Source organism: Rheinheimera metallidurans (genome assembly GCF_036983985.1).
Taxonomy (GTDB): domain Bacteria; phylum Pseudomonadota; class Gammaproteobacteria; order Enterobacterales; family Alteromonadaceae; genus Alishewanella; species Alishewanella metallidurans.
Genome location: NZ_JALAHQ010000001.1, coordinates 936,732 through 994,402 on the forward strand (window position 1 = coordinate 936,732; position 57,671 = coordinate 994,402).

Annotated in this window: 42 protein-coding genes (2 of these 42 cut by a window edge); 23 read left to right on the forward strand and 19 right to left on the reverse strand. The window is 43.8% G+C overall.

The window, feature by feature from the left end; genetic code table 11:
- A protein-coding gene (locus MN199_RS04480; protein WP_335738545.1) for a DUF4397 domain-containing protein crosses the window boundary here: on the forward strand, positions 1-696 show its 3' portion. It extends 615 nt beyond the left edge of the window; 696 of the gene's 1,311 nt are visible here — the last part of the coding sequence; the start codon falls outside the window, past its left edge; it ends in the stop codon at positions 694-696.
- 79 nt (positions 697-775) lie between these two features.
- Here MN199_RS04480 and MN199_RS04485 read toward each other — a convergent pair whose 3' ends face one another.
- Positions 776-2,245 (reverse strand): OmpP1/FadL family transporter, encoded by a 1,470-nt coding sequence (locus tag MN199_RS04485; protein ID WP_335738546.1) that lies wholly within the window; start codon positions 2,243-2,245, stop codon positions 776-778.
- A 305-nt stretch (positions 2,246-2,550) separates the two neighbouring features.
- On the opposite strand from MN199_RS04485, the gene MN199_RS04490 reads away from it, so the two are divergent.
- The 4 genes from MN199_RS04490 to MN199_RS04505 all read left to right on the forward strand — a co-directional run bounded on the left by MN199_RS04490 (position 2,551) and on the right by MN199_RS04505 (position 11,781).
- On the forward strand, positions 2,551-3,624 hold the full coding sequence (locus tag MN199_RS04490) for an efflux RND transporter periplasmic adaptor subunit (RefSeq protein ID WP_335738547.1): 1,074 nt from the start codon (positions 2,551-2,553) through the stop codon (positions 3,622-3,624).
- A gap of 15 nt (positions 3,625-3,639) precedes the next feature.
- Positions 3,640-6,909, forward strand: coding sequence for an efflux RND transporter permease subunit (locus MN199_RS04495; RefSeq protein WP_335738548.1), 3,270 nt, complete (start codon positions 3,640-3,642; stop codon positions 6,907-6,909).
- Positions 6,906-9,959: an efflux RND transporter permease subunit gene (locus tag MN199_RS04500; RefSeq protein WP_335738549.1), complete on the forward strand. Its 3,054-nt coding sequence runs from the start codon at positions 6,906-6,908 to the stop codon at positions 9,957-9,959. Before MN199_RS04495 ends, MN199_RS04500 begins: the two co-directional genes overlap by 4 nt.
- Positions 9,960-10,098: 139 nt before the next feature.
- Positions 10,099-11,781, forward strand: a complete 1,683-nt coding sequence (locus MN199_RS04505; protein WP_335738550.1) for a dipeptidyl-peptidase 3 family protein — start codon at positions 10,099-10,101, stop codon at positions 11,779-11,781.
- A gap of 79 nt (positions 11,782-11,860) precedes the next feature.
- Here MN199_RS04505 and MN199_RS04510 read toward each other — a convergent pair whose 3' ends face one another.
- Positions 11,861-12,508 carry an energy-coupling factor ABC transporter permease gene (locus tag MN199_RS04510; protein ID WP_132582798.1) on the reverse strand — a complete coding sequence of 216 codons (648 nt, stop codon included), beginning with the start codon at positions 12,506-12,508 and terminating at the stop codon, positions 11,861-11,863.
- A gap of 172 nt (positions 12,509-12,680) precedes the next feature.
- Here MN199_RS04510 and MN199_RS04515 point away from each other — a divergent pair, with 172 nt between their 5' ends.
- From MN199_RS04515 to MN199_RS04540, 6 genes are all read left to right on the forward strand, one after another.
- The gene (locus tag MN199_RS04515) at positions 12,681-12,998 is read left to right on the forward strand and encodes a hypothetical protein (RefSeq protein WP_335738551.1); all 318 of its coding nucleotides are present in this window, start codon (positions 12,681-12,683) and stop codon (positions 12,996-12,998) included.
- Between the two features lie 81 nt (positions 12,999-13,079).
- Positions 13,080-14,933, forward strand: coding sequence for a protein translocase subunit SecD (secD, locus tag MN199_RS04520; RefSeq protein ID WP_132582800.1), 1,854 nt, complete (start codon positions 13,080-13,082; stop codon positions 14,931-14,933).
- An 11-nt stretch (positions 14,934-14,944) separates the two neighbouring features.
- A complete protein-coding gene (gene secF / locus MN199_RS04525; RefSeq protein WP_132582801.1) occupies positions 14,945-15,889 on the forward strand; it encodes a protein translocase subunit SecF in 945 nt (314 codons plus the stop codon).
- A gap of 101 nt (positions 15,890-15,990) precedes the next feature.
- On the forward strand, positions 15,991-16,467 hold the full coding sequence (locus tag MN199_RS04530) for an NYN domain-containing protein (RefSeq protein ID WP_335738552.1): 477 nt from the start codon (positions 15,991-15,993) through the stop codon (positions 16,465-16,467).
- A 65-nt stretch (positions 16,468-16,532) separates the two neighbouring features.
- Positions 16,533-17,138, forward strand: a complete 606-nt coding sequence (locus MN199_RS04535) for a HutD/Ves family protein (protein WP_335738553.1) — start codon at positions 16,533-16,535, stop codon at positions 17,136-17,138.
- A 62-nt stretch (positions 17,139-17,200) separates the two neighbouring features.
- Positions 17,201-19,441, forward strand: a complete 2,241-nt coding sequence (locus MN199_RS04540) for a YgiQ family radical SAM protein (RefSeq protein ID WP_132586711.1) — start codon at positions 17,201-17,203, stop codon at positions 19,439-19,441.
- A 28-nt stretch (positions 19,442-19,469) separates the two neighbouring features.
- On the opposite strand, the gene MN199_RS04545 is transcribed toward MN199_RS04540, so the two are convergent.
- Positions 19,470-21,224 carry a methyl-accepting chemotaxis protein gene (locus MN199_RS04545; RefSeq protein ID WP_335738554.1) on the reverse strand — a complete coding sequence of 585 codons (1,755 nt, stop codon included), beginning with the start codon at positions 21,222-21,224 and terminating at the stop codon, positions 19,470-19,472.
- Between the two features lie 269 nt (positions 21,225-21,493).
- Here MN199_RS04545 and MN199_RS04550 point away from each other — a divergent pair, with 269 nt between their 5' ends.
- The 7 genes from MN199_RS04550 to MN199_RS04580 all read left to right on the forward strand — a co-directional run bounded on the left by MN199_RS04550 (position 21,494) and on the right by MN199_RS04580 (position 36,702).
- Positions 21,494-27,310, forward strand: a complete 5,817-nt coding sequence (locus MN199_RS04550; protein ID WP_335738555.1) for an MG2 domain-containing protein — start codon at positions 21,494-21,496, stop codon at positions 27,308-27,310.
- Positions 27,311-27,330: 20 nt separating this feature from the next.
- Positions 27,331-29,664: a penicillin-binding protein 1C gene (gene pbpC / locus MN199_RS04555; RefSeq protein WP_335738556.1), complete on the forward strand. Its 2,334-nt coding sequence runs from the start codon at positions 27,331-27,333 to the stop codon at positions 29,662-29,664.
- 68 nt (positions 29,665-29,732) lie between these two features.
- Positions 29,733-30,878 (forward strand): 23S rRNA (uracil(747)-C(5))-methyltransferase RlmC, encoded by a 1,146-nt coding sequence (rlmC, locus tag MN199_RS04560; RefSeq protein ID WP_335738557.1) that lies wholly within the window; start codon positions 29,733-29,735, stop codon positions 30,876-30,878.
- Positions 30,879-30,951: 73 nt separating this feature from the next.
- On the forward strand, positions 30,952-31,620 hold the full coding sequence (gene imuA, locus MN199_RS04565) for a translesion DNA synthesis-associated protein ImuA (protein WP_132582815.1): 669 nt from the start codon (positions 30,952-30,954) through the stop codon (positions 31,618-31,620).
- 4 nt (positions 31,621-31,624) lie between these two features.
- On the forward strand, positions 31,625-33,019 hold the full coding sequence (locus tag MN199_RS04570) for a Y-family DNA polymerase (RefSeq protein ID WP_335738558.1): 1,395 nt from the start codon (positions 31,625-31,627) through the stop codon (positions 33,017-33,019).
- 9 nt (positions 33,020-33,028) lie between these two features.
- Positions 33,029-36,145, forward strand: a complete 3,117-nt coding sequence (locus tag MN199_RS04575; protein ID WP_335738559.1) for an error-prone DNA polymerase — start codon at positions 33,029-33,031, stop codon at positions 36,143-36,145.
- An 11-nt stretch (positions 36,146-36,156) separates the two neighbouring features.
- Positions 36,157-36,702: a hydrolase gene (locus tag MN199_RS04580; protein WP_335738560.1), complete on the forward strand. Its 546-nt coding sequence runs from the start codon at positions 36,157-36,159 to the stop codon at positions 36,700-36,702.
- A gap of 39 nt (positions 36,703-36,741) precedes the next feature.
- On the opposite strand, the gene MN199_RS04585 is transcribed toward MN199_RS04580, so the two are convergent.
- Together MN199_RS04585 and MN199_RS04590 are read right to left on the reverse strand one after the other, a co-directional pair.
- Positions 36,742-37,521 (reverse strand): S1/P1 nuclease, encoded by a 780-nt coding sequence (locus MN199_RS04585; RefSeq protein WP_335738561.1) that lies wholly within the window; start codon positions 37,519-37,521, stop codon positions 36,742-36,744.
- Between the two features lie 15 nt (positions 37,522-37,536).
- Complete coding sequence (locus MN199_RS04590; protein ID WP_335738562.1) at positions 37,537-38,373, reverse strand: 23S rRNA (adenine(2030)-N(6))-methyltransferase RlmJ; 837 nt, start codon at positions 38,371-38,373, stop codon at positions 37,537-37,539.
- Between the two features lie 150 nt (positions 38,374-38,523).
- On the opposite strand from MN199_RS04590, the gene MN199_RS04595 reads away from it, so the two are divergent.
- On the forward strand, positions 38,524-39,138 hold the full coding sequence (locus tag MN199_RS04595; protein ID WP_335738563.1) for a hypothetical protein: 615 nt from the start codon (positions 38,524-38,526) through the stop codon (positions 39,136-39,138).
- A gap of 187 nt (positions 39,139-39,325) precedes the next feature.
- Complete coding sequence (locus MN199_RS04600; protein ID WP_335738564.1) at positions 39,326-40,216, forward strand: tRNA/rRNA methyltransferase; 891 nt, start codon at positions 39,326-39,328, stop codon at positions 40,214-40,216.
- A gap of 851 nt (positions 40,217-41,067) precedes the next feature.
- On the opposite strand, the gene MN199_RS04605 is transcribed toward MN199_RS04600, so the two are convergent.
- From MN199_RS04605 to metK, 14 genes are all read right to left on the reverse strand, one after another.
- A complete protein-coding gene (locus MN199_RS04605; RefSeq protein WP_335738565.1) occupies positions 41,068-41,670 on the reverse strand; it encodes an ATP-binding cassette domain-containing protein in 603 nt (200 codons plus the stop codon).
- On the reverse strand, positions 41,667-42,389 hold the full coding sequence (locus MN199_RS04610) for a hypothetical protein (protein WP_335738566.1): 723 nt from the start codon (positions 42,387-42,389) through the stop codon (positions 41,667-41,669). The genes MN199_RS04605 and MN199_RS04610 overlap by 4 nt, the downstream gene beginning before the upstream one ends.
- Before the next feature lie 8 nt (positions 42,390-42,397).
- A complete protein-coding gene (locus tag MN199_RS04615; protein WP_335738567.1) occupies positions 42,398-43,123 on the reverse strand; it encodes a HEAT repeat domain-containing protein in 726 nt (241 codons plus the stop codon).
- A 487-nt stretch (positions 43,124-43,610) separates the two neighbouring features.
- Positions 43,611-44,849 carry an ABC transporter permease gene (locus MN199_RS04620; RefSeq protein WP_335738568.1) on the reverse strand — a complete coding sequence of 413 codons (1,239 nt, stop codon included), beginning with the start codon at positions 44,847-44,849 and terminating at the stop codon, positions 43,611-43,613.
- Positions 44,842-45,549 (reverse strand): ABC transporter ATP-binding protein, encoded by a 708-nt coding sequence (locus tag MN199_RS04625; RefSeq protein ID WP_335738569.1) that lies wholly within the window; start codon positions 45,547-45,549, stop codon positions 44,842-44,844. The genes MN199_RS04620 and MN199_RS04625 overlap by 8 nt, the downstream gene beginning before the upstream one ends.
- A 1-nt stretch (position 45,550) precedes the next feature.
- Positions 45,551-46,711: an efflux RND transporter periplasmic adaptor subunit gene (locus tag MN199_RS04630; protein WP_335738570.1), complete on the reverse strand. Its 1,161-nt coding sequence runs from the start codon at positions 46,709-46,711 to the stop codon at positions 45,551-45,553.
- Between the two features lie 16 nt (positions 46,712-46,727).
- Positions 46,728-47,423, reverse strand: a complete 696-nt coding sequence (locus tag MN199_RS04635; RefSeq protein WP_335738571.1) for a YIP1 family protein — start codon at positions 47,421-47,423, stop codon at positions 46,728-46,730.
- Between the two features lie 96 nt (positions 47,424-47,519).
- Complete coding sequence (locus tag MN199_RS04640; RefSeq protein WP_335738572.1) at positions 47,520-47,768, reverse strand: DUF1653 domain-containing protein; 249 nt, start codon at positions 47,766-47,768, stop codon at positions 47,520-47,522.
- Positions 47,752-48,168: a Holliday junction resolvase RuvX gene (ruvX, locus tag MN199_RS04645; RefSeq protein ID WP_335738573.1), complete on the reverse strand. Its 417-nt coding sequence runs from the start codon at positions 48,166-48,168 to the stop codon at positions 47,752-47,754. The genes MN199_RS04640 and ruvX overlap by 17 nt, the downstream gene beginning before the upstream one ends.
- A complete protein-coding gene (locus MN199_RS04650; protein ID WP_335738574.1) occupies positions 48,168-48,725 on the reverse strand; it encodes a YqgE/AlgH family protein in 558 nt (185 codons plus the stop codon). Before MN199_RS04650 ends, ruvX begins: the two co-directional genes overlap by 1 nt.
- Positions 48,726-48,749: 24 nt before the next feature.
- Entirely contained in the window at positions 48,750-49,712 is a 963-nt protein-coding gene (gene gshB / locus MN199_RS04655) for a glutathione synthase (protein ID WP_335738575.1), read from the reverse strand.
- Positions 49,713-49,723: 11 nt separating this feature from the next.
- On the reverse strand, positions 49,724-50,452 hold the full coding sequence (gene rsmE / locus MN199_RS04660) for a 16S rRNA (uracil(1498)-N(3))-methyltransferase (RefSeq protein ID WP_335738576.1): 729 nt from the start codon (positions 50,450-50,452) through the stop codon (positions 49,724-49,726).
- Between the two features lie 116 nt (positions 50,453-50,568).
- The gene (locus tag MN199_RS04665; protein WP_335738577.1) at positions 50,569-52,143 is read right to left on the reverse strand and encodes an AbgT family transporter; all 1,575 of its coding nucleotides are present in this window, start codon (positions 52,141-52,143) and stop codon (positions 50,569-50,571) included.
- 141 nt (positions 52,144-52,284) lie between these two features.
- Entirely contained in the window at positions 52,285-53,433 is a 1,149-nt protein-coding gene (gene metK, locus MN199_RS04670; protein WP_335738578.1) for a methionine adenosyltransferase, read from the reverse strand.
- A gap of 329 nt (positions 53,434-53,762) precedes the next feature.
- Between metK and tkt the strand changes: the two genes are divergently transcribed.
- The 3 genes in view from tkt to MN199_RS04685 are tightly spaced (at most 49 nt apart) and all read left to right on the forward strand, a layout consistent with a single transcriptional unit that may run on beyond the window.
- Positions 53,763-55,760 carry a transketolase gene (gene tkt / locus MN199_RS04675; RefSeq protein WP_335738579.1) on the forward strand — a complete coding sequence of 666 codons (1,998 nt, stop codon included), beginning with the start codon at positions 53,763-53,765 and terminating at the stop codon, positions 55,758-55,760.
- 49 nt (positions 55,761-55,809) lie between these two features.
- Positions 55,810-56,826 (forward strand): erythrose-4-phosphate dehydrogenase, encoded by a 1,017-nt coding sequence (gene epd / locus MN199_RS04680; protein WP_335738580.1) that lies wholly within the window; start codon positions 55,810-55,812, stop codon positions 56,824-56,826.
- Between the two features lie 13 nt (positions 56,827-56,839).
- Positions 56,840-57,671, forward strand: the 5' portion of a protein-coding gene (locus MN199_RS04685) for a phosphoglycerate kinase (RefSeq protein WP_132582857.1). It continues 350 nt past the right edge of the window; the window shows 832 of its 1,182 coding nt (coding positions 1-832); its start codon is at positions 56,840-56,842; the stop codon falls past the right edge of the window.

Genomic DNA, 57,671 nt, shown 5'->3' on the forward strand with positions numbered 1-57,671 from the left:
TATGTTGTGTTAATACGTGATAAAAATGGCCCATTAGCGGGGCAGTTATCGTTAGATGTTGTGCTAAATTCTTCTAGTGTGCAGGCTAATAATAATATAAATGCTAAGGCGCAATTTCGTTTATACAACAGCCTTCAGCAAAATGTAGAATTGGCTTTAGATTCGAATGTTGTTGCTAGTGTTGCAGCTGGGCAAATGAGCCCTTATATTGCCAGCGAAAAGGGCGATTACAGCCTGTCAGTTCGTAATGACAGCGCTGACTTACTATTAAACAGTGCCTTACTAAGCATCAATGCTGGTGACAGCAAAATGGTGTTGTTGTACCAAAATGCGAATGCTGTGGTTGAAGCCTTAACCAGCCAAGAAAAAGATACGCCGCAGTTACAAGCACATGATGTGATGGTGGCTAATCTAGTGCCTGACTTACCTAAATTACAATTTTACTTTGTGCGTCAAAATGAAACGATAAATACCGCCAGATATAACATCAAAAATGCAGAGTTTAAAAAGCAACAAAGTATTAATTTACCAAAAGATTACTACGCAATTGCTTTAGTGCATATTGCCGAAAATGGTAGTACCACCTTATTAGATAAAACCGAGAGTATGATGTTAGAACCAGGTAAGCATTACAGCTTGCTAGCAGAGAAAAATAACGCAGCACCATCGGGTTATCAGTTAAAACTAGTGCACTAGCTTGGGCTAAAATAAAAAAGGCGATCTTAAGATCGCCTTTTTTGTTATCAGCACTTATGCGGTTATCCGCGTCGCTTAATTAAAAGCTGTAGTTAGCGCCTAAGGCAAATAATTGGCCTTTATTGCTGTAATCACCTTGATAACCGCTGTTATATAAGCGTTCATCTTGCTTATTATATTCATGCTCATCTACCTGCACATCACCGGTAAACAAGTAACCGTAAGCCAGATCTACGCTTAAATTTTCCGCCAGCTGCCAGTTTGCCCCCACTGATACCCAAACCCGATTATCGGTTGGAATACGTGCGGTTTTACGTTCTGATTTAATCGGGTTTTCATCATAAGCAACACCGGCTTTTAACGTTAGGTCGCTTTGCAATGCATAGCTAGCGCCAAGGGAAAATGACCAGCTATTCGTCCAATATTCAGGAATATAACCAATTTGACCTGGGTTGTTCAGATTGGCTTCTTGCTGGGTATTTAATGAAATACTGGGTTGAGCATCGGTGCTGAGGATATCGATGCTTTGAAACTTGCTCCACTGGGTCCATGCTGCGCTAAATTGCACAGACAACGCTTTGCTAAGTTGCTGGTCTAGGCTAAATGCCACTGTCGCAGGCGTGGTTAATGCAAGTTTGCTTGCTTCAGTAAGTAAGCTTTGTGCTGCAAGTTTACCGGTTTTTAAATCAATTGCCGGTAAGTGAGGTTTAGTCACCATATAGTTTGGGTTGCCAACAACATTGGCGCTAGTAATAGGTGTGTTGGTAATGGTTGAATCGCCAGTTAAGGTAAAGTGAAGTGCCGAATGGTAGGTTAGTGCCAAACGAGTACCAACCACAGGCTCACCATGAATACCTAGAGTGTAACCAAATGTAACATCGTCACCTTCCACTTCGTAGTGGCTATTGCAGTAGGCCTCGTTATATACCGGTGCACCGAACATAGCATTAATGGTTTGTTCACCTAGCTCACACAGGCCGCTATGATCTTTCGCTTTAGATAGGGTACCGGTCGCTCGGTTAATTGAAATACCCATACCCACTGACCATTGCTCATTTAGCTTATAACCAATACTGGGTTGTAAACTAAGCACTTGTATTGACGTTTCATCAGCAAAGTATCGGCCAACAAAGTCGTCGTCATAGTCAGATGACAAGCCATAGGGTACATAAAACCCAATACCCCAACTTAAGGTTTCAGAAAAAGTATCACTATAAAATACATAGGGCACTAATTCGTTAAGGCTATTACTTCCTTCGCTACGGCCAAGTACCGGCTGACCATTAGCACTTTGTGCTTGGGCATTGCTGTAATGTGTTTTTGCCGTAATAAAATTAAGCCCGCCACTAAGTTGACGACCAGAAAGCCGTGTTAGGGCTGCTGGGTTCGAATACACTAAGCTAGCATCGGTAATTTGCGCACCACGGCCAGCATAAGCATTACCCATACTACTGACAGACTGTTCAAATAGCTTGTAGCCTTCAGCCTGCGCCGACAGACTAAATAACACAGAACATACGGCAATTGAGATGGCGGTTTTTCTAATCATATATACATACCCTGTTGAACGTAAAAACCTGCAGTATAAAGAGGTCATACCATGGAGTACATACTCTAATTCGTAAATAATTGTTGCTTGGTCGTTAAATTAACAAAATTACTATAGTTAACTATCGTGCATCTGACTAAAAATTCGTGGTTTAGGCCACTCATTTTTAATCCAATTTAATTTGTTAGTATTTAAGCGTTCTATCTTATTGAAAAACAACTGAAATAAGTTGTTACACAAGCTGGCACACGCTCTGCATTATTGGTGGTAACTTATTCAGTATTATGTTTTCCGAAGGATGGACCATGAAAACGCCAAACCATTTTAAACTTACCGCGCTCGCCGCTATTTTCAGTTGCTTTGTTCTAACTGCGTGTAATGGCGCGAATAGCTCAACGGCCAGTAGCACCGCAGATGTGATACTGACGATTCCCGTTGAAGCGGTATTAACCCGTCATGGCGAAATTAGCAGTAGTTATCGCACTACGGCAACACTTGAAGCCCGCGGTGAGGCTGAGGTTATTAGTAAAGCAACGGGTATAGTGCAACATATTTTGGTTGAAGAGGGCGATGCGGTTAGCGCTGGACAATTATTGGCACAGCTAGACAATGAACGTCAGCAATATAGCTTGAATAAAGAAAAAGCCGAGTTGAACCGTTTGGCTAGCGAGTTAACCCGAACCAAAGAGATGCACGAACGTAAGTTGATTAGTAGCGACGTATTTGAAAAGTTGCAATGGCAGTTTGATGCAATGCAAGCCTCGGTCAACTTAGCTGAACTCGCGTTAAAAGAAACTGAGGTTCGTGCGCCAATTAGCGGCGTAATATCGCGTCGTTACGCCAAACTAGGGCAACTGGTTAATCAATACGCAACCCAATCATTATTCCATATTGTCTCTAATCAGCAATTAGAGGCGGTAGTGCATTTGCCAGAGCAGCAGCTAGCCCAAGCGCGTATTGGCCAAAATGCGTTATTAGAATTTGCCGGTATGTTACCCGTTAACGCCGAGTTAGTGCGTATTTCGCCAGTAGTTGATGCGGCTTCAGGCACTGTGCGCGCGGTTTTAAGAGTGGCTAACGAACAGCAATTATTAAAGCCCGGTATGTTTGCTCAGGTGCAGTTACAGTTTGATGTTAAAGCCGATGCATTATTACTACCCAAACGCGCCTTAATGACGACCGATAATAGCCCAACCGTATTTGTGGTTAACGCTGAAAATAAGGTTAGCCGTAAACCGGTAAGCTTGGGGTATCAGTCTGACAACACAGTAGAAATATTGTCCGGTTTGGCACTGGGTGACAAAGTGGTTATTGCTGGGCAGTCTGCGCTTAAAGACGATGCTTTGGTTAATGTGGTTAGCGTTAAACAATTCGAATAGTTCAAGGATGATGCTATGAAGTTAGTTGATACCGCGGTAAACCGTCCTGTTGCTATTTGGATGTTTACGCTAGGCATTTTGCTGTTTGGTTTAGTTGCCGCTGGGCGTTTAGCGGTAAATTTATTACCCGACTTATCGTATCCGTCATTAACCGTACGCACTGAATTTGTCGGCGCTGCACCGGCTGAAGTAGAGCAGTTGGTGAGTAAACCTATAGAAGAGGCCGTCGGCATAGTTAAAGGCGTGCGTAAAGTACAGTCGGTGTCGCGCTCTGGTCGCTCTGATGTGGTCATGGAGTTTGATTGGGGCACCAATATGGATGTTGCCGCGCTAGATGTGCGCGAAAAGCTAGATGTTTTATTCTTACCGCTAGAAATAGAAAAGCCGTTATTACTGCGTTTTAACCCTAATTTAGATCCTATTATTCGCTTTGCGTTAAGCCGTGATAATGCCGGTAACGCCATAAGCCCCGCACAGTTAGTAAGCTTACGCACCTTTGCCGAAGAGGATTTACGTCGCGCACTGGAGTCGGTGTCGGGCGTTGCAGCGGTGCGGCCTGATGGCGGTTTAAGCCAAGAAATTCAAATTTTGGTCGACCCGCAGAAGTTGAGCCAATTACAGCTTGATATTAGCCAAATCAGTTCGCGCTTACGCGAAGAAAACCTAAACCAAGCCGGCGGCCGTTTAGAAACGCCAAGCTATGATTATTTAGTCCGAACCATTAATCAATTTGCCGACTTAAAACAAATTGAAAATTTGTATATTGCTGAAGTGGCAGGCAGCCAAATACGCTTAAAAGATATTGCCCAAGTTAAAGATAGCTTTGTCGATCGACAAAGTATTACCTATGTTGACGGTAAAGAAGCCATCGAGGTGGCGATTTATAAAGAGGGCGATGCTAACACGGTGCAAGTGGCTAAAACCCTACTTGCTCAACTACCAAAATTAGAGAAAACCTTACCGGCTGGCTATAAGCTAACGTTGGTTTATGATCAGTCTGAATTTATTAAGCAAGCTATAGATGAAGTAAAGTCGTCGGCGGTTGTTGGTGGTTTGCTTGCCATGCTGGTGTTATATCTATTTTTACGTAATGTCTGGGCAACAATCATTATTTCAATATCTATCCCGTTATCGGTTATAGCGACCTTTAATTTGATGTATGGCCAGGGCATAACGCTAAACATGATGAGCTTAGGCGGTATTGCATTAGCGGTGGGCTTACTGGTTGATAATGCCATTGTGGTACTAGAAAACATTGCACGACATAAAGAGCTAGGCAAGGACGCATTTAGTGCGGCTAAAATTGGCACCAGTGAAGTTGCCATGGCGATTACCGCGTCAACATTAACTACTGTTGCGGTATTTTTCCCCTTAGTCTTTATTGAAGGCATTGCCGGCCAGTTGTTTCGTGATCAAGCACTAACGGTTACTTTTGCGCTATTAGCTTCGTTAGTGGTTGCGCTAACGCTTATCCCTACGATGGCAGCCCGTGAACGCAGCGTTAAAGCCGAGCCGAAGTTAGTAGCGGCTGAACCGGATAAGGTATTGGTGCGTCGTTGGTATTATTGGCCAACCTGGCCGTTGCGAATAGTAGGCCGTGCCCTTAGCGGTTTATTTATGCTTATTGCTACCTTATTCACGCTAGGTTTTCGCCTGATTAGCCGTTCATTAGCCTTTATTTTTAAACCTTTGCTATCGCTAGTGCAGTGGTTTTTAGTTTTGCTAGAAAAAAACTATCGGCGCGCACTGCAAGCGGCATTAGGGTTAAAAGGCTTAACTATCGCTCTGACCTTATTGGTTGCTGGCGGATGTTATACCTTGCTACCTCGATTAGGCGCCGACGTTATTCCTGCTATGAGCCAAGGTGAGTTCTTTGTCGAAGTGCAATTGCCGGTCGGTAGCGCCATTGAACAAACCGACAAGGTATTGGTTAACCTTGCCGCTATTGCGGGTGAGCAAGCTGCGGTTAAACGTAGTTATGCGCAAGCGGGTACCGGTTCGCAAATGACGGTTGATCCAAGTGTGGGCGGTAGCCATTGGGGTAGGTTAAATGTTGTACTCAACAGTGGTACTAGCAAAGAACAAGAACAACAGGTTATTGCTCATTTACGTGACTATTTAGCTCGACAACCTGACATTATGGTGAAAATTGATCGGCCACAGCTGTTCAGCTTTAGTACACCGTTAGAAATAGAGCTGTCTGGGTATGAATTAACACAGCTAAAAACCGCGGCAGATAGTTTAGTGATAGCGCTAGAAGCGGATGCGCGTTTTACTGATGTAAAAACCAGCTTACGTCAAGGCCAGCCTGAAATTACGCTGTACTTTAATCATGCCTTGTTATCGCAACTCGGTATGACATCTCATGATGTCGCCAAACGGGTAGCGGCTTATATTGGTGGCGAACTCGCCGGCCAGTATTCGGTCAATGATCGTAAAGTTGATATTCGCGTACGTTTATCCGAAGAGTATCGCCAGTCCGAGCAACAGCTAGCGCAGCTGATTATTAACCCGGGCAGCAGCAAGCCGTTACCGCTTTCTGCGGTGGCGCAAATTAAACGTGAAACTGGACCAAGCGAAATCACCCGTATTGGTCAGCAGCGGGTTGCTGTTGTTAGCGCCAACCTCGCGTTTGGCGATTTAGAGCAAGCTACTCAAGCCGCCACTGCCGTATTAGCGGCTCAGCGTTTGCCCTATGGCGTAACTGCTGCAGTAATGGGCCAAAGCGAAGAGATGGAACGGGCCTATACCTCGCTAACAATGGCGCTACTATTAGCGGTATTCTTGGTGTATTTAGTTATGGCATCGCAGTTTGAAAACCTGCTACAGCCATTACTTATTCTTTTTACGGTGCCATTAGCTGGCGCCGGCGCAATACTGGGGTTGTGGTTAACCAATACCCGTTTATCTGTCATTGTTTTTATTGGTTTAATTATGCTGGCCGGCATAGTGGTAAATAATGCCATTGTATTGATTGACCGCATTAACCAGTTGCGTGCAGAAGGTTTGCGCATACAGCAGGCAATATTAGATGCGGGTACTAGCCGGTTACGGCCAGTATTAATGACTACACTAACCACCATATTAGGCTTGTTACCTATGGCAATTGGTGGTGGCGATGGCAGCGAAATTCGTGCGCCTATGGCAATTACGGTTATTTTTGGTTTGGCTTTAGCCACCATGCTTACCTTATTATTTATTCCTGTGTTGTATGCATTGTTTAGCCGAGATCATGCACAAGTGACTGTGAATAATAGCGCCAGCGCTGTGGAGACAAGGCTATGAACCAGCAACCGCTAGGCTTAACTCGCTTTGCTTTAAACCGCCCAGTAACCATTTGCATGTTGTTTTTATCCATGTTGGTATTTGGCATTATTGCTAGCCGGATGCTGTTGTTAGAGCGGTTTCCGGGTATTGATATCCCGCAAATTTTTATTAACGTGCCGTATAACAATGCAACCCCAAACGAAATTGAGCGATTGATCACGCGGCCACTTGAAGAAGCACTGGCAACGGTAACCGGCGTGAAACAAATGCGCTCTTGGTCTAACGAAAACAGCGCAGAGGTATCGTTAGAATTTAAATGGGAAGAAAATATCAATAGTAAAAGCATTGAAGTACGTGAACGGCTCGATAGCATTCGTCATTTATTACCCAAAGATGTTGAGCGGGTATTGGTATTTCAGTTTAATACTAATGATATGCCGATCTTTCAGTTGCGTATTTCTAGTGAGCGCGATTTGGCAATGGCTTACGATCTGCTTGAAAGGCAAATAAAACGACAGCTAGAGCGTGTGCCCGGCGTATCAAAGGTTGAGCTGTATGGCGTAGAAAAGCGTCAAGTTATTATTCGGCTTAACCCCGATAAGATGCGAGCGTTAAACATTGATGCTGCCGCTATTGTTAATACGTTACGACAAAACAACTTCGCCATGACGGCCGGTGAACTTCGCAATAGCCATAATAGTATTTTGGTTAAACCGGTAGGTGAATACCGCTCGTTAGAAGAAATAGCGGCACTGCCACTGCGCCCGGGCTTAAGTTTACGAGAGGTGGCCACGGTGCAGCTTGAGTTGCCTAAGCGTGAAGATGGCCGGCATTTAGATCAAAGCTATGCGGTTGGCATGAATGTATTTAAAGAGTCAGGCGCTAACCTAGTTGAAGTGTCGCACGCAGCATTAGCCGTGGTTGATAACGTGCGAAAAGACCCTGCGTTTAATGGCATTAGTTTATTTATTATGGATGATACCGCCAAAGGCGTAACCACATCGTTGGCTGATCTATTAAGTGCCGGCAGTGTTGGTGCACTGTTATCTTTTGCCGTGCTGTATTTATTTTTACGGCACATAGGCACGACCTTAGTGGTGGTGCTTGCGGTGCCAGTATCAATCAGTATTGCCCTTGGTATCATGTATTTTATGGGTTACAGCCTAAATATTCTTAGCATGATGGGGCTAATGTTAGCTATCGGCATGTTGGTAGATAACGCCGTGGTGGTTACAGAAAGCATTTTTCGTGAACGAGCACTGGATGGCGATGTTAAAGCGGCAACCGCCCGAGGCGTGCGCCGCGTTAGTTTGGCGGTCGTGGCCGGCACTGTAACTACCGTTATTGTGTTTTTACCCAATATCGTTGGCCAAAAAATGATGCTAACTATCTTCCTTGAGCATGTGGCCATTGCCATTTGTTTATGTTTAGCCATTAGCTTATTAATGGCGTTAACGTTAATTCCGCTATTAACTACCATATTAAAAGTGCAAGTGTTACAAGAGCCTAAACCCGGTGTATCTGATGTTATTTATCGCAAAGTCTTAGGTTGGACGATGGCGCACCCGCGCTGGTCTACCTTTATTTCTATTGTCTTGCTGTGCAGCATTGTTATTCCTATTGGCGCGGTATCTGGCGGCGAAGAAAATAACGATGATCAAAACCGTATTTTCCTCAATTACAACGTACAAGGTAATTATGCGTTGGCTGAAGTTGAAGCCGAAGTGAATACGATGGAGCAGTACCTGTATGCTAACAAAGACAAATTTGATATTGAGTCGGTGTATAGTTATTACAGTGCTGGTAATGCGAGCTCAACGTTAATTCTAAAACCACAGTTAAGCCAGCCGCTTATCGAATTAAAAAAAGCCATTCGCAAAGATTGGCCAACCTTAGTGCGTTCTAAGCCCTCGTTTGGCTGGGGCAGTGATGGCGGCTTGCAGGTACACTTGCTGGGTAACTCGACTGAAATTCTAATGCAACTTGCCGGTGATATTGAACCCATATTAGCGAATATGAAAGGGCTTGAGGATGTCAGCTCAGATATTGCCCGTGGCCAACAAGAAATTCAAATAACCCTTAAATTAGAGCAACTGCAGCGCCATGGTTTAAATGCGCAACAAGTTGCTAATGCAGTGGCACTGGCACTGCGCGGTACTAACTTACGCACCTTTAGAACTATTGAACAAGGTGAGCTGTTAATGCGAGTACTTTATGATGAACGAGTAAGTCACTCTTTAGCGGAATTGTCGGCATTACCTGTTTTAACTAAAGATGGCGTCGTTATTAGCTTGCAGCAATTAGCTGACCTAAAAGCCGCGCCACGCTTAGATAGGATCAGCCGGTTTGATCGACAAACCGGTATCGCCATTCGGATGAATTTAGCTAAAGATTACAACATTGATAAGGCGCGTGAAGATATTAAAAAAGTGATGGATCAACTAGCCTTACCGCCGGGTTTTCGCTGGTCATTTCAAGGCAGCTTTCAAAGCCAAGATGAATCACAACAGGTAATGGTCGTAAACATGCTACTTGCAGTGGCGATGATTTATCTGGTGATGGCTGCGTTATTTGAATCATTGTTATTGCCTACAGCAGTGATAGGTTCATTACTATTTTCAATGGTTGGCGTGTTTTGGACCTTTATGTTTACCGGCACCACTATTGGCATTATGGGCATGATTGGCATGTTGGTACTAATGGGTATCGTAGTTAATAACGGCATAGTATTAGTCGACCGTATTAATCAGGAGCGAAATGACGCGCCCAACGCACCATTAAAAGAGTTAATTCTTCACGCCAGTGAATCGCGTTTGCGGCCGATATTAATGACCGTAGCTACTACAATATTAGGCTTAGTACCACTTGCATTAGGCGGCACCCAATTAGGTGGCGACGGCCCAAGCTATGCGCCAATGGCGATAGCTATTATTGGCGGTCTGCTATTTTCTACTTTAACCAGCTTAGTTTTAGTGCCACTTACTTATTGGGGGCTCGTTAATATGACGTATCGCTGGGCTAACTGGAAAGCCAATACTAAACGATGGGCCGATAAAATTTGGGCTTAGGTTTAACCTTGTACTTAGTGTAAAAAGCGAAGCAGCAGCTTCGCTTTTTTTATGGCGCTGATCCATGATTAACTGTTGCAACAATAGGGCGCTTTACCTACCCTATAGTTGATTTTACTAAAAACAACAGGAAACACTTATGCGATATAACGCCTTGTGGTTAGCGCTTGCGATTAGCGGTGCATTAACTGCGTGTTCGCCAGCGGATAAAGCCTCAACTAATGCCGCCACTCAGTCTAGCGACACTGCAACGACAGCCGCATTACTGCCTGAATTCAATAAGCGTTTAGATATTTATTATAACGTTGATTTAACTGCCGATTTATCAGGATTAAATGTTAAGCAACGTCAAATGCTAGGTAAGCTTATTGATGCCAGCAAAGTAATGGATGATTTATTTTGGCGCCAAGCGTTTGGTGAAAATAAAGCCGAGTTTTTGGCAAAGTTACCCGAGGGCAAGGTACGTCAATTTGCCGATATTAACTATGGACCTTGGGACAGATTAAAAGGCGATGAAGCATTTTTAACTGGTTATGCCGAAAAGCCTGCTGGTGCTCAGTTTTATCCTGCTGATATGACTAAAGCTGAATTTGAAGGTGCTGAGCTTGCCGATAAAACCGGTTTATATTCTGTTATTCAACGTAATAGCAGCGGCGAGTTAGTCAGTGTACCTTATTCAGTAACATACAAAACTGAGCTGGAAGCGACAGCCAAGCTACTAACAGAAGCGTCGTTACTGTCTGAGGATAAAGAATTTGCTAATTATTTGCAGTTACGCGCTCAAGCGCTGTTGACCGATAATTACCAGCAATCAGACTTTGCCTGGATGGCAATGAAAAATAACCCTATTGAGCTGGTACTTGGCCCAATAGAAACCTATGAAGACCAGCTATTTGGTTATCGCGCAGCGTTTGAAGCCTATGTGCTGATTAAAGATTTAAGCTGGAGTGAAAAGCTGGCTAAATATGCTGCTACCTTGCCAGCTCTACAAGTAGGTTTACCCGTAGCTGATGCTTATAAAACCGAAACACCTGGCGGCGATGCCGACTTAAATGCCTATGACGTGGTGTATTATGCTGGCCATTCTAATGCGGGCTCAAAAACTATTGCGATAAACTTACCCAATGACGAGCAAGTGCAGCTAGAAAAAGGCACGCGCCGCTTACAGCTGAAAAATGCCATGCAAGCTAAGTTTGAGCACATTATGCAACCGATTGCGAATTTGCTGATTACGCCAGAGCAACGCAAGCATGTCACTTTTAATGCGTTTTTTAATAATACAATGTTCCATGAAGTGGCCCATGGTTTAGGCATTAAAAACACCATTAATGGCAACGGCACGGTACGCCAAGCGTTAAAAGAGTATGCCTCGGCATTGGAAGAGGGTAAAGCCGATATTCTTGGCCTCTATATGATTACTCAGCTGATGCAGCAAGGTATGTTAGACGAGGGCGTACTCGAAGATTACTACACCACATTTATGGCCGGTATTTTTCGCTCGGTACGCTTTGGTGCATCCAGTGCGCACGGTACTGCTAATATGATCCGCTTTAACTATTTTGCCGAGCAGGGGGCTTTTGTCCGTAATGATGACGGCACATACAAAGTAGATTATGAAAAAATGCAGCAGGCGATGACCTCGTTATCTGAGCTTATTCTTACCTTACAGGGTGATGGTAATTACGCAGGTGTTAGCGCATTAGTTGCGGATAAAGGCATTATTAAAGCGCAACTAGCTGCCGATTTGGCCCGCTTAGCCGCTGCTGATATTCCGGTTGATGTGGTGTTTAATCAAGGCAAGAAAGTGTTAGGCCTTAATTAATTTTATAAAGCTGAAAATAAAAAAGGCGCTTTTATAGCGCCTATTTTTGCGTTTACTATTTAAGCTTAAATTTAACAGTTTACTTATCGGGTGCTAAATATTCTCGATCATAAAAGGTGCGTAACCAATGGGGGCGGTAAACCGCCATTAGTGTAATAGCACTGCCATTTAATAAGGCTTCTGGAAACCAAATAAGTAACGACAGCTGCCAATAATCGTTATAAATAGTGCGCCAATCAAAACGACCTTCTAAGCCAAACCAGAGTGCAGTTAAACTGATATGCAGTGTTATGGTTAACGCGGCACAAATAAAACCGGCTACAAAAATATAGACAAAAAGATGCCGCGTTAAATACCTATAGCTTGCCAAAAATAAGGTATAGCTAAATAAGCTCGGTAAAATAAAGGTGCACAAGGAAAATAGCCCAGCATCTTGCCAAGGTAATTTTGCAAACACAATTAATAGAATAGTGGGCAATATACAAATCCAGCAAGCAATACGCCAGCCATGGCAAAGCACCAAGGTAGTGACTAATAAAAAGTGCAAATTAAGGCCATCTTTAATACCTGCCTGCACATTCCAAAATAAACTTAAGGCGACAGCAGAGGCAAAAACTAAATGTTGATAGTCAGGTTCTGAGAGTAATTTAGGTAAAAATTCGCGCGGAAAATAGTATAACAGTAACGCTAATGCGATTAACGCACCGGCAATTTGCCAGCTGGTCATGCGATGGGTTCTCGTAGTAACAAGATGGCAGCATTATAGCGTCTTCTAGCGATGTCGTCATTGGTCTAAATTAAATTTGTCGCAGCAACAGCTTGTATTTCTCATTGTTGGCGCTCACTATATTGGCTTGCGGCAATTATATTTTGCCGGAGCAATAGTGTTTTGGGGTGTTATGCGTTGGCTTAGTTTTTTTGCCATTCTATTTTACATAGGTTTATTGTGTACTCCGCAATCTTTTGCTGTGCACGATGTTCGCTTATCACCGTTAGCCGACACTCAGTTACAAGCGTTATTGCCAGGTTTGCCGGCGCATGCTGTTGATAACACACAAAATAATGATGATGACCCTCCAGCACTTCCCAGCACCCTAATTCCTAATGTACTTAAACGGGTTAGCTGCAATGTTATTGCCTATAGCCGTGTAGTAATTAATTTCCCTGTATTTAGTCACTACCGCGTACGCGCGCCACCCGCTTTTTTCTCACTATAAATTTATGCGTTTGAGCTTATAAGCTCAATTTTTTGCTAAACCGACGCGGCTATGCTGCGCGGGATTGTGGGAATACCTAATATGTTAAATAAAAACCCTGTATGGCGCTATGTCGTCGTGCTTGGCGTGTTGTTGCTTGCGTTCTTGTATGCCTTACCTAATTTATACCCGGAAGATCCGGCGTTAAATATCAGTGCGAGCCGAGGTGGCGTTATTAGTACTGAAACGACTACGTCACTGTCTGAGCAGTTTACGAAAGAAAATATTGACGTTAAGGCGTTAGCCTTAAATGAGGGCCGGCTGTTAGTACGCTTTAACAGTACTGATGATCAGTTAAAAGCCCGTGAATTAGCCAGCCAGTTTTTAGGCGATAATTATATTACCGCGCTTGATTTAGCGCCGACAACGCCGGCTTGGTTAACAGCTATTGGTGCTAGCCCTATGACATTGGGCTTAGATTTGCGCGGCGGCGTGCATTTTTTGTTAGCCGTAGATATGAAAGCGGCTATTGATAAAAACCTAACCGATTTAGCCCAAACCCTGCGCAGTGAGCTAAGAGAAAATGCCATACGTTATCGTAGTGTGCAATTAGATTTGGCGGGTGCACAAATAGGGATAAATTTACGAAGTAACGATGATTTGGCGGCAGCACAGGCAATACTGAAAAAGTATGATCGTAATTTACTTATTAGCGCAAAAAGCGATGCTCAAGTGTTGCAAGTTAGCTTAAGTGAACTGCAATTAAAGCAAATACGTGAATATGCACTTGAGCAAAACATTACCATTATTCGTAACAGAGTTAACGAAATTGGTGTCGCTGAACCCTTAGTGCAGCGTCAAGGTGCCGATCGTATAGTAGTGCAGCTTCCGGGGGTGCAAGACACGGCTAAAGCAAAAGAAATTCTTGGTGCTACCGCCTCATTAGAGTTTCGTTTAGTGGATGAACAAGGTGATATAGCAGCAGCACAGGCGGGGCACGTGCCAGCAAATGCCGAGTTATATGTTACTCGAGATGGCCGCCCGTTGTTGCTGGAAAAACGCATTATGCTAAGCGGCGAGCATATTACCGGCGCTAATAGTAGTTACGACGAGTATGGCCGGCCACAGGTAAATATTAAGCTTGATACTAAAGGCGGCGACATGCTGTTTGCCAGCAGCAAAAACGCTGTTGGTCGGCGCATGGCATCGGTATTTATTGAATATAAGCCCGGTACTAAAGTCGCTGAAAATGGCACCCCCATACTGGTTAAACAGCAAGAGGTGATCAATGACGCCACCATTCAAATGCGTTTGGGGCGCGACTTTGTTATCTCGGGTTTAAGCTCGCCGGGCGAAGCACAAAACCTTGCCACCTTATTGCGTGCTGGTGCGTTAATTGCACCGGTGCAAATTATTGAAGAGCGCACCATAGGCCCAAGTTTAGGTATGGAAAATATTACCCTAGGCGTTAGCGCTATTATCTGGGGCATGGCCGCTGTGCTGGTGTTTATGCTGGTGTACTACAAAGCGTTTGGCATGGTAGCCAACATAGCGCTAGTGGCTAACTTAGTACTTATTGTTGGCGTTATGTCGATGATACCCGGCGCAACGCTTACCTTGCCCGGTATGGCCGGCATAGTGCTAACTGTAGGTATGGCGGTAGATGCCAACGTACTCATTTTTGAGCGTATCAGAGAAGAGTTAGCCGACGGACGTTCAGCGCAGCAAGCCATACATTTTGGTTATGACCGCGCTTTTGCCACCATCACCGACTCAAATATAACCACCTTACTCGTTGCACTTATTTTGTTTGCCGTTGGTACTGGGCCGGTAAAAGGGTTTGCCGTTACCTTAGCCATCGGCATTATCACGTCGATTTTTACCGCAGTGGTAGGCTCGCGCTTACTGGTTAATTTAATTTGGGGTGGCCGCCGTTTGCAGTCACTACCCGTGTGAGGAGTTAAGCTATGCAAATATTTCAGTTTTCTCAACCACTTAATTTTATGCGGATAAAATGGTTAGCCGTTGGTTTGTCAGGGTTATTAGTTGTGCTATCGCTAGTGTCGGTAGCAATTAAAGGCATTAACTGGGGCTTAGATTTTACCGGCGGTACTGTGGTTGAGCTGGGTTTCACCCAGGCAGCCGATTTATCGGCCGTGCGACAAACGTTAAGTAAAGCCGGTTTTGATGATGCGGTAGTACAGTTATTTGGTACTAGCCGCGATGTGTTAATTCGCATTCCGTTGCGTGCCGATATTGATCAAACTAAAGTGGGTGAAGTCGTATTAACTGCGATTAGTGCACAACACGCCGAGCCCGTAACCATGCGCCGCGCCGAATTTGTTGGCCCAAGTGTAGGTGAAGAGTTAAAACAAGATGGTGGCATGGCGATGTTGGTGTCGTTGTTAGGTATTTTGGCCTACGTTGCTATGCGTTTTGAATGGCGATTATCAGTAGGTGCGGTGGTGGCGCTGGGACACGATGTTATTTTAACCGTGGGTTTGTTCTCAGTACTGCAAATAGAGTTTGATCTTACTGTGCTAGCCGCGATACTGGCATTAATTGGCTACTCTATTAACGACACTATAGTGGTGTTTGACCGTATTCGTGAAAACTTTCGTAAACTACGCGATACCAGCACCACTGAAATTATTAATGTGGCCATTACCTCAACGCTAAACCGTACTGTTATTACATCCTTAACCACTATTTTGGTGTTAGTGGTATTGTTTTATATGGGCGGGGCGTTAATACATGGTTTTGCTACAGCCTTATTATTCGGCGTCATAGTAGGCACTTATTCATCCATTTATATTGCTAGCGCTATTGCCGCTATTTTGGGTATTAGCCGTGATGATATGCTGCCGGCAACGGTAATCGAAGACGTTAAATCAGACGGTGCCGTATTGTAATGCGATAACATTAGCTCACTTATGCCAGCGCGCAATAAATAACGGCTGGCATTTTTCTTGGTCGACAGTTACCGTACTGTTTTATCTTATTAAGGTTTGCCGTGAGTACTGTTACTATTTTGGTCGATGTGCAGAATATTTATTACACCAGCCGTGAAGGTTTTAAGCGTAATTTTGATTACAACGCCTTTTGGCGTCAGGTAACTGCCGATCGTACTGTGGTTAAAGCCATCGCTTATGCTATTGATCGCGGTGATGAAAAACAGCGGCAATTTCAAAATATTCTGCGGGCTATCGGTTTTGAGGTGAAATTAAAACCGTTTATTCAGCGCAGTGATGGCAGTGCAAAAGGTGATTGGGATGTTGGCATAACGCTAGATGCGATTGAATACGGCCAGCATAGCGATATTTTAGTGTTGGCATCCGGTGATGGTGACTTTGATTTGCTGGCGCAAAAATTATGCAATAAATATAACACCGAAGTTGAAGTATATGGCGTTGAAGGCCTAACCGCGCAGTCGTTAGTTAAGTCGGCTACACGCTTTATACCCATTAATGAGTCATTGTTGCTAACCTGATATTGGCCTCATTAACTTTACTAATACGCGCTTTAAACAACGCGCTAAACGGCAAGTAACAGCGAATGAGCATAGACCTGATTACGCCAGCACAGTGGCAAACGCAACCTTGGCAAAATGGCGGCGGCATAACTCATCAGTTGTGCCGACAAGACGACGCCCAAGGCTTGTTGTGGCGCCTATCTATCGCTGAAGTGGCCAGCGATGGCCCATTTTCGCGCTTTAATAACATTGACCGTATTATCCTACTGCTTAGTGGCGCAGGTTTTTGTTTGCATGGTGTGGGCAATAACCCTCAACGAATAAACACACTGCTGCAACCGTTTTCTTTTGCCGGTGAAACAGCAATTGATTGCCGCCTATTACAAGGCCCAGTGCGCGATTTTAATTTAATGACCCGGCGCAACGCTGTGCAGGCAGAACTGCGGGTACTAACTATTGGCAGCGTGGCACAACCGTTACCGTTATATGCAAACCGGCTTGTTTATGTTGCCAGCGGCACGGTTACGGCGCTGTTGGGGGCAAGGCGTATACCGCTAGATACAGAGCATACGCTTTGGCTTAATAATGAAAGCGTAAACCTGCGGCTAATTAGCAGTAACGCCGCACAAGTGATTGATATCGCCTTTCCCTCACACTCCTTGTACACTACGCGCCCTCGTTATCCTTAGGTGCTTAATTTATGTCCATTGTTGCTAGCGTTAATCTTCGCAAATCTGCTCCTGTAGCACGCATGGCGCCTGAGCGAGACCTATTTTCTTACCCAAAATATTGGGCAGAATGTTACGGTACTGCACCATTTTTGCCAATGTCTCGTGCTGAGATGGACACTCTCGGCTGGGATAGTTGCGATATTATTTTAGTTGTTGGCGATGCCTACGTTGATCACCCAAGCTTTGGTATGGCGGTGGTTGGGCGCATGTTAGAAGCGCAAGGCTACAGAGTGGGTATGATTTGTCAGCCTGACTGGAATAGTAAGCACGACTTTATGCAGCTAGGTAAGCCAAATCTGTTTTATGGCGTATCGGCGGGTAATATGGATTCGATGATTAACCGCTACACTGCAGATAAAAAAATACGCCATGACGATGCGTATACCGCTGGCGATATTGGCGGTAAAAGACCCGATCGTGCCGTTATTGTCTATACACAGCGCTGTAAAGAGGCTTATAACGATGTGCCTGTTATTATTGGCGGTATTGAAGCCAGCTTGCGCCGTATTGCCCATTATGATTATTGGTCAGAGAAGGTGCGACGCTCGGTTATTTTTGATGCGAAAGCTGACATACTTATTTACGGTAATGCCGAGCGGCCATTAATAGAAGTGGCATATCGTATCGCCTCTGGTGAGGCCATAAGCGACATACAGGATGTGCGTGGCACCGCAGTTATTCGTAAAGAAGCTTTACCACATTGGCGCGGTGTTGATTCTACCGCCATTGATAAAATTGGTCGTATTGACCCTATTTATAATCCTTATGGTGCAGATGATGTAGGCTGCAGCAGCTATTCTGAATTTGCTAAAGAAGGTATCGACTTAACCAAGCCGGTTGCGGCTGAAGCTAAACCTATTATGGTGCAAACAGCTCGGCCAAAGCCTTGGGAGCAAACCTACGTTAAATTGCCAGCATTTGAGCAGGTCAGTGTAAACAAGCCGCTGTATGCTCATGCATCTCGTATTTTGCACCAAGAAACTAACCCCGGTTGTGCTCGCGCTATTATGCAGCGCCATGGTGATAGACATATTTGGGTAAACCCGCCAGCATTTCCGCTTAGTACCGAAGAAATGGATTTAGTATTTGGTTTGCCATACCAGCGTGTGCCTCATCCGGTATATGGACAAAATAAGATACCCGCCTACGAAATGATTAAAACCTCGATAAACATTATGCGCGGTTGCTTTGGTGGCTGTTCATTCTGTTCAATAACCGAGCATGAAGGCCGCATTATTCAAAGTCGGTCAAAAGAATCGATCATGCAAGAAGTTAAAGATATTCGCGATAAGATCCCAGGGTTTACCGGCATAATCTCTGATCTTGGCGGACCAACGGCCAACATGTATCGCCTAAACTGTCAAAATCCCAAGGCCGAGCAAACTTGTCGCAGGCCCAGCTGTGTCTATCCAACTATTTGCGAACATATGGATACCGATCAAAGCCCAACGGTAGAGTTATACCGTGAAGCCCGCACTATACCGGGTATTAAAAAGGTATTAGTTGCATCAGGCGTACGCTACGATTTAGCAGTGCAAGACCCTAACTATGTGCGTGAACTAGTGCAGCATCACGTAGGCGGTTATTTAAAAATAGCGCCTGAGCACACAGAAGATGGGCCACTGTCGAAAATGATGAAGCCGGGCATGGGAGCTTATGATAAATTTAAAGAAATGTTCGACCGCTTTAGTAAAGAAGCCGGTAAAGAGCAGTTTTTAATTCCGTATTTTATTTCTGCTCACCCAGGTACGACAGACTTAGATATGGTTAACCTTGGCTTGTGGTTAAAAGAACGTGATTTTAAACTGGATCAAGTACAGAACTTTTATCCTAGCCCTATGGCCAACGCGACCACTATTTATCATACGGAAATGAATTCGCTAAAAAATATTAATAAAGCGAACTCCGAAGTGGTGCCGGTACCTAAAGGTGAACGTCAGCGTCGCTTACATAAAGCCATATTGCGCTACCATGATCCTAAAGGTTGGCCGATGATCCGTGAAGCGTTAATACGCTTAAAGCTAGAGCATTTAATTGGCCGTAGTAAAGGTTGTTTAGTGCCGGCAGAAAGTAAAGATGAACAATTTAAAAAGCCCAACCGCAGTGGAAAGCCCGCACTAAGTCGACATACAGGCTTAAACCCTGCAGCAAAAGCGGTGGCGCAAACAGCGAAAAAGCCGTTCGCAAAAAACCATGAACCTGCGGCTAATAATGCAGGGCAAAAAGGCAAGCCTAAAGTAAGAAGCAACCGGCAGCCTTAATCGGCTGCTACTGCGTTTATTGTTGGCGTTAATGTTGTTGGCTATTTAAGGTGTTTAGTGTTGCGGCTAAGCTTTTTAGTAAGCTTTGATTTTGGCTAACCACAGCGTTAATTTCGCTAGCCGACTGACCCGCTTTCAATGCCAAGGTACGTACTTCATCAGCTACTACCGAAAAGCCTCTACCGGCGTCGCCAGCACGGGCCGCTTCAATAGCGGCATTTAGTGCCAACAAGTTAGTTTGATCAGCAATAGTATTAATGGTTGAAACAATATTATTAATACTAGCGCCTGATTCTAATAGCTTAGTCATCACCACTTCCGATTGCTTAACTACGCTAATACGCTCGGTAATATCAGTACCGTACATAATAATTTTACTAACGTTATCATACACATCTTTTACTGCGGTAAGGGTAGTGCCAAACCAAATATCTCGTTTATCAACACTCAGCTTTAAATCGATATCTACCGTTTTACCCTGCAGTAAGGCGGCTTTTTGTGGTTCAGTTAATAGTGTGGTCCAGCTGGGGATCGCCTGTTCAAAACGCTGCTGCATAAAACCTAATGTTTTACTGGGGTAATTATTAGCTTGAATAAATACACCGGCTTTATCCCATTCTACTAACAATTGTGACTGACTAATGGTGCTAAGCCGAGTTTCAAAGTCTAAGGCATTGGTTTTTACGGTAGTAATATCGGCCATTATGGCAATAAAACCAAGGTGTTTACCCTTAGCATCAAATACTGGGTTGCTGGTAACAGAAACCCACAATGGCGAACCATTTTTTCTATATATTTCAACCTCATCATAAAACGCATTCGGTGCATTTAGTTCAGCAGTAATACGCTTTGTGGTGTCGGGATGGGTTTTAGCGCCAACCAAAAAGTTTTTTGGGCTACAACCCATAATTTCAGCGGCATCGTAACCCGTCATTTTAGAAAAGCCGCGGTTTACGTACTGTATTTCGCGGTTTGGGGTAGTAATAATGACTGCATTATCGGTTTCATTAGCTACCATCGACAGTAAGCGAAACTCAGCACGTTGCTGTACTTCTACGCTAATGTCATTGGCAAATTTAATAATTTTAATAACCTTGCCATCAGGCGTTTTTATCGGGTTGTATGTAGCATGGATCCACACTTCTTTATTATGTTTACCAAGGCGTAAGTACTCTGCAGTTTGATATTCACCAGCGCGCAACTTTTGCCAAAATTGCTGATATGCATTACTGTTTGCTTCAGTGTCAGAAACAAAAATTCGGTGATGCTTGCCTTTAATTTCAGCCAGTTGGTAATCGACTAGGTGAAGAAAATTTTCATTAGCATCAATAATAGAGCCATCAAGTTCAAACTCGATAATGGCTTGGGCTTTATGTATGGCGCGTATTTGTGATTCTAAATTTGCCCGTGCCAGTACTTGCTGCGTAATATCGGTAGCAAATTTAATTACTTGCTCAACTTTGCCGTTTTTTACAACTGGCGTATAGGTCGCATGGATCCAGACATCATTGCCCGCTTTTGTTTTGCGTCTGAATTCGGCGGTGCTTGAGACGCCGGCACGAAGTTGCTGCCAAAATGATTTATAGGAATCAGTTTTAGCATCCTTAGAGCCGACAAATATACTATGGTGTTTACCCACCACCTCGTTACGGCTATAGCCTAAAAGTGTAAGAAAATTATCATTTACGGATTGAACAATACCGTCTAACGAAAATTGAATAACGGCTTGGGTAGTATTAATAGCTGTGATGATATTGCCAGCATTTGAAGAAAAACTGAACATAGGCGTTCTCTCTAAGTTGTGACCTTATTAAAGCTAGTAAGTGGTTGTTGATTACGCAAATTTTTTCTACTTTTCATATATCTAAAGCATTTGAGTAGGAAGAGTTGTGGTTGAAAGCTGCTATAATTCATCAGTGATTAACATTTGCCGTTTATACTGGCTGCGGCTACAGCGCGGCTAAGTTGTTAAGGTAAGTTGTTTAAACAAATTAGCGAAATACAATAAAGTATCATAAGAAAGCATCTATTTTGACAATACAAGGATAGTTTATGCCTGGTTCAGCGTCTTTTCTTAATAAAGTTTTTGGTTCGGTAAATTGGACTGCACCCCATTGGCTACAGCGGCTTAACTATCAGGCGAAACAGCAACCTATTAAGTTTTGGGGTGGCTTTGTATTGTTAATTACCATGATAGGCGTTGGAATAGGTGGTTATTACTATTATCAGCATTTACCTAAACCGTTGCAGGTAGTGGCGAGCGTACACGGCCCTGAATTAGGCGATTATCAAGACGATGTGGAACAACCAACTTCGGTTACGCTAACCTTTGACTACGATTACGACACAGGCAGCCGCCAAATTATGCCGGTTACGGCACTGTCAGCTGCGCGTTTAGATTTAATTGGCGAGGTGTTAACCGATGGTGTGACTATTAGCCCCGCTATTGCCGGTAAATGGTTATGGCAAGATGAAAACAGCTTGAGCTTTACCCCCGAGCAAGCGTGGCCAGCAGGACAGCAATATCAGGTAACACTGAATAAAAGTATTTTTGCTAACGATATTAATTTAAGCAAGCAGCAATACCGTATTGATAGCCAACCGCTAACGGCAGAAATTAATCGCTTGCGCTTTTATCAACACCCGACCGAGCCGAGCACGCGTCAGGTGGTGGCCACGTTAAACTTTAGTCACCCAGTATTGCTTGACAGTGTGAAAAAACAATTATCGATGCTGATGCGTACCAGTGACAGCCATAAAACTAGTAAAGCGCAAAGCCTCGACTTTACCTTAACTGCCGATAAAACCAACCGCGAGTTTTACCTGCAGTCTGTGCCGTTAACCTTGCCAGAACGTGAGCAATATTTAACGGTATTATTAAACGCTAAGGTTACCGCGTTGCAAGGTGATGGCAAAACCACCGAGCAACAAAGCGAGCAGCTACTGGTACCTGATAAAAGCAGCTTTTTAAAAGTGGATGAAATACGCACTGACATTATTCGCACGCCAGAGCTAGAGCCCGAGCAAATGCTGCTGCTTAGTTTTACCGATCGTATTAGCCGGCAAGAACTGCAACAAAAACTGAAGTTATATGTATTACCTAAGCACCCAAAGCGTAACTCAAATTACTGGGCCGTGGGTGAAGTAAATAGTACCGTGTTGCAACAAGCCAATTTGCAGCAATTTGAGCTAATGCCAACCCCAGAGCAGCACAGTAATGGCTTTAGTATTAAGCTAGATTTGCCTGAAGGAGCCAGCGTATTTGTTAGTGTGCCTAAAGGGTTACGGTCGGTTAGCGATTTTACGCTAGCTAATGAATACCGCGACGTTATTAGAGCACCAGAATATCCTAAAGAAGCGCGGGTAGTAGGTGAAGGCGCCATGCTTACGCTAAGTGGTGAGCAAAAGCTGCAGTTGCTAAGCCGTGGCGTAAAAGGGGTAAAGGTAAAGCTATTTAAATTATTACCGGATCAGCTTAATCATTTTATTAGCCAAACCGGTGGTGATATCAGCCAGCCTTATTTTAATAGCTATGGCTTTGATGAAACCAACATTAGTAGTGTGTTTGAAAAAACCTTTAGCTTAGCCAATAGCCATGCAAAACAAGCTAATTACTTAGCCTTAGAGTTAAAACCTTATTTAGCTAAAGCTGGCATGGGCATGTTTGTTATTCAGTTGTCTGAATTTGATCCTAAGCACCCAGAGGATGAGGGCTCACAGTTAGATAAACGCGTGGTCTTAGTCACCGACTTGGGCTTATTGGTTAAGCACAATGCCGATAGCTCACAACAAGTATTTGTTATGTCGGTAGCCAATGGCAAACCGGTAGCCGATGCTAAGGTTGAGTTACTGGGTAAAAATGGCGTGCCAGTACTTAGCGGTACAACTGATGCACAGGGCTCGTTACTGCTAGGTAAAACTACCGGCCTTAAGCGTGAGCGCGAACCTGTGGTGTATTTAGTTAGTGCCAACCAAGCCGGCATTAGCGACAGCAGCTTTATACCTTATGACAGATACAGCCGCCAGCTTGATTACTCTAAGTTTAATACCGATGGCCGTTATCAAGATGAGCAAACTGCCAAGGCGCTTAGTGCCTATATGTTTAGCGATCGTGGCATTTATCGCCCGGGTGAACAGGTGCAATTAGCGGCTATTATTCGCCATAACGACTTGTCATTAGCCGAGCAAAAGCTGCCATTAAAAATACAGGTGCAGGGGCCGCGCGGTACCACATTTTGGCAACAGAATTTCAGCTTAACTGAACGTGGTATGCACACTTTTAGTTTGGACACTGAGCCTAGCACCGACACCGGTAACTATAACGCCAGCATCAGTTTGTTAGACAGTAAAGGTAACGCTAAGCAATATTTGGGTTCGGTAGATTTTTCCGTTGAAGAATTCCAACCCGACACGCTGAAAATTAGCAGCAGCTTTAACCAAAGCGGTAAGGGCTGGTTAGCGCCAGAAAACTTACAAGCAAATATACAACTAGATAACCTGTTTGGTACGCCGGCGCAGCAGCGCAGAGTAACCGCCAAGTTTGAATTAATTCCTGCCAGCTTTAGCTTTACTGAATATCCCGAGTATCGTTTTATTGCGCCACAAGACGACAATATTAAAACCACGCGAATTAAACAAGACCTAGACGAACAGCAAACCGATGCCGATGGTAAAGCCAGTTTTGTCCTACCGTTAGAGCAATACAGCGGCGGTACTTATCGCTTAATGCTAACCAGCGAGGGCTTTGAAAGTGGCGGTGGTAAAAGTGTGCGCAGTATGAGTAGCGCCTTGTTATCACCGCTAAGTGCGCTTATCGGCGTTAAAAGTGATGGTGAGCTAAGTTATTTGAAAAAACAACAAAGCCGCAGTTTAGCGTTTATCGCCATTAATAATGCGTTACAGCAAATAACCTTAGATAACTTAAGCCTGAAGCTAGTAGAAAAACGCGCGCTGTCTAGCTTAGTAAAACAAAACGATGGTACTTATCAGTATCAAAGCATAGTGCAAGATATTACCGTATCTGAAACGCCATTTAGTATTGCCGCAGTGGGCACCCCTTATCAGTTACCCACCGACAACGCCGGTGATTTTGAATTGCAGCTAAGCCAAGACGGACAGCTAATGGGTAAAGTGGCTTTTAGCGTAATTGGCGCAGGTAACATTAGCGCGATGCTTGAGAAAAACGCCGCCCTAAGTGTGCGTTTAGATAAAAGTGATTATAAAGCTGGCGATTGGATAGAACTTAACATTACCGCGCCTTACACCGGTGCGGGTTTAATTAGCATTGAAAGTGACAAGGTACATGGTTTTAGCTGGTTTACTGCTGACACTACCAGCAGCATACAGCGTATTCGTTTACCAGAGGGCATAGAAGGTAATGCCTATATTAACGTTAGCTTTGTTCGCGGTGTTGATTCTGATGCGCTGTTTGTTAGCCCACTCAGTTATGCTGTGGTGCCGTTTAATATCGACCGTAGCAAGCGCCAATTAGCTATTAGCTTAGTAGTGCCAGAAGAAGTGCGGCCAGGTAAAACCTTTACTATCGGCTATAAAACTGATCGCCCAGCCGATTTACTGCTTTACGGTGTAGATGAAGGTATTTTGCAGGTCGCGGCTTATAAGCTTCCGGATCCGCTGTCGCATTACCTGCAAAAACGGGCACTGCAAGTACGTAGCTTGCAAATGCTTGACCTTATATTGCCAGAATTTAATGCCTTACAACGCCAGCGCGCCGGTATCGGTGGTGACACTGAACGCATGGCGATGGCAGGTATGATGCTAAATAAAAACCTGAACCCCTTTGCGCGTAGAGCCGAGCAACCAGGCGTGTTTTGGTTAGGTAAGGTAAAAGCTGATACTGAACTTAACACCGCGCAAGTAAGCGTACCGGCTAGCTTTAGCGGCAACCTTAAAGTAATGGCGGTAGCGGTAAGCGAACAAGCGCTAGCGGCAACCAGTAAAGATTTACGCGTGCGTGGCCCCTTTGTGTTAACACCTGAAGTATTAACCAGCGCTGCGCCAGGTGATGAGTTTGAGGTTAGTGTTGCCGTAGCCAATGGTGTTAAAGGCTCGGGTAAAGATGCGGCTATTACGGTGCAGTTAAACTTGCCTGCTAATTTAACGGCAATAGGCGAGATTAAACAGACATTAAACATAAGCGAAAATAGCGAGAAAAGTGTGCATTTCCGCGTAAAAGCGGGTGAGCAGCCCGGCGAGGCTAGTATTGGCTTTAGTGCTCGCTATCAAGAGGATGAACTACTCGAAGAAGCTAATCGCAATGTGAGTTTAAGCATTCGTCCTGCCAGCAATTATCAATCAACACTGCATGCGGGTTATGCCAATAACGGGCCGGTAAAGCTAAATACTCGTATGGGTTTATATCCCGAATTTGCTGAGTTAAATGTTATCGCGTCGGCTAACCCGTTGGTATTGGCTGACGGCTTTACCAATTATTTAGCGCAATACCCGCACGGTTGCACCGAGCAAGTTGTGTCGCAAGTTTTTCCTTGGATCGGTTTAGTGCAACAACCATCGTATCAAGCACAATGGCCGCAGCTTAATGAGAAATTTGCCGTACTGATACAAAACTTAGCGCAACGGCAACAAAGTGATGGCGGCTTTAGCTTCTGGCCGGGAGGCTACACCAGTGCTGATTTCCCTAGCATTTATGTCATGCATTTCTTGCTAGAAGCCCGTGAGCAAGGCTTAGCCGTGCCAGATTATATGTATCAGCAAGGGCTTGAGTATTTGCTTAATGTTGCGCGGTTAAGTGGTGCCAACTTATATCAGGCTAGGTTACGCGCTAACGCTATTTATTTGCTAACCAGCAGCGGTGTTGTAACTACCAACTATTTGGTTGAGTTACATGAACGCCTAGAAAAGCAGCATAAACAGGCATGGCAAGGTGATATTACCGCTATTTATATGGCAGCCAGTTACCAGTTGCTACAAAAGCCTGAGTTAGCTCAGGGCTTATTGTCTAGTTATCGGTTAGGCAAGGTATCAACCTTGCAACACGATTATTTAGCGCGCATTGCTGCACCGTTGCCGCCCTTTGCTAACCCTGAGTTTCAGTCGCAGCTGAGTTTAGACGCGCAGTATGTGTATCTATTGGCAAACCACTTTAGTGATAAGGCGAAAGCCTTAGATGGCAAGCAAATTTTGCAACTGCTGCAGCCGGTATTTGATGGCCAGTACAATACGATATCTACCGCCTATTCGGTATTAGCGCTGGCGGCATACAGTAAATTACAACCTAATATTGATGACGCATCGGTAGCGTTTTATCAGTTAGATGGCAAAGGTGAGCGAAGTCAGCTAGCCCTAGCTGATAATAAAACGGCGATGCCAAGTGCGGCCTTTAATGTTGCCGCTGAGCAGATCGTCATTGAAAGCCAGCAGCAGTTATTTTATGCCGTAAACGAAGCAGGTTTTGCTAAGCAACCCGCAACTAAAGCGGTAGCTAATCAGTTAGAAGTGGTACGTGATTACCTAAATGCAGAGGGTAAGGTAGTAACGACGGCCAAACAAGGCGAGGAATTAACCGTGCGCTTACGTGTGCGCAGTTTAACTGATACTTGGCATAACAACGTCGCGGTAATTGACTTACTGCCTGCTGGGTTTAGTGTAGTACGCAGCTCAGTTGCCAGGCAGCAACATGGCTGGCGCGCCGATTATATTGATATTCGCGAAGACCGTATTGTTTACTTTGCGCCGTTTGGTCCGAAAATGACCGAGCTGACTTATCAAGTAAAGGTAACCGCAGCCGGTAATTTTGTCATCCCAACGGTGCATGCAGAATCAATGTACGATCGTTCTGTCAACGCGAATACGGCCGCTGGGCGGTTCGTGGTAAGCCCGGCACACTAGATGTTATTAACAGTATGGCCATGTTAAAGCGTAAATGGGTGCAAGCGTTATTAATTGCACCCGTGCTATTACTGCTAGCGGGGTTACTGGCGTTACTGCTAACGCCTAAGCCCCAGCTCTATCCGCATTATCAACAAGCGAGCGCCTATTTTGCCACTAATGGTCGGTTGCTTAGCTTGCGCTTAGCTGCTGATGAGCGTTATCGTTTGCGGGTAGCACTTAGTGATATTGCACCTGAGTTACAACAAGCCACCTTGTTGTATGAAGACCGCCAGTTTTATCAGCATATTGGTGTCGACTTTTTAGCGGTAGGCCGTGCCTTTTGGCAAAGCATTATTAAAAGTGGCCGTCGCCAAGGCGCGTCAACAATTAGTATGCAGTTAGCAAGGTTACGGTTTCAGCTAAACACCTCTAACTTTAGCGGTAAACTGCAACAGCTGTTTTACGCGTTATGTTTAGAGTGGCACTACAGTAAAGATGATATTTTAGAGGCCTATTTTAATTACGCGCCCTATGGCGGTAATATTGAAGGAGTAGAAGCCGCAAGCTTAATTTACTTTGGTAAAGAAGCATCACGACTAACCTTACCAGAAGCCTTAGCGCTGAGTGTCATTCCACAAAACCCCAATTTACGTAGCCCACTAAGTAAGCAAGGTCAGCAACAACTTGAACTAGCGCGTCAGCGTTTAATTAACCTATGGCTAGAACATAAACAGAATACAGCACTAAGTAGCAGTAATACCAAGCGTTTAGCTTTACCGCTAAGCTATTTTACCCGCGCTGATATCCCTTTTAACACACCACATTTTATTAACCAACTGCTGGCTCAGCATCATACTGAAGGCCGGTTTTATACCAGTATTGAACATGATTTACAGCAACGGATACAGCGTCAGGTTAGGGCGTATTTAACCCGTCATAGCGATAAGGGATTTACTAACGCCAGTGTATTATTGGTAAAACGAAGCACCTTACAAGTGCAAGCTTGGCTAGGCTCGGCCGACTTTGATAACACTGAGATTTTCGGTCAGGTCGATGGCGTTACGGCAGCACGCTCGCCAGGCTCGGCATTAAAACCCTTTGTCTATGCGTTAGCATTGCAACAAGGCATTATTCATCCACAAAGCTTACTTAGTGATTTACCTCGGCGCTATGGCAGCTTTAACCCCGAAAACTTTGACCGCCAGTTTTCAGGGCCTATTACCGCAACTGATGCGCTAATTAATAGTCGAAATTTACCTGCGGTGCAGCTACAAGCAAGGTTAAGCCACCCTGATTTTTACCAGTGGTTAAAACAAGCGGGAGTGCCACTGGCCAAAAGTGCGGACTATTATGGTTTAGCCTTAGTGCTTGGCGGTATGGAAATAAGTATGGCGCAGTTAGTGCAGCTTTACGCCATGCTGGGCAATTCTGGCAACTGGCAACCTCTAACTTGGCAAGCCGAGCATAAAGCGCAGGCCACAAGCCAGCAATTTTTAAGCCCTGAAGCTGCATTTTTAACGCTAGATATGCTGCGACAACTGCCAAAACCACAGGCGAGTTTAGTGCAACAGTTAACAGAAAGTGCCCCTGTTGCTTGGAAGACAGGTACTTCCTATGCGTTTCGTGATGCCTGGTCTATTGGTTTAAGCGGTGATTATGTGCTCGCCGTATGGTTGGGTAACTTTGATGGTAGCAGTAATCCCAATTTAGTGGGGCGCAGTGCTGCCGGGCCATTATTATTTGAATTGCTGGCGTTATTACCCGAACAGCCCGAGCTTAATCAGCGGTTGTTTACCCCTTCAAGCAAATTGAATGTTAAACAGGTTGCCCTGTGTAGTCGTAGTGGTGACTTGCCAAATAAGTATTGTCCGCAAACACAACTAGGTTGGTTTATACCCGGAGTGTCGCCAATTAAGTTGTCTGATGTACATCGTGCGGTGCCAATATTTACTAATACAGGCTTGCGAGCTTGTTGGCACCAGCCACCTAAAACCCAGCTTAAGGTATTTGAATTTTGGCCATCTGATATTGCTAAGGCCTATCAGTTATCAGGTGTGGTGTTGGCACAACCACCGGCTTATCAACAGGCTTGTATTAACCAGCCTATAGTGTCACAGCAGAGCCCACAAATTCGTTCGCCACAAAAATATGTTACTTATCAGCTAGGTAAAATAACTGAACAACAACAAATTGCTTTGCAAGCCAGTTTTGATGGTGCGGTAACTCAAGCGCACTGGTTTATTGATAATCGCTATCTGGGTGCAGTTGCACCAGGTGAAACACTATTTTGGCAAGGCGAGGTGGGGCAGTTTCAGCTGCGGGTCGTAGATAACCTAGGTGGTGTAGCCAGCCAGTATTTATCGATAGAATAAGTTAATTTTTGCTGCGTGATTATAAAAAGCTGCGTTAAAATAACGGCTGAATATAATCAGGCCATTGTATGTATTGTCACCATTTTGAAGCCAAACGCTGCCAGTCTTGCCACTGGTTATATAAGCCCTATTCACAACAGTTAGCCGATAAACAACAAGAATTAACTCAGTTAATTGCGCCGCTTAATGCCGAAAAAATACTTGACCCCGTACCGAGTAGTGAACAGGCGTTTCGCTATAAAGCAAAAATGGTGGTGCTAGGCACAACAGAGCAGCCGATCTTGGGTATTACTAATGCACAAGGTGAAACTGTCGATCTTGCTGATTGTCCGTTGTATCCCAGCAGTTTTGTGCCGGTGTTTGCCTTGTGTAAGGCCTTTATTTCGCGCGCTAAGCTTACGCCGTATCATATTAGTTCGCGCTGTGGCGAGCTTAAATATATCTTGCTAAGCCAAAGCCTGCATACCGGCCGTTTTATGCTGCGTTTTGTGTTGCGGTCAAAAAATTGTCTAGCCTCAATACAAAAGCATTTACCTTGGTTATTGCAACAGTTACCCGAACTTGAGCTCTGTTCAGTTAATTTACAGCCACTACCGGCAGCGGTATTAGAGGGTGACACTGAAATTTTACTAACCGAGCAACACCTATTAGCCGAACGTTTAAACCACATTCCGTTATATTTACAGCCGCAGAGCTTTTTTCAAACACAGCCGGTAATGGCGGCATGTTTATATCAAACGGCGGCGAACTGGGCCACAGAGTTACAGCAGCAACAGGGTAGCTTTAACACTATTTGGGATTTATTTTGTGGCGTTGGTGGTTTTGGTTTGCATGTTGCCACGCCAAAACAACGCTTGATAGGCATTGAAATTGCGCCAGCGGCTATAGCTTGCGCTAGTCGCTCAGCTACTGAGCTAGGTTTTGTTGATATGCAGTTTCAAGCTCTTGATTCAGCAGCTTTTGCACATTCAGTAGCCCAAGCGCCGGATTTAATGGTCGTTAATCCGCCACGACGTGGCCTTGGCCAGCAGCTATGTCAGGACATAACCCGTTTAGCCCCGGCATGGTTACTGTATTCTAGCTGTAATGCAAAAACCTTAGCCGACGATCTCACGTTGCTTACGGGGTATAAGTTATTAAAAGTTCAGCTGTTTGACATGTTTGCCCACAGCAATCATTTTGAAGTGCTAACACTATTACAGCGTCAAGCCTAACAAGGCACTTGCATCCTGGTTAACACGGATTATACTGTATCAATATACAGTATAGCTTGGCGGCGAGGCGGCAATGTCGGCTTTATTAGAGCAGTTAACACGGCGTCAACTGTTGTGGCGCGGTAACAACCAACAAACGGCTTATCAAGCGGTTGCAACTGGCTATGCCGAGTTAGACCAACAACTGGCGGGCGGTTTTCCGGCAACTGGGCTAATAGATATTCAAACCGCTTTCGGCATTGGTGAGTTGCGTTTGCTGCTACCTTATTTGCAACAACAGCAACAGCATTCCGCGCGCTTGTTAGTACTTATTTCACCGCTAGCCCAGCCCAGTGCCGATATGTTGGCTGCAGCAGGCATTAACCTTGCTCAGTTAGTGATTATTTCACCAAAAAATAATAAAGAGGCGTTATGGGCGGCAGAGCAATGCTTACAAAGTGGTTGTGCTAGTGCGGTGTTGTTGTGGCAAACGCCTATTAAACTGGCACAGGCTAGGCGTTTGCAGCTTGCTGCCGAGCACGGACAGGCTAGCTTAGTTATATTTAGGCGACCACACCTTGGTTTAAGTTTACCCGTTAATTTAAGTATCAAGCTGACCGCACACCCACAAGGCCTGCAGTTAACGGTATTAAAGCGTAAAGGCGGTTGGCCCACATCACCATTTTTACTCAGAATGCACAGCCGTTGGCCGCAACTTTGTCTTAATAGCCAAGCGTGGCAAACCGAACGTAAAGTGGGTTAACGCTGTGCTGTATTTATATTTGCAGTTTCCGGCGTTGCAGCTAGAAAGCCTAACGAGTGAAACCACGGTAAAATTACCTATTGCCGTGGTAGATGAAAAACACCAAATTGTGCAGTGCAATAAGCAGGCAACAGAGCTTGGTATCAAACTGGGTATGCAGTTAGGCACGGCTGCCGGGTTATGTCCTAACTTACAGCTTATTCCTTACCAAATTGATGCTCAGCAACAAGCACTACAAAGTGTGGCGCAACAGTTGTACCAAGTAAGTAGCGATATTGCCTTAGACCCACCATCGGGCTTGTATTTACGTTTATGTAATATGCTGGCGCTGTATCAGGGGATTAACGGTTATTGGCAAGCGGTAACGGCAGAACTAGCTTTACTGCCATATCAGTATTTTTATGCTACCGGCGGCACGCCTTTTATTGCCAAATGTTTAGCTCGGTTACAATTAAATAGCGTATCAGATAACGTCAGTTCATCTTTTGAAATAGTAAAGCGCAGCCCGCTTAATGCCACCGAGCTAGACACCGATATACAGCAGCAACTGACTCGGTTAGGGATCCATAATCTTGGTCAATTACTTAACTTAGCAACCGCAGAGCTGGCGCGACGCTTTGATAGCCGGTTACTCAATTATCTTGGCCAATTACGGGGCGATTTTTACCATGCACTTAATTATATTCAGCCACAGCAAGGTTTTAGCCGTTATCTTGAATTATTGTACGACATTACCGACACCAAGGGCCTAACAGCACCGCTGTCTTCACTGTTAACGCAGTTAGAACAGCAGCTCACACGGGCCAATGCTCGGTGTCATCAATTGCAGATCAGCCTGTTTTTTCGTGCTAAACCCGCTTTGTTATTAGAGGTTGGCTCAGCTCAGGCTGAAAGCAGTGCAAAGCGCTGGCTCACCTTATGCCAGCACCATTTAGAGCGATTAATGTTGCCGGAGCCGGTAACCGGCCTAAAGCTTAAAGTACATAGCTTTACTCGCCCGCAGCAGCTTAATGATGACTTGTTTCAGCCGCAACAAGGCAATGTTTCTGCGTTACAGCTAGTTGCTACGCTGCAAGCTAAGTTGGGTAACGCGGCGGTAACCGGGCTTAATTTAGAAAATCAACATTGGCCCGAACTGGCCAGTAGCCAGCATTCCCCTCTGATGTCGGCCAATCAACAGATAGCAGCATTAACGCTTCGGCCCGCATTTTTATTAGCTAAACCCTTGCCACTTAACGAAACAATAGAGATTAATAGCGGGCCAGAACGTTTATGCCAAGACGGTTGGCAGCTGCATGCACAGCGCGATTACTTTGTTGGCCGCAGTAAGACGGGGCAATGGCTATGGCTATATCGTACGCCAGAGCAGCGCTGGTTTGTGCAAGGGCTATTTAGCTAAGGGCTAGTTATGCAATATGCTGAATTATTTTGCCAAAGCCATTTTAGTTTTTTACAAGGCGCTTCTAGCCCACAAGAGTTGGTGCAACAAGCTGATGCCTTGGGCTACAGCGCACTGGCTATAACCGATGAATGCTCGGTTGCGGGCGTGGTTAGGGCTTATCGACACATTAAAGACCAACAACTCAATATTAAGCTTATTGTTGGCAGTTATTTTCAGCTAGAACAATTAAAGCTGGTGCTGCTTTGCCCCAATAAAGCCGCTTACAGCGAGCTATGCCGAATTATAACCAATGCCAGACGGCGCAGTGCCAAGGGCGAGTATTGCCTAACCGAATGGGATCTTATGTCGGTTAAGCACTGTTTTGTATTATGGCTACCCAGTGGCGAAGCCGATAGTGATAATCATTGGGCTGTATGGTTAAAAAAATATCATGGCGAACGATTATGGCTAGCCATGCAGCGTCAGCTAAGCCATAACGAAGCTAGTTTTATTCATTACTGTCAGCAGCTTGCTCAGCAATATCAGCTTACGCTGATGTGTTGTGGCGCAATATTAATGCACACACCTGAACGCTTAGCACTGCAGCATTGTATTAGTGCCATACGCGCCGGCAAACCTATTAGTGTGCTGGGTCGAGCGCTACTGAGTAACGCCGAGCGTGCACTGCGGCCGTTGTCAAAGTTAGAAAAACTATTTACTGCCGACTGGTTAGCTGAAAGCGTGGCTATTGCTTTGCGCTGCGAGTTTTCTTTAAACGAGCTTAAGTATCAATATCCAGCAGAGCTAGTGCCTAAAGGCGAAACCGCTAGCAGTTATTTAGCCAAGCTGGTGGCTAAGGGCAGTAAACTGCGGTTTTCTGGCGCAGTGCCGGCACGTATTCAAGCTATTATCGATAAAGAAATGGCGCTGATCACTGAGCTGCAATATGAATACTTTTTTTTAACTATTCATGATCTGGTGCAGTTTGCTAAAAACCACGGCATTTTATATCAAGGCCGTGGTTCTGCTGCTAATTCGGTGGTGTGCTATTGTTTGGAAATTACCGCGGTTAACCCTGAGCAAATTCAGGTGTTGTTTGAACGGTTTTTGTCAAAAGAGCGCCAAGAACCACCCGATATTGACGTCGATTTTGAACATGAACGGCGCGAAGAAGTTATTCAGTACTTATATAACAAGTATGGCCGCGAGCGGGCAGCACTGGCGGCAACGGTTATTAGCTATCGCTTTAAAAGTGCGCTGCGTGACGTTGGCAAAGCTTTGGGTTTACCTATTAGCCAATTAGATTTTCTGATTAAAAATATTCAACGTCGCGATGCCAACCAAAGCTGGCAGCAGCAACTTAGCCGTTTAGGGCTAGATACCAGCAGCAAGCTTACCCAGCAATTAGTGCAATTAGTAGAGCAGCTACGCGGTGCGCCACGGCATTTATCGCAGCATGTTGGCGGCTTTGTTATATCACAAGGGCCGCTATATGAGCTGGTGCCGATAGAAAATGCCGCTATGAATGAGCGCACGGTTATTCAATGGGATAAAGACGATTTAGAAACCTTGGCGTTATTAAAAGTAGATGTATTAGCACTGGGTATGTTAAGTGCTATTCGTAAATGTTTTTCACTGGTAAAGCAGCATTTTAACCGTGATCTTAGTATTGCCGGCATTGGCAACTTAGGTGATGACAGCGCTGTATTTTCCATGATCCAACGCGCTGATACGGTGGGTTTATTTCAAATAGAATCGCGCGCACAAATGAGCATGCTGCCACGGCTTAAACCAGCCAGTTATTATGATTTAGTGATCCAAATTGCTATCGTTCGGCCAGGACCGATCCAAGGTGATATGGTGCACCCTTATTTAAAACGTCGGCATGGCGAAGAGGCCGTTACTTACCCATCTAAAGCCGTTGAAACCGTACTTGGCCGCACCTTGGGTATACCTATTTTTCAAGAGCAAGTAATTCAACTGGCGATGGTGGCCGCTGGTTTTAGTGGTGGCGAGGCCGATAAGTTGCGCCGCGCCATGGCGAGCTGGAAAAAGACCGGCGAACTACTGCCATTTAAACATAAGCTGGTTGATGGCATGCAAAGTAGGGGCTATAGCCAAGAGTATGCCGAGCGTATTTATCAGCAAATTTGTGGCTTTGGTGAATATGGTTTTCCCGAATCACATTCTGCTAGTTTTGCCGTATTAGCCTATGTGTCAGCGTGGTTAAAATATTACTATCCGGCAGCGTTTTGCTGCGCGTTACTCAATAGTTATCCAATGGGGTTTTATAGCCCATCTCAGTTATTACACGATATTAAACGCCATGGCGTAGCGGTGCTTCCGGTATGTGTTAATGCATCGCACTACGATTTTACGTTAGAGCAACAAGGTAAGACTATTCGGCTTGGCCTGCGGCAAATAAAGGGGCTAAGCAGTGCTGGTGCTAAACAGCTGGTTAGGCTTAGGCCAGTTGGCGGGTATCGCACTTTGTCACAGCTGCAACAATTAGCGCTTAACCGCAGTGACTTACAAGCCTTGGCTAGTGCTAATGCCTTAATTAACCTTAGCGGCGATCGCTATAATAGCCGTTGGCAATTATTAGATACCGAGCATACCTTGCCATTGTTTAGCGCTGAATTACTGTTACAACCCAGCGAAACCGCAGCTATTAATCAAAGCTTAGCTACGCCGTATACAGCGGCGCCATATTTAGCTGCGCCAAGCGCGGTAGCCGAAGTACTAGAGGATTACAGTGCTACCGGCCTTAGCTTACAGCACCATCCTATTGGCTTATTGCGCCAAGCAGCAAAATTGCCGCGTAGTGTAGCTGCCGCTGACCTTGGGCAAGTGCGGCATAATAGCCCTGTACGAGTAAGTGGCTTAGTAACATTGCGTCAACGGCCGGGTACCGCCGCCGGTGTTACCTTTATGTCGTTAGAAGATGAAACCGGCACCTTAAACATTATCGTGTGGTTAGCTACTGCGCAGGCACAGCAGAAAAGCTTTTTAACCGCGCGTATTTTGCAAGTAGATGGCATTTTACAACGCGAAGGTGAGGTTACGCATATTATCGCCGGTAAGTTAGTTGACTTATCGGCACTTTTGGCCGAGCTTAACCTGTCATCGCGAGATTTTCATTAATGGGAAAGCTTATGTTATTGCAGGCTGAGCAAGCGTTAGTACTAGTTATAGATATTCAGCAAAAACTGGCTCCGGCCATTTTTGAAACTAAAGAAGTAGAACAAGCCGCAGCTTGGGTGTTACAAATTGCAGTGCAGTTAGATGTGCCAATTTGGGCCACCGAGCAGTACCCGCAAGGTTTGGGCAGCACTTTACTCTCTATTGCCGAGCTTGTACCCGAAACGCAGGTGTTAGAAAAAATGCATTTTAGTGCGCTAAAAGAGCCGCACATAGTAAGTGCTTTGGCCTCAACCGGCCGTAAGCAAATTGTTATTTTAGGCACCGAAGCCCATGTTTGTGTATTGCAATCGGTACTGGATTTACTGGCTTTAGGTTATCAGGTTTTTGTGGTGGTAGAAGCTGTAGGTTCGCGCACTATAGAAAACAAACAGTTAGCGCTTAACCGTATGGCGCAGTGCGGTGCACAAATTATTAGCAAGGAAATGCTAGCCTTTGAGTGGCTACAGCGCTGTGGCACCGATACCTTTAGGCAAATTAGTAAAGGTTGGATTGTATAATAGTGTATAACCGCAACCCAAATTGGGCCTGTTACCGGCCTAAGGGCGGTAATTAAAGGTTTTATCTAGGACTAAAGCTAAGCGCACAGCAGCTTGCTGCACTCGTGTTTCTAAACTGGTTTGGTATTGTTGTACGTAGTTATCGCTAAGTAGCATATTGGGCTGATAATGATGATAGATGTCCTTGGTTAATACCGCTGATTCATTGGCCCAATCCAGTACGTTAGATTGTTGCCATTGGTACGCGAGCTTGCTATCAATGGCTTGTAATAATTGCTGTTGTGCTGTGGGGTTATTATTATAGCCAAGCTTGGCTAATATTCTCGAATCCCATACTGAGTGCAAATTAGTGGCTTGTTGAAAAAACGTAACCTGGGTTTTATTACCGCCAAGATCATCGGCATAGCTAACATGCAGTGGTTGGTGCAAATCGGCAATAAAGTGCGCTAAAAACAGTAACGCCTGCCAGTCATTATCGTCTTTGGCTAAACGTTGTTGCATATCGGTAATTGCCGATAGCACGCAGCCGAGCTTGGCACAGTCAGCTTGGCTTACTGTCGTATTGTGGCGAGCAAAGTTTATATAATGTAAAGGTGCGGACCATTTAAAGCTGTCATCATCACGCAAAGTATCAGGCCAAACACAACCTTCGGCAAAGCTACTTAACCCTGATGCCTTTACTACCGTATCAATATGGGCTTGAGTTTGTGGTTGGCTTAATTGGTAGGCCATATCGCAAATCATTTTATGGCCAGTTTGGCCAAAGGCAAATACAGGCTGTGCGCTTAACGCTAATAAGACAAAAAATAAAATACGCATAGGGTTACTTCAAATCTATTCGGGAACAAGTTGGTGTACTTGCCAGTCGCTATTGGCTGCAACGTGCGGCTGAATTTCAGTTAATACCTCACGCATAGTAGCCGCAAGAGTATAGGGCGGATTAATAACTAACATACCGCTGCCAGTCATACCATAGCCGCTACTGTCGCTATGCGGGCATAATTCAATACGTAATTGGTTTTTAATGCCGGTATTCACTAACTCACGAATAAACGCCTCTACTGCGTCACGCTCTATTACCGGATACCAAATAGCATAGGTTGCTTGCGGAAAACGCTGATACGCCAATTGCAAACCCGCAACCACATCTTGGTATTCGGTTTTTAGCTCGTAAGGTGGGTCAATGAGTACTAAGCCACGTTTATAGAGCGGCGGTAGCATCGCTTTAAAGCCGGCCCAAGCATCCATATTTTCAATACGGCTATAGCGGCGGCGCGCAAACTGGCTAGCTAAAATAGGGTAGTCGGTTGGGTGCAGCTCTGTTGCTTGAATGCTATCAGTGCTGCGTAGCATTAATGCGGCAATTTTCGGTGAACCAGGGTAAAACGCCAGTTCATCATCAGTATTAAGTTGTTTAATTACGTCAATGTACCGCTGTAGCGTTGGGTTTTGTACCTCATGCTGCCATAACTTGGCAATGCCGCCTTGGTATTCGTTGGTTTTTTGCGCTTGCTCAGCCAATAAACTATATAAACCGGCACCGGCGTGACTGTCGTGATAGCAAAATGGTTTATCTTTTTTCAATAAATAGTCAAGAATAGCAACCTGCACCAAGTGCTTAACCACATCGGCATGATTACCCGCATGAAAACTATGACGATAACTTAGCATAAACCTAGCCTACAGCTTAAAAATTAAGGCCGTCAGCATACTGCCCAGCGAGAAAATTACAAGTATTGTTGCTATGTAGTGGGTAAAAACACAAACTGCGTGGTATTAACAACAGGCTTACTTTATATACCCGCACTATGAGAATGAATAATGGCTAATGCAAAAACTCGCGTAAAACCTAGCACAAAATTAAAGTGGCTCGGTGGCATTGCTGTAACTGCAATAGTGTTGGTTACGGCTGATTTATACTTTGAACATTTTGGCTATTTTAGAAGTGGCGCCAGTATTGCGGCTGAAATGGATATAAACATAACTGATGCTATTCATATTTTTGATAACAGCTGCATGCAACAAACCGTTTATAAACTTAAACCAGAAAATATGCATGAGGCCTTTATTGCTAATGGTTTAACCGATATTGCTGATACGCAGTATTCAAAGCCAAACTTACCTATTACAGCCTACACTATGGCAAGAACTGACGATGGTGGTTATGAATGCTTTATTCGGTTTTATAGCGCGACCAGTATAGATAATGTAATGGCGCCAGCATTTATCAACTATGCTGACACTCGCTTAAGTAGGGCAATGGTTGAGTATCCGAGTGATTTTATTATTGAAGAAGCATCAGAAAACATCGCTCGGCCAATAGTGCGTCATTTTGCCGATACCGATGTGGCTTACTACGTTATATTTCGACCCGACAACTACAGCTTAATTCACCAATTACAATTAATTTCAATTCCGCATGAGTTGACTGAGTAAATAACTACATCAGCTTTGGTGTTATGCCAATGGTTATAACTAGACTGAGATTTTAGTTAGTGCTCAATACACAATTTTGCGCTTAGCAAGGCTGAATGCTGAAAATGCAAGTATTGTAGGCTTGTAGCTGGTAAAATCTGCGGCATCATTTGTTTTTCACCGCTATAGTGTGCAAGTAGGAAAGCGTATGTCACAACACAAAGGCAAGGGTGGTAAAACCGCTAACCCATTGCAAAAACCTTGGACTAAAGACGCTGCGGCAAAAAAGCCAGCGAATAGAACACAGCGCGCTGCTAGTGTTAAGGCTCCGCAAGCTAATATCCATGCAGGCAAGCCAGTGCGCGCCGCGCTAGATAATGAAAGTAAAGTATATGGTGAAAACGCCTGCCGAGTGCTATTTACGCAACGCCCTGAAAGTGTAATACGGCTTTACGTATCGCAGCAGATGGCAGCAAAGTTTGCTGATGTAATGAAGTATTTAGCTGCAGCGAAAAAAGCCTACCATATTGTTGATGGTGCCGAGCTTGAGAAGGTTGCCGGTAGTGGCCATCATGGTGGCGTAGTGTTATTGGTTAAGCGTAAACCGCTGCAAAATTTGGCCACTTATTTGCAGAAAAAAGACCGCAAACAAGACTGCTTGTTGGCATTAGATGGCGTAGGTAACCCACACAATTTAGGTGCTATTACCCGCAGCTGTGCCCACTTTGGCGTTGGCGGCATTATTATGAAACAACCCGAGCTGTTACAATCGGGCGCTGCACTGCGCACAGCGGAAGGCGGTGGTGAGTTTATTGATGGCTTATCGTGTGACAATTTGCCTTTAGCGTTAAAGCTATGTAAGGAAGCCGGTTATACCCTAGTAACCACCTCTAGCCATGGCGGCAGCTCGTTATACAACAGTAAATTACCCGCCAAAGTGGTTATTGTATTTGGTGAAGAAATGTTTGGTGTATCGCAAAATGTAGCAAAAAGCGCCGATATTGCACTACAAATACCCGGCACTGGCAAGGTAGAGTCACTTAACGTTAGCGTGGCAGCAAGTTTAATTTTAGGCGAGTGGTATCGACAACAGCTTTAAATGCTCACAGCCGGTAAGTGGGGTTGAAATTACAACAACGGATGGTTTGATGCTAATGATTAATTAATAGATTGCTGAAACCATCCAGCTAAAAAACATTAAGACTGGAATTGTTTTCATTAAAAAAAATGTAGTTGTTAGGATGTAAATCATTTTTTTGTGTAATTTTTTTGACACGGATATTATAAACTTTTCATATCTATAGAATTCATAATTCACTATTTTTTCTATAGCGAAAGTTAATATCGTACATGTTAATGTTATTATAAGGCCAAGAGATATCGATACGTTGTTTATATTAGACTCAAGCATGAGCATTGTATTAAATGCAATAAGAATTGTGAAGAAAGAAAGGTGAAAGAAAACCTTAGTAAAAGAGTTAACGAAAAATCTACACTCGAATGATGCTTTGAATTTATAGCCCGCACCATTAAATAAAGTATCAAATCTATATCTGAAATAAATTAAGTGAAAAATTATTAAAATTATTATCTCTGGAAAGGCGTCAGTAATAGTGTCTAACTTAAAAGCTCCAGCAAACAATAGCGTAAAAGACAAACAAGAAAATATGGTTTGACCGTAGCAGTATTTATTTTTAACATCGTTATATGAAGTTATTAATATTGCCCAGTAAAGGTATTGTCTTGAATGTATTTTGTCATAAATGTTTGATGAGATAACGGTTAGTAGAGAAATGAAAAATACGGAAATTAAAAATGGTAAACTAAGCACTGAGTTTGTATAAATTAAATATGCGGGTAAAGGCGCTAATATTAAAAATATAGGCAGCAAAAATATAGATAGTATAGAGATAACTTTTATAAGGAATGCATTGTTTTCTTTGTATGATTTTAATAATGATCTTGATATTTCACTATACAAAGCTCGCCCTCCTTTATTTCTATAATTGAAAATAAAGAATTTACACAACAACCAGAGTGATCAACCAATATCAAAGGGCGCACTGACTCTTCTATCAAGATTTTTACGTTTTCAATTGAGTTTTTATCTAAGGCATTAGTCGGCTCATCTAGTAATATCCAACTACCTGTTCCTGAAAATGTTAATATTATTTTTAATTTTTTTTTAGAACCTTCAGATAGATCTTCATATTTGTGATGAATAAAATTCTCAAAATTAAATAATCTAACTAATTCATCTCTAAATTTAGTATTCGAACGATTGTATTTATCATAAAGTTTAAATGAATCAAAAACAGTAAGTTTAGGAGGAATATCAATTTTGTCTGAGCAAAAATCAATATTCTCAGAATTGACTACGCGCCCAAAACTAGGTTTTTCAATACCTGCAATTACGCTAAGTAAAGTTGTTTTACCTGAACCGTTAATGCCTTTAAGATGATATTTTCCTGGTTTTAATTCTAAATTTATTTCTTTTATAATAGTTTCTTTGTAATATTTCTTTGAGACATTTTCTAATACAATACTGCTCATTTAACGGCCTGATTAAATAGTTTTATCAAATCTTTGTCATCAATACTATCTAGTACGGCCTTTAAGCTATAATCTGGTGCTCCTGATTTTATTATAGAATTAACTTTTTTATTTTCAAGATCAAAAGAATATTGCAAAGTCCTACTTTTTTGTTTAGGTAGCACATTGATAGAAATCGCTAATTGATTAGGAGGAAACTGTGTATGAATATCTTTGCTAGATTCGTAAAGCATTATACGACCTTTTGTGAGTTCGTATCTGCCATTAAATTCAAGATCAACCTCATCGCCAGGTTCATACCTATCATAGGTATAGTTATAAATATCTGTTACATAGCCATTCTGAGTATAGCCTGTTGTAATAAGATCAAAATTATGATCGTGTGGAAAATAATATGCAAAAAATTCACTAACAGACTTATTACTTATATCGAATTCATTACTAGTAGGCCAAAAATTCATTCTGATATCATAATGTTCTCGCTCAGCTAACGCAAGTGATTGCATGCTATACGATTTATCAAATTGAAATTTATCAGGGTTTGTTAAACCAGAATTTAAAAAATCTATTAACAAATTATTGTTATTAGCCAGACGAATTAAGGGAATGAAAAATTTTTCATAGTCTTTTTTGCTCTTTATTTCCCCAAAATCATCACAAATATCTAAAAAATCTTCAAGTGATAACTCTTCACTATCAATAAAATCTTTAACGATCATAATAAACCTTAATTTACGAGCCGCTGTAGTGAAGACTGCGCAGCTTTTGCTATCATATTATTTTCATCGCTACTCATTATATGTAGCACATCGATGATTTCTTCTTTTTCAGCTAGTAAGGCAAATGACTGTGCGGCTTGCCATCTAACAAAATATGCTGAGTGGTTTAATAATGATCTCAATACTTCTTTTGATTCCGATCTCTTGAGTACTCCGAGTAAGTATGCTGCAAACTGTAATTTTGAATGTTGATTATTAGTTGCTAGTGTTGATATTAATCTTCCTGATCCTGTACAAAAAATAGAACGAGTTATACCCATCTCATTATTGTTAGCCATTACTGCTAAACCAAGTTTGTGCACTACAACTTTATAAATTTTACCTTTAAGTAATTCAACTTGTTCACCACGACTATAAGAGTGAAAACTAACTGGCTCGGTTCGGATAGTGCTTTGGTCTAGCATCTCATACTGGTAAACACTAATACAGGCTGAAGAAACGATTTCTATTATACAGTGTTGCTCCTGAGTAGTTGCGTAGTTAAGCTCATCACACAATTCTAAATATTTGTAACTAACCGTACTCGAAAAATCAGTAAAAACCGCATTCATGTTTTTTAGCACTAATCCTGGACTGCCAGCGTATAAAGTAATGTTAGATAAAAAAAACTCTTTTAAGCTGCTTTTTTCAGCCCACCTACTAGCGAGATATTTTAACTTTTCAATGTCTTCCATAAAATAATCCAAATAAATATAAAGGGTGGCATAAAGCCACCTTTTGATTAGTAAGCTGGGCTTGAATACAGAACGACAATAACACCAATAATAATTGGTACTATCGCTTGTGGTTCAATTCCGGCTGGGCCTACTACCTGTGCTAAATTATCAAGAATCATGATATTTCCTTTTTATTGTTAAACTTTAGCTTCTCTAGCGTATCTAGAGATGGTTAATGTTGCATATTTTGCTGGTTATGTAAATGCATTGTTTTATTTTAATTGAGATTATACATGTTTATTTGAAGTTAAGAGTACGCAGCGTTAGGATTTACACGCCTTCCAGAGCCGTATTCAGTATTCGACATAAATGAAAATAAGCTGTAATTTTGGCAGTTATTACACGCACATAATATGTTTTGTAGAACATTTTATATGCGTAATTATGCGGTATTAGTATAAATTGATTAGTAGAACTTACTTTATTTAAGGCGAGATATTGTTAATTACTCATAACGCAAAGCATCTATCGGATTTAACCTAGAGGCTTTTATCGCTGGGGCTAGGCCAAATACCACGCCAATCAGTGTAGTAAAACCGATAGATAAAAATATTGCCCACATCGGTACTAAAGCTTCTGGCATTGCAGGCATCATTAGGCCAATAAAGGCTGCAATGCCATAGCCTAGCAGTAAGCCAATTAGGCCACCAAACAAGGATAACACCAGCGCTTCAACTAAAAACTGCAATAAAATAAATTGCGGTGTTGCGCCTAGGGCTTTCACGATACCAATTTCTCGGGTTCGTTCTGTTACTGATACCAGCATAATATTCATTACACCTATACCACCAACTAACAAGCTAATACTTACTACGCCAGCGGCTACTAGGGTAATGCTTTGGGTAATGCTAGAAAATTGCTCAATCATTCGTTCAGCACTGATAAATTCGAAGTTATCTTTATCATCTTTTTGTAAACGGTAACGCTGGCGTAATAACTGGCGCATTTGCTCTTGCACTTGTTTGGCATCGACATTGGCTGCAGGGCGAAACATAACTTCAATATTGCTCGCGGCTCGCTCACCAGTTAGTGAGCGGATAGTGCTAAAAGGAGCAATAATATAATTATCTTGATCAAAACCAAACAGTGAACCGCGTGTTTCTGCTACGCCAATAATACGAAACCAGTCGCCAGATAAGTTAATAAACTCGCCAACCGGATTCGTTGGTAAATTTAGTTTTTTGATCAGTGACGAGCCAACAAAAGCTACACGGCGGCGATGATCATCATCACTTAACGATAAAAAACGGCCAAATTCTGGATAAACCCTAACGACATTTTGATAACTGCTATCGGTGCCTATAATCTGAGTTTGAGCATTGTTCCGACCATACTGCACCTGACTACCCATACTAAAGGCTTGCATGGTCGCTGTCATATCTTCAACGTTTTGTACTCGGCTTTTCAGCATAAGAAAATCATCATGATGCAGCCGGTTAAAGATGCCCAGCATTTGCTGTTCGGTAGAGGTATAGGCCCGTAGCGTAATCATATCGCTACCTAAATCATCTAATTGGCTGCTAACCGTGTGGCTTAAGCCCTGCATAATGGCTACAACGGTAATGACAGCCGCCACGCCAATTATAATACCTAAGGTGGTTAGGGCGCTGCGTAATGCATGTGCTCTAATTGACAATAATGCGGCCTTAGTGCCCTCAAGCGCAGCATGTAGTCCTTTAAACATGCTGCTTTTCTCCGGCGGTTGTCAGGCTGTCTTGTGCTAACTGCCCATCTACTAGTCGGATAACTCGATGACAGTGATCGGCAATTTCTTGTTCATGCGTAACCAGAATAACGGTATGGCCCTCCTGATGCAGTTCATCAAACAATGCCATAATTTCGCGGGTAGTTTTGCTATCGAGATTCCCCGTTGGTTCATCGCCAAGCAAAATTCCGGGGCGGGTTACTAAAGCCCTAGCAATAGCAACCCGCTGGCGTTGACCGCCAGAAAGCTGGTTAGGTAAATGCTGGGCTTTATCGGCTAGACCAACCCGGCGTAATGCCTCTTTGGCCATATTTTGCCGGTCGCTATTACTGATCAAGCGGTATACTAGGGGTTGCATCACGTTAGCTAAAGCTGTTGCTCTGGGGAGTAAATTAAAGCTTTGGAAAATAAAGCCAACCTGCTGATTACGCATAGTGGCAAGTTCGGCTTCTGATAAATTTGCTACATTCTGATTTGCTAGTTGATACTGCCCTTCATTGGGTGTATCCAAGCAACCAATAATGTTCATCAGGGTCGATTTTCCGGAACCAGACGGGCCGATGATGGCCACGTATTCATTTTTATTTATCGTCAGGCTTACATCTTTTAAAGCATAAAAATGCTCTCCAGCCATCTGGTAATATTTACTGATGTGCTGTAGTGATATGACCGGCAACATATTAAAGTTCCTGCGTCGCAAGCAGAGTCGCATTAACGCTGCTGCCTTCAGTTATGCGAGTAAGAACCCTTGCAGGGCCAATAATCACCGTTTGCTGCAGGTTTAAACCAGATAAAATTTGTTGTGCTGTGTCTGTTGCCATACCAAGTTCCACTTCGCGTTTTATCGCTTTGTTATTTTCAACAAGCCAGACAAAGGCTTTATTTCCTTGATGTTGAATGGCGGCTATCGGTATTTGTAAGCTGTTTTCTTGCTGTTTCAGTACTAGTTCAGCGCGGCAGCTCATACCAGAGAACAGCGCTAGCTCTTCAGGCTGCAACAGTACTTTTACTCTAAACGATAAACTTTGATTTTGCGTCATGGCACGCGCTGAAGTGGCTATTTGAATTACTTCACCGTGAATAGCTTGGCGTGGGTAAGCCGCGGCAAATACTTTAGCCTGCTGGCCAGTATATATATTAGCTATATCTGCTTCGTCTACCCGTAGCTCGGCTAAAATAGCGCTGGGATCAGCTAAGGTCATTAAAGCTGAACCGATAATATTAGTTGTACCGGCAATAACCGTTTCGCCAGCTTTAATATCAACACTGGCTAATAACCCCGAAATAGGTGCGCGGTAAATTGTTTTACGTAAGCTATCCTCAACCATGGTAAGGGTTGCCTGACTTTGTCTTAAAGCCGCCTGTGCTGATGAAACATTAATATGAGCAATATCAACCTGACTTTGCAAGCTATCAATAACATCTTGTTGTATTAAACCAACGGTAAATAGCTTTTTTTGTTGTGTTAACTGACGCTGGATATCGATTAATAAAGCATTAGCACGTTGCACATCAATTTCTTGAGTTTTAACTAGCGCTTGCACTCTTTCTACATCTGCCGCAAATGCGGTGGGGTCAAGTCGCATTAAAACTTGGCCCGCTTCAACCGTGTCACCTTCTTCTACTAAAACTTCAATAATCCGGCCTGTTACTTCTGTACGGATTTGAATTTGAGTATTAAATTCTAGATTGCCAGAGGCCAAAATAGTGTCAGCCAACGTACCTTGAGTTACTTCAGCAGTATTGACGTCAAGCTGCTGATGCCGCTTGTGATACTGACTTATGCTTACCAAACCAATTAGCAGCACGCTAATAATGGCGGCAATCCAGAACTTTTTCATATAACTGTTTCCGTTATTAAATAAATAAAGCCCAAATGCCAAAAATAACGATTAGTGGCAGCGCAGCTAATAAAACTGCTTTGCTGGTTGAATAGCCGCTCCAACTTTTTAGGCCTACAGCAGCTAAGCCTATAGACCATAAGTAAGTGAGGTTAAAGTTTTCAGTTAACGAAAACCAAGTATCTTGCGGGCTGAAATTAAATACCAGTTGGTTTAATGATAGGTAGTTTGCTGAGTTAATTGGCATATCAGGGGTGCTACTTAGCATTATTAATACTAATAAGCCGAGCATATTGATTAAGCTGGGCATGCTGACCCAGACCGACATGGCAAACCAACTACCATAAGGTCTTTTATGGCCAGAATTGCCAACAAGCATAATATAAGCCGCTTGGATTGCTAGCATAATAGGTAGGCCTATCACGATGCCACCTAGTGCAAAGTATTTTGACTTATCAGCCATTTGTCCCATAACTGCGCGCGTATTTTCAATTTCTGCCGGTGTTAATGTATGGGCAACTGCGAGCATTTGTTGTTCGACTATCCAGCTTGGGCTCATCCCTGCAAAAAAAATATACATGACAACAGCAGACGTTATTAACAATAATAAAAAAGGCACAATGCTCCAGCCTTTCTTGTCTTGTAATGTATCAAATAAGCTTTTCGGGGCGACGTAAATGTCAATTAAACCTTGTGCAATACTTTTGCTCATGATGTTTCCTTTAGTGATGAGTATGTTGTTAAAGTATCATGCAAGGTGGAAGAGAAATAATGATTTTTTGTAACAAAATATAATAAAAGACGTGTTTTATTCAGTTAGAGGGCTATCTTGCCCAAGATATTGAAAGCGGGGCAGTAGTTCGCCGGCAATTTCTACGTTTTCAATAAACATAGCTAATGGTCTGGCCCATAGGCCAAAATCGCCATATAAAGCGCGGTAAATAACTAGCCATTCTTCGGTTTCGCTGTGCCGCGCACAATCTATAACTTGGTAATAATAGCCTTTGTAATGCTGGTAATAACCCGTTTGTAGTGGGGCGTTAATATTGCTGCTCATACCAACTCTCAAAAATTATTTTTGCGGAAAAACTATCTACTTTATCTTTGCTTAGATTTTTAAAGCCGCCTTCGGCAAATAACTGGCTGCGTGCTTCGGCGGTGGTTAAACGCTCGTCTTTTAATTCAACCGGTAAGCCAAACCGGCCATGTAAGCGGTTAGCAAACTTGCGGGTGCGTGCGGTAAAATCTTGTTCTGTGCCATCCATATTCAGTGGTAAACCCACTAATAATAGCTGTGGTTGCCATTCTTTAATCAGCTTTTCTAGTTGTAGCCAGTCTGGTGTGCCATCTTGGGCTTTAAGCGCGCTAAGCAGCGACGCGGTGCCAGTAAGCTCCTGGCCAACCGCGACGCCAATGCTTTTGGTGCCGTAATCAAAAGTTAATACTGTGCGACTCATTAGGCGTGTCCGGCCTCGCTAGTTAATTGCCACGTTTTAATGCCAAAAGTAGCGGTGGCTGATTGCCATTTTTCAGCGTGGGTTAAATCAAATATAATACTGTTATCAGCAGGGATAACTAGCCATGAGTTATCGGCAATTTCTTGTTCTAGTTGGCCAGCAGTCCAGCCGGCATAACCTAGTGCTAATATAAACTTTTCTGGTGCGTGTTCAGTGGTTAAATCAAACAAAATGTCTTTGGAAGTGGTAACCATTAGCTCGTTATTTAAATGCATGCTACTGCTGTAGCCTTCTTTTGCAGTGTGTAAAACAAACCCACGGTCGTGCTGCACTGGGCCGCCGGCGCAAACGTGCGCGGTAGCGGCAGGGCTGTCGGTGTTAAATTCTATTTGTAATTGTTTAAGCAAATCTGCCACTTTTACATCTAGCGGATGGTTAATAACTATACCCATCGCGCCTTCGTCGTTGTGTTCGCAAACATAGGTAACACTGCGTTTAAACATCGGATCGTCTAGTGCGGGCATAGCAATTAAAAAATGATTTTGAAAACTCTGCATAGTGACCTCGCTACAACTGGGTTGTCACTGGCTAGCTGCCAGCAGCTGTTCAATTTCATCAAATAACATAGCAGTAATACTGATTGGAAACGCCGCTTCAATTTCGCGGATACAGGTGGGGCTGGTAACATTAATCTCGGTAAGCTTATCACCAATTACATCTAAACCAACAAAAATTAACCCTTTTGCCTTAAGTGTTGGGCCAATAGCATTGGCAATAGCCCAGTCTGACTCTGATAATGGCCGAGCTTCGCCGCGACCACCCGCCGCCAAATTGCCTCGGGTTTCACCGCTAGCAGGAATGCGTGCTAACGAGTATGGCACGGGTTTACCGTTTACTACTAAAATTCGTTTATCACCGTCAGTAATTGCTGAAATATAACGCTGCGCCATCGCATAACGCGTGCCGTGCTCAGTTAGGGTTTCTAAAATTACACTAACGTTAGCATCACTGGGTTTTAAGCGAAAAATTGATGCACCGCCCATGCCGTCTAGTGGCTTTAAAATTACGTCTTGCTCAGCTTGGTAAAACGCCTTTAGGCGCGCTATATCGCTGGTAACTAGTGTTTTTGGCGTAAACTGATTAAACCAACTGGTATAAAGTTTTTCATTCGCATCGCGCAGGCTTTGCGGTTTATTCACAATTAATGCCCCCGCGTCTTCTGCCCGTTCCAAAATGTAGGTGGCGTAAAGAAACTCAGTATCAAACGGTGGGTCTTTACGCATTAAAATAACGTTTAGCTCGCCAAGCGCGATATCTTGTTGGCTGCCAAATTGGTACCAGTTATCTTTATTTTGCGCAACGCTGAGTAATTTAGTGCTGGCACGGGCTTCGCCTTCTAGCAAGTAAAGGTCAGCCATTTCCATATAGTGAATTTCATAGCCGCGCTGCTGGGCTTGTAATAACATGGCAAAACTGGAGTCTTTAGTAATATTAATGGCGCTAATTGGGTCCATTACGATACCCAGTTTTATGGTTTTGCTCATGCTGTTAATCCTTATGCTAAATCACCAAATTGTAATTGCAGTGCGCTAATAGCGGTTAATGCTGCGGTTTCAGTACGTAATACGCGTGGGCCTAGTTGTATGCCGATAAAGCCAGCGTCGCTGGTTTGGCTCATTTCGGCATCAGTAAAACCACCCTCTGGGCCAATAACCAAGCGAATTCCAGTGCTGGGCGCTAGGGTCTTAATGGTGTCTTTTGCCCACGGATGCAAGGTTAGTTTTAATTCTTTTGTTTGCTGGGCCAACCACTGCGTTAGATTAATAGCAGGGTGCACCTTAGGCACAATACTTCGGCCACTTTGTTCGCAGGCGCTAATTGCAATTTTTTGCCATTGCTCAGTGCGTTTCGCTAAGCGTTCTGCATCCAGCTTTACACCACAGCGCTCGGTAAATAGCGGCGTTATTTCTGTTACACCCAGCTCAACCGCTTTTTGAATGGCGAAATCCATGCGATCACCGCGAGAAATGCCTTGGCCTAAATGAATGCTTAGCGGTGACTCTACAGTGTTAGGTTGCTGCTCTGAGGCAATAACGCTAACCCGCTTTTTATCGCTACTACTGATCACGGCCGCATAGTTAAAACCGTCACCATTAAACAGGGTAATGGCGCTGCCGACCGGCATACGTAATACGCGGCCAACATGGTTTGCTGCATCGTCATCAAGATTAAATTCACTGTTTAGTGAAATGGCACTGCTATGAAAAATACGAGGAATACGCATAGAAATTACACTATTGAAAATATGTTGGAATGTTAACAGGCAAAACTGTTTGGTGGTAGAAAAACTAACCCTGCAACAGCAGGGTTAGTTTTTTAGATAGCGTATATAAATATAGTTTAACCCGCTGCAGGGTAGGTGTAACTTGCACCTACGCCAAGTGGTAAATCTAACGCCCAAAAGCCAAGTAAGAACGTCGTCCAGAGTAATAACATGGCGATTGAAAATGGCAGCATTAATGCGATAAGTGTGCCTATACCGGTCGACTTAACGTATTTTTGGCAAAACACCACTATTAACGGAAAATACGGCATTAACGGCGTAATAATATTGGTTGATGAGTCACCAACGCGGTATGCCGCTTGAGTTAAGTCGGGTGATACACCAAGCTCCATTAACATAGGTACCATAACTGCACCAATTAATGCCCATTTAGCCGAGGCTGAGCCGACTAGCAGATTAATAAAGCCTGATAAAAATACGATACCCACCAGCGTGATACCCATAGGAAAGGCCATGTGTTGTAACCAGTTTGCCCCTTTTATTGCGATTAATGCACCAAGATTACTTTGGCCAAAGGCATAAATAAACTGGGCACAGAAAAACGCCATAACGATGTAATACCCCATGCCACTCATGGCTTTAGTCATGCCTTTAATAATATCGCGATGATCTTTAACATTGCCAGAAACGTAGCCGTACACTACACCCGGGATTAAAAAGAACACAAAGATAATGCCAACAATAGATTGCATTAACGGCGCCGAAGAGTGAGTGAGTTCACCATTTAGCGGAGAGCGCCATGCTGAAGTTTCTGGCACTGCTGAAACCATAAGTAACACGCCGCTTAATATCATAGCAAAAGTGGCCCAGCGTAAACCTTTACGCTCATAGGGTTTTAATGCGTCCATTTTCGGTAGTTCAGCAGGATCACCATCGATAGGCGTGTTATTTAACCGCGGTTCAATAAATTTATCGGTAAGTACCCAACCAATAATAATAATAAGAAAGGTCGATGCCGTAGTGAAAAAATAGTTATTCAGTGGGTTAATAACCAGTTCAGCGGCGGCTGGATCGGCTGATAATCGAGCCGAAGCTTGAGTTAAACCGGCTAGCAGCGGATCTAGGCTTGAAGGCACGAAAAAAGTAGCAGAAAACCCACCTGATACGCCTGCAAATGCCGCGGCAATACCCGCTAACGGATGACGCCCCGCGGCATAAAAAATAACGGCACCAAGGGGAATAACTAAGACATAACCGGCATCTACTGCAACATGACTTAACACACCAACGCCAATTAATACCGGCGTTAATAACATTTTTGGTGTAACCGATAAAATAGAGCGTAAACCGGCATTAATATAACCAGTGTACTCGGCAACACCTAAACCTAACATGGCAACTAGCACTACACCTAGCGGTGGAAAGCTAACAAAGGTAGCAACCATCTTAGCCATAAAGGTGGTAAGCGACGTGGGTTCTAATAGATTATTAATTACAATGGCTTCGCCGGTACGAGGGTCTACTTCAGCGAATGTCACCCCTGATAATAACCAAGAGCCAAGCCAAACGATAATCATCAGTAGCGCAAACAGCACTGCCGGATCGGGTAACTTATTGCCTACTACCTCAATGGCATTAAGCGCCCGGTTAAGCCAGCTGCTTTTAGCTGCAGTGGCGGTTTGTTGGTTCATACTGGTTCCTTCCTTTCTTATTGTTTTGTATTTTAAGCGCCGCCTATCATACACAAAATAAACCGGATGATAAGTGGCGAAAGGGTAAGTGATAGTTATAAAAAAGGAGAGCTAGGCTCTCCTTATTAAACCTAATTAAGGTTATTTGGCATACTGGCGCAGTAGTTCAGCTTTATCGGTTTGCTCCCATGGGAACTCATCACGGCCAAAATGGCCATAAGCCGCAGTTGGCAAATAAATAGGCCGTTCTAGCTGTAGCATTTCAATTAGGCCATACGGGCGTAAGTCGAAATGTTCGCGTATCAGCTTTATTAGCTGCTCTTCACTTAACTTGCTGGTGCCAAAAGTTTCAATGCTAATAGAGGTTGGCTCTGCTACACCAATAGCATAAGACACTTGTAGCTCACAACGCTCAGCAAGGCCCGCAGCAACAATGTTTTTTGCCACGTAACGTGCCGCATAAGCAGCTGAGCGGTCAACTTTTGATGGATCTTTACCCGAAAAGGCACCACCACCATGACGCGCCATACCACCATAGGTATCGACAATAATTTTACGACCGGTTAAACCGCAGTCGCCCATTGGCCCACCAATAACAAAACGGCCAGTTGGGTTAATAAAATACTTGGTATTCGCCGTTAACCATTCAGCAGGTAATACTGGCTTAATAATGGTTTCCATTACCGCTTCGCGTAAATCTTTAGTATTAATGCTGTCACAGTGCTGAGTTGATAACACCACGGCATCGATACCTACTGGCTTACCATCTTCGTAAATAAAACTTAATTGTGATTTAGCATCTGGGCGCAACCAAGGTAAGGTGCCGTCTTTGCGCACTTTGGCTTGTTGTTGCATTAAGCGGTGTGCGTAGGTAATAGGTGCTGGCATTAGTACGTCAGTTTCGTTACTGGCATAACCAAACATTAAGCCTTGGTCACCGGCGCCTTGCTCTCTTGGATCTGTACGATCAACACCTTGATTAATATCAGGCGATTGTTTACCAATGGCATTTAGTACGGCACAAGAGCCTGCATCAAAACCCATTTCTGAATTAGTGTAACCAATTGCTCGTACGGTTTTACGGGTTAATTCTTCAATATCAACCCAAGCGGTAGTCGTGATTTCACCGCCAACTAATACCATACCGGTTTTTACATAGGTTTCGCATGCAACACGTGCTTTGGGATCTTGCTCTAGGATTGCATCCAATACGGCGTCGGAAATCTGATCAGCAATTTTATCCGGATGCCCTTCAGATACTGATTCAGAAGTAAAAATGTGTTGTGCCATAGGTTGTATTCCAAAATAAAGTTAATACAGTTAGCCCAAATACGGCATTAAGCGTAAACATTAGGCCAAAAATAGGCGGCTATTTTAGATAAAGTACTAATACTTTGCCAGACAAATCTGCCGCCCAGACGTCTTTAATGCTATTTTAGGTTGGTTTATACGTTATGTTCTGCGCTTGGATCTATAAAGCGTAATTTTATCCGTTGAATTAGATTTAAATTTGCCATATCGCGGGTGCTCTGGGAAAATGGCGCCCATATCGCTTTAATCTTTCAGCTTAATAATAAATAGCTTCGTTAAATTGAAGCCGTGCAATATCAGGAGTGAACATGCCATCTCGTAAACAACTCGCTAATGCAATTCGTGCTTTAAGCATGGATGCAGTGCAAAAAGCTAAATCAGGCCATCCAGGCGCCCCTATGGGTATGGCTGATATAGCCGAAGTATTATGGCGTGATTTTCTTCAGCACAATCCACAAGATCCGCAGTGGCCAAACCGTGACCGGTTTATCTTATCTAATGGTCATGGTTCCATGTTGCTATATTCGCTACTGCATTTAACCGGTTATGATTTAAGCATTGAAGATTTAAAACAGTTTCGGCAGTTACATTCAAAAACGCCTGGCCACCCAGAATATGGTTATGCGCCTGGGGTAGAAACCACTACGGGTCCTTTAGGGCAGGGCATTACCAATGCGGTGGGCATGGCGCTGGCAGAAAAAGCGTTGGCAGCACAATTTAATCAGCCTGGTTATGACATTGTTGATCATTATACTTATACCTTTTTAGGCGATGGCTGCCTAATGGAAGGCATTTCGCATGAAGCCTGTTCGTTAGCTGGTACCCTAGGTTTAGGTAAGCTAATTGCGTTTTGGGATGACAACGGCATTTCAATTGACGGTCAAGTAGAAGGTTGGTTTACCGACAATACCCCTAAACGGTTTGAAGCCTACGGCTGGCAGGTAATTAGTAATGTTGATGGCCATGACGCTGCAGCGGTTGAAGCGGCAATTAAACAAGCTAAAGCGCAAAGCGATAAGCCAACATTAATATGTTGTCGCACTGTTATTGGTTATGGCTCGCCCAATAAAGGCGGTAGTCAAGATTGTCATGGTGCACCGCTAGGTGATGCTGAAATTGCTGCTACTCGCGAATTTTTACAATGGCCATATGCCCCCTTTGAAATTCCAGCAGATATTTATGCCGACTGGGATGCCAAAGATAAGGGCGCTAAAGCACAGCAAAACTGGCAGCAATTGTTTGCCCGTTATAGCGCTGCATTTCCGGCACAAGCCGCCGAATTTAGCCGCCGTATAGCAGGTCAGTTACCTGCAAACTGGACCGAGCAATCCAATGCTTATATTGCAAAACTGCAAGCTAATCCTGCGAACATTGCCAGCCGTAAAGCATCACAAAATGCGTTAAACGCGTTTGGTCCTTTACTGCCAGAATTTATGGGTGGCTCTGCCGACTTAGCTAGTTCTAACCTGACTATATGGGATGGTAGTAAGGCGGTTACCGCGAAAGATGCCAGCGGCAACTATATTTATTACGGCGTGCGTGAATTTGGTATGTCGGCAATGATGAATGGTATTGCGTTGCATGGCGGTTTTATACCCTACGGCGCGACCTTCTTAATGTTTATGGAATACGCACGTAACGCAGTGCGCATGGCCGCGTTAATGAAGCAACGTGTCATTTTTGTGTATACGCATGATTCTATTGGTTTAGGCGAAGATGGCCCAACTCACCAACCGGTTGAACAATTAGCTGCCCTGCGCGCCACTCCTAACTTAATTAACTGGCGCCCTTGTGATCAAGTGGAATCTGCTATTGCTTGGCAAGCGGCCATTGAGCGCGCTGATGGGCCAACTACACTGATTTTCTCTAGACAGAATTTAGTGCAACAAGCACGTAACGCTGAGCAATTAGCTAACGTAAAACGTGGCGGTTATATTTTACGTGACTGTGTCGGTACGCCTGAGTTAATTATTATTGCTACTGGTTCAGAGGTCGAACTGGCGATGCAAGCGGCTACGCAGTTAACTGAGCAAGGTAAAGCGGTGCGCGTTGTGTCTATGCCATCAACTGATACCTTTGACCTGCAAGATGCCGCTTATCGCGAAGCCGTGTTGCCAGCGGCAGTAACCAAGCGTATTGCAGTAGAAGCTTGCATAGTTGATAGCTGGTACAAGTACGTAGGCTTAAACGGTAAAATTATTGGTATGACCAGTTTTGGTGAGTCGGCGCCAGCCGAGCAGTTATTTGCCTATTTTGGTATCACTACTGAAAAAGTGCTTGAAGCCGCGCAGCAATTGCTGGCGTAATAATTAACCTAATGGGATCAGTGTTGATCCCATTTTTCTATGTGGTGTTATGGCAATCAGATTAGCAATAAACGGCTTTGGCCGCATAGGGCGCAATATTTTGCGCGCTGTCTATGAAAACGGTTTGCAGCATGAACTGCAGGTGGTGGCCATTAATGAACTGGCTGATGCTAAGGGTGTGGCGCATTTATTAAAATACGACAGTTCGCACGGCCGTTTTGGTTTTACTGTTAGTTCATACGCTGGCGGCATTAGCGTAAATGACGACAAGATTGCGTTATTCTGTGAAGCTGATCCGCAAGCTCTGCCTTGGGCGGAGCTAGATGTTGATATAGTACTGGAATGTACAGGTGTGTTTCATAGTCGCGAACATGCCAGTTGGCATCTGCAAGCTGGGGCAAAAAAAGTGTTGTTTTCGCATCCAGCGGATACTGACATTGATGCCACTATTATCTATGGCATCAACCACCATAACTTAACTGCCGATATGACCGTTATTTCAGCCGGTTCTTGTACTACTAACTGCATAGTGCCGGTTATTCAGACGCTTGATCAGCATTTTGGTGTTGAAAGTGGCACCATAACCACTATTCATGCCTCGATGAATGATCAGCAAGTTATTGATGCTTATCACCCTGATTTACGTCGTACTCGAGCCGCTAGCCAGTCGATTATTCCCGTTGATACCAAGTTAGCTTTAGGCATTGAACGTATATTGCCAAAATTTGCTGGGCGCTTTGAGGCTATTGCCGTAAGGGTGCCAACCTTAAATGTTACCGCGATGGACTTAAGCGTAAGTTTGCAGCAAGACGTGAGTATTGCACAGGTGAATAAGGTATTACGCCAAGCTAAGCTTGGTGAATTAGCGGGTATTTTAGATTACACCGAAGAGCCATTAGTCTCGGTAGATTTTAACCATGATCCACATTCGTGCATTGTAGATGGTTCGCAAACCCGAGTGAGTCATAAGCGGCTAGTAAAGTGTTTAGTTTGGTGTGATAACGAATGGGGTTTTGCCAACCGCATGCTCGACACGGCTAAAGCTATGCTGCAACCGAATTTATAACAAGGAGCTAAAAATGTCTGTTATTCGCATGAGCGATTTGGATCTTAACAGCAAACGTGTCTTGATCCGTGAAGATTTAAACGTACCAATAAAAAACGGTAAAGTAACCTCAGACGCGCGTTTAAAAGCCGCAATACCCACCATTGAGTTGGCATTGCAAAAGGGCGCAAAAGTAATGGTGATGTCGCATTTAGGCCGCCCAGAAGAGGGCGTTTACGACAGCGAGTCGTCGTTGCAGCCAGTAGCGGATTATCTTGCTGCTGTGCTAACTGTGCCGGTTCGTTTAGCCAAAGATTACTTAAATGGTATAGAAGTAGCCGCGTCAGAAGTCGTTATTTTTGAAAACGTACGTTTTAATCACGGTGAAGCTAAGAATGACGACGTGCTGGCAAAACAGTTAGCCGCGTTATGTGATGTATTTGTTATGGATGCCTTTGGCACAGCACATCGCGCGCAGGCATCAACACACGGAGTGGCGAAGTTTGCGCCTATTGCTTGTGCTGGACCATTATTAGTGGCTGAATTAGATGCCTTAGCCGCTGCATTGAAAAACCCGAAACGTCCATTAGTGGCAATTGTTGGTGGTTCTAAAGTATCCACTAAGCTTACGGTGCTAGAATCCTTATCTGGCATGGTTGATCAGCTTATTGTCGGTGGCGGCATTGCCAATACCTTTATTGCGGCTAACGGTAACAATGTAGGCAAATCATTATATGAAGCCGATTTAATTCCTCAAGCCCAGCGTTTAATGGCCGCAGCTAAAGCACGCGGTGCGAATATTCCGGTACCAACTGATGTCGTAGTAGGCCAAGCCTTTAGTGAAACTACGCCGGCTAGTTTAAAAA

Excerpts from the sequence above, each read along its gene's own strand:
- MN199_RS04485 (WP_335738546.1), bottom strand. The coding sequence starts at position 2,245 with ATGATTAGAAAAACCGCCATCTCAATTGCCGTATGTTCTGTGTTATTT.
- MN199_RS04490 (WP_335738547.1), top strand. The coding sequence starts at position 2,551 with ATGAAAACGCCAAACCATTTTAAACTTACCGCGCTCGCCGCTATTTTC.
- MN199_RS04495 (WP_335738548.1), top strand. The coding sequence starts at position 3,640 with ATGAAGTTAGTTGATACCGCGGTAAACCGTCCTGTTGCTATTTGGATG.
- MN199_RS04500 (WP_335738549.1), top strand. The coding sequence starts at position 6,906 with ATGAACCAGCAACCGCTAGGCTTAACTCGCTTTGCTTTAAACCGCCCA.
- MN199_RS04505 (WP_335738550.1), top strand. The coding sequence starts at position 10,099 with ATGCGATATAACGCCTTGTGGTTAGCGCTTGCGATTAGCGGTGCATTA.
- MN199_RS04510 (WP_132582798.1), bottom strand. The coding sequence starts at position 12,508 with ATGACCAGCTGGCAAATTGCCGGTGCGTTAATCGCATTAGCGTTACTG.
- MN199_RS04515 (WP_335738551.1), top strand. The coding sequence starts at position 12,681 with ATGCGTTGGCTTAGTTTTTTTGCCATTCTATTTTACATAGGTTTATTG.
- secD (WP_132582800.1), top strand. The coding sequence starts at position 13,080 with ATGTTAAATAAAAACCCTGTATGGCGCTATGTCGTCGTGCTTGGCGTG.
- secF (WP_132582801.1), top strand. The coding sequence starts at position 14,945 with ATGCAAATATTTCAGTTTTCTCAACCACTTAATTTTATGCGGATAAAA.
- MN199_RS04535 (WP_335738553.1), top strand. The coding sequence starts at position 16,533 with ATGAGCATAGACCTGATTACGCCAGCACAGTGGCAAACGCAACCTTGG.
- MN199_RS04540 (WP_132586711.1), top strand. The coding sequence starts at position 17,201 with ATGGCGCCTGAGCGAGACCTATTTTCTTACCCAAAATATTGGGCAGAA.
- MN199_RS04545 (WP_335738554.1), bottom strand. The coding sequence starts at position 21,224 with ATGTTCAGTTTTTCTTCAAATGCTGGCAATATCATCACAGCTATTAAT.
- MN199_RS04550 (WP_335738555.1), top strand. The coding sequence starts at position 21,494 with ATGCCTGGTTCAGCGTCTTTTCTTAATAAAGTTTTTGGTTCGGTAAAT.
- pbpC (WP_335738556.1), top strand. The coding sequence starts at position 27,331 with ATGTTAAAGCGTAAATGGGTGCAAGCGTTATTAATTGCACCCGTGCTA.
- rlmC (WP_335738557.1), top strand. The coding sequence starts at position 29,733 with ATGTATTGTCACCATTTTGAAGCCAAACGCTGCCAGTCTTGCCACTGG.
- imuA (WP_132582815.1), top strand. The coding sequence starts at position 30,952 with ATGTCGGCTTTATTAGAGCAGTTAACACGGCGTCAACTGTTGTGGCGC.
- MN199_RS04575 (WP_335738559.1), top strand. The coding sequence starts at position 33,029 with ATGCAATATGCTGAATTATTTTGCCAAAGCCATTTTAGTTTTTTACAA.
- MN199_RS04580 (WP_335738560.1), top strand. The coding sequence starts at position 36,157 with ATGTTATTGCAGGCTGAGCAAGCGTTAGTACTAGTTATAGATATTCAG.
- MN199_RS04585 (WP_335738561.1), bottom strand. The coding sequence starts at position 37,521 with ATGCGTATTTTATTTTTTGTCTTATTAGCGTTAAGCGCACAGCCTGTA.
- MN199_RS04590 (WP_335738562.1), bottom strand. The coding sequence starts at position 38,373 with ATGCTAAGTTATCGTCATAGTTTTCATGCGGGTAATCATGCCGATGTG.
- MN199_RS04595 (WP_335738563.1), top strand. The coding sequence starts at position 38,524 with ATGGCTAATGCAAAAACTCGCGTAAAACCTAGCACAAAATTAAAGTGG.
- MN199_RS04600 (WP_335738564.1), top strand. The coding sequence starts at position 39,326 with ATGTCACAACACAAAGGCAAGGGTGGTAAAACCGCTAACCCATTGCAA.
- MN199_RS04605 (WP_335738565.1), bottom strand. The coding sequence starts at position 41,670 with ATGAGCAGTATTGTATTAGAAAATGTCTCAAAGAAATATTACAAAGAA.
- MN199_RS04610 (WP_335738566.1), bottom strand. The coding sequence starts at position 42,389 with ATGATCGTTAAAGATTTTATTGATAGTGAAGAGTTATCACTTGAAGAT.
- MN199_RS04615 (WP_335738567.1), bottom strand. The coding sequence starts at position 43,123 with ATGGAAGACATTGAAAAGTTAAAATATCTCGCTAGTAGGTGGGCTGAA.
- MN199_RS04620 (WP_335738568.1), bottom strand. The coding sequence starts at position 44,849 with ATGTTTAAAGGACTACATGCTGCGCTTGAGGGCACTAAGGCCGCATTA.
- MN199_RS04625 (WP_335738569.1), bottom strand. The coding sequence starts at position 45,549 with ATGTTGCCGGTCATATCACTACAGCACATCAGTAAATATTACCAGATG.
- MN199_RS04630 (WP_335738570.1), bottom strand. The coding sequence starts at position 46,711 with ATGAAAAAGTTCTGGATTGCCGCCATTATTAGCGTGCTGCTAATTGGT.
- MN199_RS04635 (WP_335738571.1), bottom strand. The coding sequence starts at position 47,423 with ATGAGCAAAAGTATTGCACAAGGTTTAATTGACATTTACGTCGCCCCG.
- MN199_RS04640 (WP_335738572.1), bottom strand. The coding sequence starts at position 47,768 with ATGAGCAGCAATATTAACGCCCCACTACAAACGGGTTATTACCAGCAT.
- ruvX (WP_335738573.1), bottom strand. The coding sequence starts at position 48,168 with ATGAGTCGCACAGTATTAACTTTTGATTACGGCACCAAAAGCATTGGC.
- MN199_RS04650 (WP_335738574.1), bottom strand. The coding sequence starts at position 48,725 with ATGCAGAGTTTTCAAAATCATTTTTTAATTGCTATGCCCGCACTAGAC.
- gshB (WP_335738575.1), bottom strand. The coding sequence starts at position 49,712 with ATGAGCAAAACCATAAAACTGGGTATCGTAATGGACCCAATTAGCGCC.
- rsmE (WP_335738576.1), bottom strand. The coding sequence starts at position 50,452 with ATGCGTATTCCTCGTATTTTTCATAGCAGTGCCATTTCACTAAACAGT.
- MN199_RS04665 (WP_335738577.1), bottom strand. The coding sequence starts at position 52,143 with ATGAACCAACAAACCGCCACTGCAGCTAAAAGCAGCTGGCTTAACCGG.
- metK (WP_335738578.1), bottom strand. The coding sequence starts at position 53,433 with ATGGCACAACACATTTTTACTTCTGAATCAGTATCTGAAGGGCATCCG.
- tkt (WP_335738579.1), top strand. The coding sequence starts at position 53,763 with ATGCCATCTCGTAAACAACTCGCTAATGCAATTCGTGCTTTAAGCATG.
- epd (WP_335738580.1), top strand. The coding sequence starts at position 55,810 with ATGGCAATCAGATTAGCAATAAACGGCTTTGGCCGCATAGGGCGCAAT.